Annotated in this window: 54 protein-coding genes (2 of these 54 only partly in view); 20 read left to right on the top strand and 34 right to left on the bottom strand. The window is 41.8% G+C overall.

What is annotated here, in order from left to right:
- Positions 1–499 carry the 3' portion of a sterol desaturase family protein gene (locus tag AC13CS_RS14030; protein ID WP_293166744.1) on the top strand. 380 nt of this gene lie to the left of the window's left edge, so 499 of the gene's 879 nt are visible here — the last part of the coding sequence; its start codon lies off the left edge, out of view; it ends in the stop codon at positions 497–499.
- Positions 500–502: 3 nt separating this feature from the next.
- On the opposite strand, the gene AC13CS_RS14025 is transcribed toward AC13CS_RS14030, so the two are convergent.
- The 6 genes from AC13CS_RS14025 to AC13CS_RS14000 form a co-directional block, all read right to left on the bottom strand.
- Positions 503–1,099: a Tll0287-like domain-containing protein gene (locus AC13CS_RS14025; protein WP_293166746.1), complete on the bottom strand. Its 597-nt coding sequence runs from the start codon at positions 1,097–1,099 to the stop codon at positions 503–505.
- Between the two features lie 89 nt (positions 1,100–1,188).
- Positions 1,189–1,326 carry a hypothetical protein gene (locus AC13CS_RS14020; protein ID WP_293166748.1) on the bottom strand — a complete coding sequence of 46 codons (138 nt, stop codon included), beginning with the start codon at positions 1,324–1,326 and terminating at the stop codon, positions 1,189–1,191.
- 48 nt (positions 1,327–1,374) lie between these two features.
- Positions 1,375–1,719, bottom strand: coding sequence for a rhodanese-like domain-containing protein (locus AC13CS_RS14015; protein WP_293166750.1), 345 nt, complete (start codon positions 1,717–1,719; stop codon positions 1,375–1,377).
- A 106-nt stretch (positions 1,720–1,825) separates the two neighbouring features.
- Positions 1,826–3,235, bottom strand: coding sequence for an MBL fold metallo-hydrolase (locus tag AC13CS_RS14010; protein WP_293166752.1), 1,410 nt, complete (start codon positions 3,233–3,235; stop codon positions 1,826–1,828).
- Positions 3,236–3,291: 56 nt separating this feature from the next.
- Positions 3,292–5,025, bottom strand: coding sequence for an SLC26/SulP family anion transporter (locus AC13CS_RS14005; protein ID WP_293166754.1), 1,734 nt, complete (start codon positions 5,023–5,025; stop codon positions 3,292–3,294).
- A 61-nt stretch (positions 5,026–5,086) separates the two neighbouring features.
- Complete coding sequence (locus AC13CS_RS14000) at positions 5,087–5,719, bottom strand: Crp/Fnr family transcriptional regulator (RefSeq protein ID WP_293166756.1); 633 nt, start codon at positions 5,717–5,719, stop codon at positions 5,087–5,089.
- A 400-nt stretch (positions 5,720–6,119) separates the two neighbouring features.
- On the opposite strand from AC13CS_RS14000, the gene AC13CS_RS13995 reads away from it, so the two are divergent.
- From AC13CS_RS13995 to AC13CS_RS13985, 3 genes are read left to right on the top strand one after another with little or no spacing between them, the layout of a single operon-like run.
- Positions 6,120–7,604, top strand: coding sequence for an FGGY family carbohydrate kinase (locus AC13CS_RS13995; protein WP_293166758.1), 1,485 nt, complete (start codon positions 6,120–6,122; stop codon positions 7,602–7,604).
- 15 nt (positions 7,605–7,619) lie between these two features.
- Positions 7,620–8,945, top strand: coding sequence for a xylose isomerase (gene xylA / locus AC13CS_RS13990; protein ID WP_293166760.1), 1,326 nt, complete (start codon positions 7,620–7,622; stop codon positions 8,943–8,945).
- A gap of 59 nt (positions 8,946–9,004) precedes the next feature.
- Positions 9,005–10,654 carry a solute:sodium symporter family transporter gene (locus AC13CS_RS13985; RefSeq protein WP_293166762.1) on the top strand — a complete coding sequence of 550 codons (1,650 nt, stop codon included), beginning with the start codon at positions 9,005–9,007 and terminating at the stop codon, positions 10,652–10,654.
- A gap of 283 nt (positions 10,655–10,937) precedes the next feature.
- On the opposite strand, the gene AC13CS_RS13980 is transcribed toward AC13CS_RS13985, so the two are convergent.
- On the bottom strand, positions 10,938–11,630 hold the full coding sequence (locus AC13CS_RS13980) for a response regulator transcription factor (protein ID WP_293166764.1): 693 nt from the start codon (positions 11,628–11,630) through the stop codon (positions 10,938–10,940).
- A gap of 3 nt (positions 11,631–11,633) precedes the next feature.
- Positions 11,634–12,599, bottom strand: a complete 966-nt coding sequence (locus AC13CS_RS13975; protein ID WP_293166766.1) for a histidine kinase — start codon at positions 12,597–12,599, stop codon at positions 11,634–11,636.
- 299 nt (positions 12,600–12,898) lie between these two features.
- Between AC13CS_RS13975 and AC13CS_RS13970 the strand changes: the two genes are divergently transcribed.
- A complete protein-coding gene (locus AC13CS_RS13970; RefSeq protein ID WP_293166768.1) occupies positions 12,899–13,459 on the top strand; it encodes a YceI family protein in 561 nt (186 codons plus the stop codon).
- A 236-nt stretch (positions 13,460–13,695) separates the two neighbouring features.
- Here the strand turns inward: AC13CS_RS13970 and AC13CS_RS13965 are convergent, their stop codons facing one another.
- Both AC13CS_RS13965 and AC13CS_RS13960 read right to left on the bottom strand, forming a co-directional pair.
- Positions 13,696–14,061, bottom strand: coding sequence for a DUF2200 domain-containing protein (locus tag AC13CS_RS13965; protein WP_293166770.1), 366 nt, complete (start codon positions 14,059–14,061; stop codon positions 13,696–13,698).
- Position 14,062: 1 nt separating this feature from the next.
- Entirely contained in the window at positions 14,063–14,455 is a 393-nt protein-coding gene (locus tag AC13CS_RS13960) for a DUF1801 domain-containing protein (RefSeq protein WP_293166772.1), read from the bottom strand.
- A 723-nt stretch (positions 14,456–15,178) separates the two neighbouring features.
- On the opposite strand from AC13CS_RS13960, the gene AC13CS_RS13955 reads away from it, so the two are divergent.
- From AC13CS_RS13955 to AC13CS_RS13935, 5 genes are all read left to right on the top strand, one after another.
- Positions 15,179–15,775: a hypothetical protein gene (locus AC13CS_RS13955; RefSeq protein WP_293166774.1), complete on the top strand. Its 597-nt coding sequence runs from the start codon at positions 15,179–15,181 to the stop codon at positions 15,773–15,775.
- Entirely contained in the window at positions 15,772–18,537 is a 2,766-nt protein-coding gene (locus AC13CS_RS13950; protein WP_293166776.1) for a TonB-dependent receptor plug domain-containing protein, read from the top strand. Before AC13CS_RS13955 ends, AC13CS_RS13950 begins: the two co-directional genes overlap by 4 nt.
- An 11-nt stretch (positions 18,538–18,548) precedes the next feature.
- Entirely contained in the window at positions 18,549–19,718 is a 1,170-nt protein-coding gene (locus tag AC13CS_RS13945) for a DUF4249 domain-containing protein (RefSeq protein WP_293166778.1), read from the top strand.
- Positions 19,719–19,757: 39 nt separating this feature from the next.
- Positions 19,758–21,479 carry a hypothetical protein gene (locus AC13CS_RS13940; protein ID WP_293166780.1) on the top strand — a complete coding sequence of 574 codons (1,722 nt, stop codon included), beginning with the start codon at positions 19,758–19,760 and terminating at the stop codon, positions 21,477–21,479.
- 182 nt (positions 21,480–21,661) lie between these two features.
- Complete coding sequence (locus tag AC13CS_RS13935) at positions 21,662–21,970, top strand: hypothetical protein (RefSeq protein WP_293166782.1); 309 nt, start codon at positions 21,662–21,664, stop codon at positions 21,968–21,970.
- Between the two features lie 4 nt (positions 21,971–21,974).
- Here the strand turns inward: AC13CS_RS13935 and AC13CS_RS13930 are convergent, their stop codons facing one another.
- A complete protein-coding gene (locus AC13CS_RS13930; protein WP_293166784.1) occupies positions 21,975–22,916 on the bottom strand; it encodes an NAD-dependent epimerase/dehydratase family protein in 942 nt (313 codons plus the stop codon).
- A 64-nt stretch (positions 22,917–22,980) separates the two neighbouring features.
- Between AC13CS_RS13930 and AC13CS_RS13925 the strand changes: the two genes are divergently transcribed.
- Positions 22,981–23,478, top strand: coding sequence for a hypothetical protein (locus tag AC13CS_RS13925; protein ID WP_293166786.1), 498 nt, complete (start codon positions 22,981–22,983; stop codon positions 23,476–23,478).
- Positions 23,468–23,968: a nuclear transport factor 2 family protein gene (locus tag AC13CS_RS13920; protein WP_293166788.1), complete on the top strand. Its 501-nt coding sequence runs from the start codon at positions 23,468–23,470 to the stop codon at positions 23,966–23,968. Before AC13CS_RS13925 ends, AC13CS_RS13920 begins: the two co-directional genes overlap by 11 nt.
- Before the next feature lies 1 nt (position 23,969).
- On the opposite strand, the gene AC13CS_RS13915 is transcribed toward AC13CS_RS13920, so the two are convergent.
- The 3 genes from AC13CS_RS13915 to AC13CS_RS13905 form a co-directional block, all read right to left on the bottom strand.
- Positions 23,970–24,671 (bottom strand): tetratricopeptide repeat protein, encoded by a 702-nt coding sequence (locus AC13CS_RS13915; protein WP_293166790.1) that lies wholly within the window; start codon positions 24,669–24,671, stop codon positions 23,970–23,972.
- A 181-nt stretch (positions 24,672–24,852) separates the two neighbouring features.
- Positions 24,853–25,662: an SDR family oxidoreductase gene (locus tag AC13CS_RS13910; RefSeq protein WP_293166792.1), complete on the bottom strand. Its 810-nt coding sequence runs from the start codon at positions 25,660–25,662 to the stop codon at positions 24,853–24,855.
- Positions 25,655–27,898 (bottom strand): M28 family peptidase, encoded by a 2,244-nt coding sequence (locus AC13CS_RS13905; RefSeq protein ID WP_482888847.1) that lies wholly within the window; start codon positions 27,896–27,898, stop codon positions 25,655–25,657. Before AC13CS_RS13905 ends, AC13CS_RS13910 begins: the two co-directional genes overlap by 8 nt.
- A gap of 149 nt (positions 27,899–28,047) precedes the next feature.
- Between AC13CS_RS13905 and AC13CS_RS13900 the strand changes: the two genes are divergently transcribed.
- Positions 28,048–28,518, top strand: a complete 471-nt coding sequence (locus AC13CS_RS13900) for a CBS domain-containing protein (RefSeq protein WP_041801884.1) — start codon at positions 28,048–28,050, stop codon at positions 28,516–28,518.
- Between the two features lie 7 nt (positions 28,519–28,525).
- On the opposite strand, the gene AC13CS_RS13895 is transcribed toward AC13CS_RS13900, so the two are convergent.
- The 4 genes from AC13CS_RS13895 to AC13CS_RS13880 form a co-directional block, all read right to left on the bottom strand.
- Positions 28,526–28,879 carry a hypothetical protein gene (locus AC13CS_RS13895; protein ID WP_293166798.1) on the bottom strand — a complete coding sequence of 118 codons (354 nt, stop codon included), beginning with the start codon at positions 28,877–28,879 and terminating at the stop codon, positions 28,526–28,528.
- A 9-nt stretch (positions 28,880–28,888) separates the two neighbouring features.
- Positions 28,889–29,452 carry a pentapeptide repeat-containing protein gene (locus AC13CS_RS13890; protein ID WP_482888845.1) on the bottom strand — a complete coding sequence of 188 codons (564 nt, stop codon included), beginning with the start codon at positions 29,450–29,452 and terminating at the stop codon, positions 28,889–28,891.
- 231 nt (positions 29,453–29,683) lie between these two features.
- The gene (locus tag AC13CS_RS13885; RefSeq protein ID WP_293166802.1) at positions 29,684–30,172 is read right to left on the bottom strand and encodes a DUF6265 family protein; all 489 of its coding nucleotides are present in this window, start codon (positions 30,170–30,172) and stop codon (positions 29,684–29,686) included.
- Positions 30,173–30,391: 219 nt separating this feature from the next.
- A complete protein-coding gene (locus tag AC13CS_RS13880) occupies positions 30,392–31,090 on the bottom strand; it encodes an SIMPL domain-containing protein (RefSeq protein ID WP_163627025.1) in 699 nt (232 codons plus the stop codon).
- Positions 31,091–31,213: 123 nt separating this feature from the next.
- Here AC13CS_RS13880 and AC13CS_RS13875 point away from each other — a divergent pair, with 123 nt between their 5' ends.
- The gene (locus AC13CS_RS13875) at positions 31,214–32,350 is read left to right on the top strand and encodes a glycerate kinase family protein (RefSeq protein ID WP_293166806.1); all 1,137 of its coding nucleotides are present in this window, start codon (positions 31,214–31,216) and stop codon (positions 32,348–32,350) included.
- On the opposite strand, the gene AC13CS_RS13870 is transcribed toward AC13CS_RS13875, so the two are convergent.
- From AC13CS_RS13870 to AC13CS_RS13855, 4 genes are all read right to left on the bottom strand, one after another.
- Positions 32,347–32,949, bottom strand: a complete 603-nt coding sequence (locus AC13CS_RS13870; protein WP_293166808.1) for a GNAT family N-acetyltransferase — start codon at positions 32,947–32,949, stop codon at positions 32,347–32,349. The genes AC13CS_RS13875 and AC13CS_RS13870 overlap by 4 nt on opposite strands.
- Before the next feature lie 108 nt (positions 32,950–33,057).
- Complete coding sequence (locus AC13CS_RS13865; RefSeq protein ID WP_293166810.1) at positions 33,058–33,528, bottom strand: hypothetical protein; 471 nt, start codon at positions 33,526–33,528, stop codon at positions 33,058–33,060.
- Positions 33,529–33,581: 53 nt separating this feature from the next.
- Complete coding sequence (locus AC13CS_RS13860) at positions 33,582–34,076, bottom strand: Dps family protein (RefSeq protein ID WP_293166812.1); 495 nt, start codon at positions 34,074–34,076, stop codon at positions 33,582–33,584.
- A 229-nt stretch (positions 34,077–34,305) separates the two neighbouring features.
- A complete protein-coding gene (locus AC13CS_RS13855; RefSeq protein WP_293166814.1) occupies positions 34,306–34,539 on the bottom strand; it encodes a hypothetical protein in 234 nt (77 codons plus the stop codon).
- A 197-nt stretch (positions 34,540–34,736) separates the two neighbouring features.
- On the opposite strand from AC13CS_RS13855, the gene AC13CS_RS13850 reads away from it, so the two are divergent.
- Both AC13CS_RS13850 and AC13CS_RS13845 read left to right on the top strand, forming a co-directional pair.
- Complete coding sequence (locus AC13CS_RS13850; RefSeq protein ID WP_293166816.1) at positions 34,737–35,069, top strand: single-stranded DNA-binding protein; 333 nt, start codon at positions 34,737–34,739, stop codon at positions 35,067–35,069.
- 141 nt (positions 35,070–35,210) lie between these two features.
- A complete protein-coding gene (locus tag AC13CS_RS13845; RefSeq protein WP_293166818.1) occupies positions 35,211–35,615 on the top strand; it encodes a hypothetical protein in 405 nt (134 codons plus the stop codon).
- A 166-nt stretch (positions 35,616–35,781) separates the two neighbouring features.
- On the opposite strand, the gene AC13CS_RS13840 is transcribed toward AC13CS_RS13845, so the two are convergent.
- From AC13CS_RS13840 to AC13CS_RS13805, 8 genes are all read right to left on the bottom strand, one after another.
- A complete protein-coding gene (locus AC13CS_RS13840; protein WP_293166820.1) occupies positions 35,782–37,335 on the bottom strand; it encodes a M20/M25/M40 family metallo-hydrolase in 1,554 nt (517 codons plus the stop codon).
- An 89-nt stretch (positions 37,336–37,424) separates the two neighbouring features.
- Positions 37,425–37,586: a hypothetical protein gene (locus tag AC13CS_RS13835; RefSeq protein WP_293166822.1), complete on the bottom strand. Its 162-nt coding sequence runs from the start codon at positions 37,584–37,586 to the stop codon at positions 37,425–37,427.
- 83 nt (positions 37,587–37,669) lie between these two features.
- Entirely contained in the window at positions 37,670–38,512 is an 843-nt protein-coding gene (locus AC13CS_RS13830) for a phosphatase PAP2 family protein (protein ID WP_293166824.1), read from the bottom strand.
- Between the two features lie 30 nt (positions 38,513–38,542).
- Positions 38,543–39,445, bottom strand: a complete 903-nt coding sequence (locus tag AC13CS_RS13825; RefSeq protein ID WP_293166826.1) for a histone deacetylase family protein — start codon at positions 39,443–39,445, stop codon at positions 38,543–38,545.
- Position 39,446: 1 nt separating this feature from the next.
- Positions 39,447–41,579 (bottom strand): Tex family protein, encoded by a 2,133-nt coding sequence (locus AC13CS_RS13820; protein WP_293166828.1) that lies wholly within the window; start codon positions 41,577–41,579, stop codon positions 39,447–39,449.
- 110 nt (positions 41,580–41,689) lie between these two features.
- Positions 41,690–43,807, bottom strand: a complete 2,118-nt coding sequence (gene metG, locus AC13CS_RS13815; RefSeq protein WP_293166830.1) for a methionine--tRNA ligase — start codon at positions 43,805–43,807, stop codon at positions 41,690–41,692.
- A gap of 143 nt (positions 43,808–43,950) precedes the next feature.
- The gene (locus AC13CS_RS13810; RefSeq protein WP_293166832.1) at positions 43,951–45,669 is read right to left on the bottom strand and encodes a DUF1501 domain-containing protein; all 1,719 of its coding nucleotides are present in this window, start codon (positions 45,667–45,669) and stop codon (positions 43,951–43,953) included.
- Between the two features lie 10 nt (positions 45,670–45,679).
- Positions 45,680–47,191, bottom strand: a complete 1,512-nt coding sequence (locus tag AC13CS_RS13805; RefSeq protein ID WP_293166834.1) for a DUF1800 domain-containing protein — start codon at positions 47,189–47,191, stop codon at positions 45,680–45,682.
- A 169-nt stretch (positions 47,192–47,360) separates the two neighbouring features.
- Here AC13CS_RS13805 and AC13CS_RS13800 point away from each other — a divergent pair, with 169 nt between their 5' ends.
- The 3 genes from AC13CS_RS13800 (at position 47,361) to AC13CS_RS13790 (ending at position 49,980) form a co-directional block, all read left to right on the top strand.
- Positions 47,361–47,720, top strand: coding sequence for a YraN family protein (locus tag AC13CS_RS13800; protein WP_293166836.1), 360 nt, complete (start codon positions 47,361–47,363; stop codon positions 47,718–47,720).
- Positions 47,721–47,774: 54 nt separating this feature from the next.
- On the top strand, positions 47,775–48,434 hold the full coding sequence (locus AC13CS_RS13795) for a hypothetical protein (RefSeq protein WP_014032964.1): 660 nt from the start codon (positions 47,775–47,777) through the stop codon (positions 48,432–48,434).
- A 388-nt stretch (positions 48,435–48,822) separates the two neighbouring features.
- Positions 48,823–49,980 (top strand): serine hydrolase domain-containing protein, encoded by a 1,158-nt coding sequence (locus tag AC13CS_RS13790; RefSeq protein ID WP_293166839.1) that lies wholly within the window; start codon positions 48,823–48,825, stop codon positions 49,978–49,980.
- A gap of 243 nt (positions 49,981–50,223) precedes the next feature.
- Here the strand turns inward: AC13CS_RS13790 and mfd are convergent, their stop codons facing one another.
- From mfd to AC13CS_RS13775, 3 genes are all read right to left on the bottom strand, one after another.
- A complete protein-coding gene (gene mfd / locus AC13CS_RS13785; RefSeq protein WP_293166841.1) occupies positions 50,224–53,661 on the bottom strand; it encodes a transcription-repair coupling factor in 3,438 nt (1,145 codons plus the stop codon).
- Positions 53,662–54,013: 352 nt separating this feature from the next.
- Positions 54,014–54,640 carry a ligase-associated DNA damage response endonuclease PdeM gene (gene pdeM, locus AC13CS_RS13780; protein ID WP_293166843.1) on the bottom strand — a complete coding sequence of 209 codons (627 nt, stop codon included), beginning with the start codon at positions 54,638–54,640 and terminating at the stop codon, positions 54,014–54,016.
- On the bottom strand, positions 54,637–57,099 hold the full coding sequence (locus AC13CS_RS13775) for a ligase-associated DNA damage response DEXH box helicase (protein ID WP_293167265.1): 2,463 nt from the start codon (positions 57,097–57,099) through the stop codon (positions 54,637–54,639). Before AC13CS_RS13775 ends, pdeM begins: the two co-directional genes overlap by 4 nt.
- 98 nt (positions 57,100–57,197) lie before the next feature.
- Here AC13CS_RS13775 and AC13CS_RS13770 point away from each other — a divergent pair, with 98 nt between their 5' ends.
- The gene (locus AC13CS_RS13770) at positions 57,198–57,626 is read left to right on the top strand and encodes a tellurite resistance TerB family protein (protein ID WP_293166845.1); all 429 of its coding nucleotides are present in this window, start codon (positions 57,198–57,200) and stop codon (positions 57,624–57,626) included.
- Here AC13CS_RS13770 and fbp read toward each other — a convergent pair.
- Positions 57,623–57,671, bottom strand: partial view of a class 1 fructose-bisphosphatase gene (gene fbp / locus AC13CS_RS13765; protein WP_293166847.1) — the 3' end only. Its footprint extends 959 nt past the window's final position; only the last 49 of its 1,008 coding nucleotides appear in the window; the start codon falls outside the window, past its right edge — the gene reads right to left on this strand; its stop codon occupies positions 57,623–57,625. The genes AC13CS_RS13770 and fbp overlap by 4 nt on opposite strands.

Below are 57,671 nucleotides of genomic sequence, written 5' to 3'. Positions count from 1 at the left end.
GCAGTGGTTTACCCACGTGTTACTGCACAGGTATCCCGTGCTTTGGGAGTTCCATAAAGTGCACCATAGTGTTAAAGAAATGGGTTTTGCGGCCCATATGCGTTTCCATTGGATGGAAAATGTTCTTTACAAGCCTTTAAAAACATTGGGGGTGATGGTTCTTGGTGGTTTTGAACCCGAACAGGCCTATATTGTACATTTTGCGGCTATAGCCATTGGGCATTTCAACCATTCAAACATCAAATTGACCTACGGACCATTAAAATATATCTTGAACAATCCCGTGATGCACCTGTACCACCATGCATACAATCTACCAGAAGGACATCGGTATGGAATGAATTATGGGATAAGTCTCAGTCTTTGGGATTATATTTTCCGCACTAACTATGTTCCAGAAAGTGGCGGAAAAATTGAATTGGGTTTTCCGGGAGACGAGGATATCCCCAAAGGTTTTTGGGGCCAATTGGTCCATGGATTCAAAAAGCCAAAAAAATAAAATCTAATCAGGGTTTTTCGAAGCATCGAAAACTATACTCCAAATACCTCGTACCTCATCGGGTCCATAACCGACAGCCTTGTCTTCTGGGTAAAATTCCAATAAATGGGTCAATACCTCTGGAGCAATATTCTTTTCTGGGCTTCCATGACAATTCAAGCACAAGCCTTTGGTAACAATGGGATAGTAGAAATAAACTTCCCCGTTTGCCTTATCCAAAATAGGTGCGATCGAATCACCTGAGGCAATTGCTTTCTTAAATGTTTCTATATGCGCCAATTCTGTGGCATTGGCCTTATTGTTGGGATTTCGGGGTTTATCAGAAACCCTTTTTATTCGGGCGTTAAACTTTGTGGCCATACTATCCGTTAACGGATAGGCTTTCTCGTTACAGAAAACAACGGCCTCCTTTACGCCTTTGTTCTGTATAGTTCCCATTAATGCCTTTCCCAAAACTTTTTGGGTTTCTTGGGCATAGGACATGCCCATTTCTGTATAATCCGGATTTTCGGGCGATACTTTTTTATCTGATATTTTTGGCCCCTGCTTACAAGAAAGGAACAGCAGAAAAATTAATATGGAAATTGGAGAAAATCGCATTATTTGGATATTTTACCATTGGTACAACTTACAAAAGATTTTGCTTTTTCCACAAAACCATTTTCCTTATCAATAGTGGTATAACCCATTTATTTGAGGGTTTCTTTAATTAAGGAAGCATCATCGGCGCTTTCATGTTCAAAGCCGACCGATGAGCTATCCTTCTCCACAATCACATCTTTTATTTCTGATAATTTCTTTGAAATGGTATTGACACTACCCCGCATTTGAGGTTTTGTAGCCAGAATGTTGTTTTTATATTGACTATATCCAGATCAATAGCACCAACCCATGTATCCGCCCCTTAAATCGTAAACCTTGGTGAAGCCCAAACTCACCAGCTTTTTTGCTGCTTTTTGACTTCTATTTCCAGATTGGCAATAAATGTACACGGGAGCCTCCTTTTTCAATTTTGAAAAAGCGGCATCAAATGCAACTCCTTGAAAAAAATCGATATTCCTGGCTCCTTTTATGTGGCCCGATAGAAACTCTCCCTTGGTTCTGACATCCACCAATTGGACCTTACCTTTGGAAATGGCGGTTTTATATTCCTCCCTATCCAAAATATTGATTTCATCAGGGAGGTTCTGTTCTTTGAACAAAAAGCTTAATATTGACATAGTATTGTTGTTTTAAGGGCTAAAATACCTCGGCCAACCTATGAGGGTCAGTAACGATAGTTACACAAAAACAACTTTAATGCTTTTTTAAGAAGTTATCCCCACCTTACTTCAAAGTAGTGGGACATACGTAATCCGTAACAGGAATCCCTGCGTTTTTTATGTCGGCAAAACCACCTGCTACGTCAACTAGGTTATGAATCCCCCTGCTTTTTAAGATAGAAGAAGCTATCATGCTCCTATAACCTCCTGCACAATGGACATAGAAGGTTTCTTGTTCTGGAAATTCCGACATATGATCGTTGATAAAGTCCAAAGGGGTTAAATGGGCATCCTCCACGTGCTCTGCTTTAAATTCAGATTCTTTTCTAACATCATAAACGGGCACGCCATTATCCACTAATGCTTTTAGCTCTTCGGCATTAACGCTGTCCACGGTATCAATTTCTTTTCCCGCTTCTTTCCATGCATCAATTCCTCCTTTCAGGTAACCCAGGGTATGGTCAAAACCGACCCTTGATAATCGGGTAATGGTTTCTTCTTCGCGTCCTTCGGGGATTACGAGCAGAATAGGCTGTTTTACATCGGCAACAAGGGCACCGACCCAAGGCGCAAAACTTCCGTCCAATCCAATGAATATGGAGCGGGGCACATGGCCTTTTGCAAATTCATCTTGATGGCGTACATCTAGAACAACAGCGCCTGTTTCGTTGGCGGCAGCTTCAAAAGCCTCTGGAGATAGAGCTTGGGTTCCCCTTTCCAATATTTTGTCGATATCCTCATAACCTTCTTTGTTCATTTTCACGTTCAATGGAAAGTATTGCGGTGGAGGCAAAAGCCCTTCGGTTACCTCTTCGATAAATTCATCTCTCGTCATATCGGCTCTGAGAGCGTAGTTCATTTTTTTCTGATTGCCCAAGGTATCCACGGTTTCTTTCATCATACTTTTTCCACAGGCGGAACCTGCTCCGTGCGCTGGGTAAACAATCACGTCATCGGCCAATGGCATAATCTTGTTGCGAAGACTATCGAACAAAGTACCGGCCAACTCTTCCTGTGTCATGTGGGCCGCTTTTTGGGCAAGGTCAGGCCTTCCTACATCTCCCAGGAACAAGGTGTCACCGCTGAAAATGGCATGGTCTTTTCCATTTTCATCCTTCAACAAATAGGTGGTGCTTTCCATGGTATGGCCAGGCGTGTGCATTGCTGTTATGGTAATTTCCCCCAACTTAAACTCTTGCCCATCTTTAGCGATAATCGCATCAAAAGAGGGGTTTGCAGTTGGGCCGTATACGATAGGCGCTCCTGTCTCCTTCGATAGGGTTACATGTCCGCTCACAAAATCTGCATGGAAATGGGTCTCAAAAATGTACTTGATGGAGGCTCCATCTTCCTTGGCCTTTTTTATGTAGGGCTGCACTTCCCTTAGAGGGTCTATAATGGCGGCTTCGCCTTCACTTTCTATATAGTAAGCGCCTTGTGCAAGGCATCCTGTGTAAATCTGTTCAACTTTCATTTCTTATGGTTTTTACCAAAAATAAATTCGTCTCTTGTGCTTTTCAGTTACCAAAGTTACAAACTCTTTGTCTTGGACTGTAAGGACACTTTTTTTTGCATAAGGCTTCGCTCTTTTTGTTCGGTACAGCAGTCCACGGCATCAAAAGTCTGGACAAACAGGTTTTCTTCACCAAGAATGTCCACAATACCACTGCTGTACAGAATATCCCTTGTGGGGCCTATGGCGGCTGCTATAGAAAAATGGATGCCTTTTTTCCGCAAGTCGAGTATAATCCGTTCCAACATGCTCGCAGCACTGCTGTCTATATAATTTATGGGCTCCGCATTTAGGATGATGTACTTGAGGACAGGGCCTTTCTTCTCGATTTGTCGATAGAGTTGTTTTTTGAAATAATCTTTGTTGCCAAAATACAATTGGGCATCGAACCTTATGACCAATTTATCTGCATCCACTTCCACATCTTCCGAGAAACGGTCAATGTTCTTGTAATAGTGGGTTCCCCTGACTTTTCCCAAAACGGCCATGTGCGGTTTGGATATCCTATATACAAGCAACATTAGGGAGAGCAATACTCCTAAAAGGATTCCCTCCATCAAACCAATAAAAAGGGTCATCAAAAAAGTGGCCGTCAATAGGAAAAACTCGTCTTTTCTGTTCTTCCACAATACCAAGGGGTATTTTATATCTATAAGGCCAACCACCGAAACTATGATGATGGCTCCCAAGACCACTGCGGGCAATTTGTAGAACAATGGAGTGAGGAAGAGCAGTACGCCCGCTATAATAAGTGTGCTAAAGATGAGTGACATTCCTGTTTTTGCCCCGGCTTGATCATTGACCGCGGTCCTTGAAAAACTGCCTGACACGGAAAAAGACTGAAAGAATGAGCCCAAAATATTGGAAAGACCCAAAGCTCGCAGCTCTTGGTCGGCATCCAGTTCGTATTCCGGGTGTTTTTCCTCAACTGTCTTTGCTATGGAAACGGACTCCATAAACCCAAAAAGTGCCACAGTTATGGCAATGGGCATGAGCTGTCCTATTTTGTCCCATTGGAATTGTGGAAGCTGAAAATCGGGAAGGCCCTTTGGAATATCCCCCACAATATAGATCCCCTTTGTTTCCAGATTAAAAATCACTACTGCCAAGATGCCTAGCACCACGATCAACAAGGGGGTGGGCAACTTTTTGTTGATGCTTTTCAGTAAAAACATTAAAAATATGGAGATTGCGCCTAGTCCGAGGGTCAGTAGGTCTACATTGTCCAAACTTCCTATAATATTGGCCAACAGTTCATGAATTTTACTGGATTCCGCAAAGTTTGTTCCCAATATGTGTTTCAGTTGTCCCAAGCCTATCAATATGGCAGCAGCAGATGTAAACCCATTAATGACAGGTTTGGACAAAAAATTTACAAAAAAGCCCATTCTCAAAACACCTAAAAGAAGTTGTATTCCCCCTATGAGCAGGGTCAAAAAAAGTACGGTGGAGATATATTCTTCTGTGTTAACCAGTTGTAATGCACCAACCCCTGCTGCCACCAATAATGAATCCATGGCCACAGGCCCTACGCCCAATTGCCTTGATGTTCCCATAAGAGCATATACCAATGGAGGCACCAATGCAGCATATAGCCCATAAATTGGAGGCATTCCTGCGATCATCGCATAGGCCATTCCTTGTGGTACCAACATGATTCCTACGGTAAGGCCCGCAACCAGGTCTCCTCGGAGCAATGATTTGTTGTATGTGGCCATCCAAGATAAAAATGGCAAGTACCGTTTGATCATGTGATAGATTTTATACAAAAATAGGGTGACCCAAGGAGAACCAATGTAACAAAGTACACACTTATAGATCCACAATTTGGATATAACTTCTATGAAGCACCAGTTTCTTCATTTTTTCCAATTTTTTCAATAATCTGGAAACCACAACCCTTGAGGTGTGAAGATCATAGGCAATTTCTTGGTGTGTGTTTCGAATGCGGTTGTCGTTGGTTACCTCGACTTTCTTTTGAAGGTAGTCCACCAATCTTTGGTCTAAATTTTTGAACGCTATACTGTCCACGGTCTGTAATAACTCGTTCAAACGGTTGTGATAGCTTTCAAAGACATAGTTTCTCCACCCTTTGTACTTGCCCATCCACTCTTCCATTTTCTGAACGGGAACCATTATCATTTTGGTTTCGGTTTCGGTTATGGCCCTGATCTCACTTTTGGTTTGCCCCATGCAACATGCCATGGTTACGGAACAGGTTTCGCCTTGTTCCAGATAATATAGGAGCAATTCATCACCTTCATCATCTTCCCTGAGCACTTTTATGGCTCCGGACAACAGCAAGGGTATGCTTCTTATGTATTGTCCGATATCCATTATGGTTTCGCCTGCCGGGACTTCCTTTAATGTCCCCACTTCAAGAATCTCATCAATAAGGGGTTGTTCAAAATGGCTGTTGAATGTTGCTAAAAGCTCTTCTTTCATAGTATTAAAATACACTCCTCTAAGGTAACCATTTTAGGAAAAATGGTAAGCTTTTGAGCAACCCAAAAACAAAATCCACACTTTTGGCGGGACACCTTAATTTAATTAAGAATATTGTTCGCCGCCAATTCCATAGAACTGAGATCAAATTGGAAATCCTCGCTTTCTTTTATGGATTATAATCTCTTATAGTGACCAAAAAATGCATAACACCATTAAAACAAGTCATAATCTTACCCTGTACACTTCTCCATTTTGCCGCCAATTGCAATTCTTGCGGAATCAAGGCCATTTAAATTATGGTTAGCAAACGATTATTGATTTATATGTTGAATTATTGAAACAATAAGGCACACTTCATAATAATTAGCTATTTTCATTGCCATTTTAATCTTGTTATATGTATTGGATAGGTTTTGATATTGGTAGTTCTTCCATAAAAGCTGCTTTGATCAGTGCTGACGATGGGAGTTTTGTAAGTATGACCCAATATCCTGAGAGAGAAATGTCCATGACCTCGATCAATCCAGGTTGGGCAGAGCAAGATCCAGAGGTTTGGTGGAAAAACCTGTGTATCGCTACCAAAAAATTACTTTCAGAAAACAACATTGATAAAAACAATATAAAGGGAATAGGCATTTCCTACCAAATGCACGGACTTGTAGTGGTGGACAAAGACCTCAATCCCTTAAGGCCTTCCATTATTTGGTGCGATAGTAGGGCTGTAGCAACAGGAGAAAATTTGTTCCAAAAGGTTGGAAAGGAAAAATGTGTAAATCATTTGCTCAATTCCCCCGGTAATTTTACACTATCCAAGCTAAAATGGGTCAAGGATAACGAACCCGATACATACCAAAAAATACACAAGTTTATGCTTCCTGGCGATTTTATTGCCTTACGGTTATCCGGGGAGTGCGTTACCACCCCCTCGGGACTTTCCGAAGGGATAATGTGGGACTTTAAAAAGAACGACCTTGCCGATTGGCTTTTGGAAGCGGCAGAAATAGACCCTAAGCTTGTTTCCAAAATTTCCCCCTCGTTTTCGGAACAAGGATATGTGAGCAAGCAAGGAGCTATGGACAGTGGCCTGCCCGAAGGCATTCCCATAATGTACAGGGCCGGGGACCAACCCAACAATGCCCTTTCCCTTAATGTAATGGAGCCAGGGCAAATTGCGGCCACCGGAGGAACTTCCGGAGTTGTATATGCCATATCCGGACAAGAAAATACACGGGAGCATACAAGAATCAACAGTTTTGCTCACACCAATCATACTGCTCAAAAAACACGAATAGGGAAGCTTTTGTGCATAAATGGAACGGGAATCCAGTACAGTTGGATCAAGAACGAACTGACCCACGGACTTTCTTACAATGATATGAACCAACAGGCCGAAACCATCCCGATCGGTTCCAATGGCCTTTGCATTCTTCCCTTTGGGAACGGCGCGGAACGCATGCTGGAAAATTGTAGAAAAGGCTCACGCATCCTTAACCTCAATTTTAACATCCATAAAACGCCCCATTTATTCCGGGCAGCGCTCGAAGGCATTGCATTTGCGTTTGTACATGGCATGGAAATATTACAAAACGACGGCGTTGATATTCAATCCATAAAAGCTGGAAATGATAACCTTTTTAGGGCAGGAATATTTTCCAAAACCATTTCTACACTTACACAGAGCCGGATTGATATTGTGGAAACCACTGGTGCCATAGGAGCTGCAAGAGCGGCAGCCTATGCTTTTGGAGATTTCGCAAGCATTGGAGAAGCCACTGCATCAGACGCTATCCAATTGACCTATGAACCCGACAACCAAAAACTAAACGAATACAAACAGGCCTATGAAATCTGGAAAAAGGCCCTAAATGAATATATTGATTAACTGAACAAAACAATTATGATTACAAAAGGAGACAAAGAATTTTTTAAAGGCATCGGAAAAATTGCATTCGAGGGGAAAGAATCGGACAACCCTTTGGCTTTTAAATATTATGATGAAAATAAGATGGTAGGCGGCAAAACCATGAAAGAACATTTCAAATTTGCCATCGCCTACTGGCATACTTTTAACGACACGGGCAGCGACCCCTTTGGGGCGCCCACCAAAAATTTCCCATGGTTGACCAATACAGACCCTGTTCAGCAGGCCAAGGACAAAATGGATGCAGCCTTCGAATTCATCACAAAAATTGGTGCGCCCTATTACTGTTTCCACGATATTGACCTGATCGATGAGGGCAGTACCTTGGCCGAATCGGAAAAAAGGTTGGATATCATAACGGACTATGCCCAAGAAAAGATGAAGGAATCCGGAGTTAAATTGCTCTGGGGAACGGCAAACTGTTTCAGCCATCCACGCTATATGAACGGAGCCGCTACCAACCCCGATTTTGATGTGGTAGCCACTGCAGGGGCCCAAGTGAAAAATGCGCTCGATGCAACCATCAAACTTGGAGGGGAAAACTATGTGTTCTGGGGAGGACGCGAGGGGTACATGTCATTGCTCAACACCGATATGGGCCGCGAACAGGACCACATGGCACGCTTCCTGCACATGGCCAAGGACTACGCACGCAAACAAGGGTTCAAGGGAACGTTCTTCATCGAACCCAAACCCATGGAACCCACAAAGCACCAATACGACTTTGATTCGGCCACTGTTATCGGTTTCCTTACCAAATACGATTTATTGGACGATTTTAAACTCAATATTGAGGTAAACCACGCTACTTTGGCACAACATACCTTTGAGCATGAACTGCAAGTGGCAGCAGACAATAATCTTTTGGGAAGTATTGATGCCAACAGGGGCGATTACCAAAACGGTTGGGACACCGACCAGTTCCCTGTTGATGTTTACGAGCTGGCCCAAGCTATGTTAGTGATTCTGCAAGCAGGTGGTTTCCAAGGTGGTGGTATTAACTTTGATGCCAAATTGAGAAGAAACTCCACCGATCTGGAAGACATTTTCTATGCGCACATTGGAGGAATGGATGCATTCGCCAGGGCATTGTTGGCGGCAAACGCCATTTTGGAAAATTCCAATTATCTTAGCTTGCGAAAAAATCGCTACGCATCTTTTGATACCGGCTCTGGGAAGGCATTCGAGGAAGGTAAGCTTTCTTTGGAAGATCTTTATGCACATGCAACAACCCATCAGGACATCAAAAAGATCAGCGGTAAGCAAGAATTGTTCGAAAATATTATCAACCAATATATTTGATCAAACAACCGACTAAACAAACCGTTTTGGCCTAAGGCCGAAACATCAAACTTTATTTTATGGCACTTATTTCGTTTTTAGGATTCACACTTTTAGTGGGGATAATATCCTGGTGGTCCGTTAGAAAAACAGATGAATCATCCTCCGATGGCTATTTTTTGGGGGGCAGGAGCCTTACGGCCGGGGTCATAGCCGGTTCGTTGCTGTTGACCAACCTGTCCACAGAACAGATTGTAGGCCTTAACGGGAGCGCCTATAAAGATGGTCTTTCGGTAATGGCCTGGGAAACCTTGGCCGCGCTGGCCATTGTGGTCACAGCATTATTTTTGCTGCCACGCTATTTAAAAGGCGGACTGACCACGGTGCCCCAGTTTTTGGCAAAACGGTTTGATGTCACTACAAAAACCATAACCTCTGGATTGTTCCTAACGGGATATGTGGTGGTATTGCTTCCGGTAATCCTATATTCTGGGTCGGTGGCCATAAGCGGCATGTTCGATGTCCCTGGATTACTTGGGGTCTCGGATTCCACCGCCTTGGTAATTTGTATTTGGGGAATTGGTATCATAGGATCCATTTATGCCGTTTTTGGTGGATTGAAGGCGGTTGCAGTTTCGGATAGTATCAACGCGGTCGGACTTATAATCGGTGGAATACTGATTCCTGTTTTTGGTTTGATGGCGATAGGCGATGGAAGTATTTTGGGAGGGCTGGAAACCTTAATGGCCGCCAACCCCGAACGTTTCGATTCTACAGGAAACCCTGGACAAGAAGTCCCCTTTGCCACCATTTTTACCGGAATGATGCTGGTCCAGCTTTTTTATTGGGGAACCAATCAACAGATCATACAGAGAGGGCTGGGAGCCAAAAACCTGGCAGAAGGGCAAAAAGGGCTTTTATTGGCGGCATTCTTAAAGATTTTGGGGCCGATCATTCTGGTATTGCCCGGAATGATCGCATACTACTATTTTGAAGGAGGACTTGCAAGCAGCGACCTTGCTTATCCGGAACTGGTAAGGGCCGTGCTCCCAAAACCGTTGATGGGCTTTTTTGCCGCGGTTCTGTTTGGTGCCATCCTGAGTTCTTTTAATAGTGTACTCAACAGTTCGGTTACCTTGTTTGGGATAGATATTTACAAACAGCACATCAATAAAAATGCCTCGGAGATGATCGTGGTAAAATACGGTAAGGTGTTTGGTGTATGTTTGGCATTGGCCGCCATGTTTATTGCCCCGCTCATTGCCAATGCGGGCAGTTTGTTCAACTACCTACAAGAAATCAACGGAATTTACAGTATCCCGATTTTCACGATTATTGTAGTTGGGTATCTAACAAAAAGGGTTCCTGCCATTGCAGCCAAAATCGGTATTCTTTCAGGGTCTGTTCTTTATATCATCAGCCAATTTATCGTTGGCCCAAAAATGGTGGCCAATGCCCTTGCCGAAGCCAAGGCAAATGGCATTACCGACCCTGCTGAACTAAATATGGTAGAAGCTGGGGCATATCCGCATTATCTTCATGTAATGGCCATATTGTTTGTTTCCAACATTATTATTATGCTGATTATTGGAAAATTCTATCCAAGAAAGGAACCTTTCCAACTGGAGTACACCAAACAGGTATCCATAGAGCCTTGGAAACATGTAAAACTGGCAAGTGGGTTTATCGCTTTTATTGTAATTGCCATCTATATTTACTTTGCGAAGTAGAGCTGATTGAATAAAAACGGAAAGAGGGTAAATTCTAAGTTAAAAAGCAACAAAATTTCCATTTCGTCAGTTTGAGTGATTTTCGGTGGTTGAGCCCTTCGTCTATGCTCAGGATAAACTAAAGTCAAAACCAGAGAAAATTGTACCTGCCGGCAGGCAGGTCGAAAACAACGATTTTGAACCCGAAAATGGCACTTCTCGATACGCTTCGCACTCGAAGTGACGGCGCATTTTCAAGGTCATAAATAATAATTGAACTCAGGTTAACTTAGAATTCACCCTTTTATTGCAATATGCTTTTTAAGAAATTGTCTTTATAAGCCCTTCCCATGGGTATTTTGGCACCATTGGTCAACAGGACCAAATTGCCCGAGATCCTATCAATCTTTTGGGTGTTGATGATATGGGATTTGTGTATTTGATAAAATTGGCTGCTGCCCAATAACTCCACCCAGTGCCGTAGGGGCTCATTGGACAATATTTTCTTTTCCTTGAGGTGAATTTCGGTATAATCGGAATCTGAAGTGATCGTATAGATGTCCTTTACCAAAACCTTGATATGTTCGTGGCTGGATTTTACGTAGATTTCCGCAAGGGGAGCAGTATCGTTTTTTGATATGATATGCTCGTGCTTGGCGTTTACTTTGTTTATGGCCTGCAAAAAGCGCTGGAAAGAAAATGGTTTTAGCAGGTAATCCACAACATTCAGGTCGTATCCTTCAAGGGCGTATTCGGAAAAAGCAGTGGTCAAGATAACCTGTGGCGGGTCTGGAATACTTTTTAAGAAATCCAATCCGTTGATTTTGGGCAAGTGGATGTCCAAAAACATCAAATCCACCGATTCGGTATTCAAGAATTCCATCGCCTTCAACCCATCGGAAAATACATCTACCAACTCCAAGGTGGGTACATCTTGGATAAATTTTCTTAAAATTCGCTGTGCAGGGGGTTGGTCTTCAACAATAATACACCTCATAACCTATACTTTTTCCAATTCCAATCTTAGGTACACATTATAGGAATTGTCGGCCTCTTCTATTTTTAGAACATGTTTTTTTGGGTACAATAGTTCAAGGCGTTTTCGTACGTTCTTTAAACCTATCCCCTTTGCAACACTGTCCAGGCTAAACCCGGCCTCATAATTGTTCTTGCAACTAAACTCCAATGTAGCATTGTTCAACTTTACGGATATATCTATTTCGATATCGGAAGATTGTCCGGACTGACTGTGCTTGAAAGCATTTTCAATAAATACAATCAAAATTAAAGGTGCGATCTTGTACTCCCCTTCAATCTTGTCCACATCAAACTGAACCTCGCCCCTATCCTCTATCTGTAGTTTATACAACCGGATAAAGTTGCCCAATTGCTCCAATTCCTTTTTTAAAGGTACAAACTGTTCCTTGGATTCGTACAACATGTACCGCAGTACACCGCTCATTTCAAGAATAATCTCCGGTGTTTTTGGCGATTCCTGTAGGGCATAGGAATAAAGGTTGTTCAAATTATTGAACAAAAAATGGGGGTTTATCTGACTTCGCAAGAATTGCAGTTCGCTTTCTTGTATGGTCGTCTCGAGTTCATCTATTTGAGCCTGTTTTTTCAGGGCATCCCATCCAAATTTACAACCGGAAAGTATGAACATTACGGGCAAAACCCCTAAAAGGGAGACATAAATTCCGGGGAAAGTTTCCGCCCTTCTTGTATTGGGGAATATAAGAGGTTCCAAAACTGTTTCTTCTATGGTAATTATTATCGCCACGACCATGCCGGCCCCCAAAAAGAATTGCCAATATTTTTTTTTGTACAAAAATTTGGGCATGAGGTAGTACGTGATCGCTACTGTGGCAACGGCATAAAATAGAAGGAATATAGCCCTGTGCACAACTATGCTTCCTGTATGTCTTTCAAAAGAAAAAAACAGGAGCACCAGTATGTGTAGCACTATTTGAAAAAGAAGTTCTTTTTTAGAAATCAACACACAATAATTAATTAGTGCCAAAACTATAGATAAAACTGCTGTAAAAGAAAAGCAGTTTTACCAACAACCAAATTTACCCCCTAAACGACATTTTACCCCTGGATATTCATAATTAATTGGTTGATTGAGGGTTAACCCTTGTCGTTCACGGAAAATATTTACTATTTTCATTCTGATGGTCCATATTTAAACTAAGGCATCATCAAAAATGATGACTCACAAGTTTTTAAAAACAATATCACTAACACTTAAATCACTCAACAATGAAGAAGACATTTTTCGTACTGACATTCTTAACCTCTTTTATGGTTGTGGCACAATCTACTTGGAAATCGGATGGAGCACACTCCAAGGTAGGTTTTGGCATTTCGCACCTAATGATTTCTACCGTGGAAGGCCATTTTAGCGACTTTGACATAACAGCGACCGCAACCGATACCTTTGACGAGGCTGAATTTACCGTTGACATTAAAACAACCAGTATTGATACGGATAACGATAGACGCGACGACCACTTAAGAAGTGCTGATTTTTTTGATGCTGAAAAGTATCCTTCCATTACCTTTAAAAGCACCAATTTTGAAAAAACTGGGGACAATACCTTTAAACTCAAAGGTGACCTTAGTATGCATGGCGTTACCAAACCGGTAAGCTTGGAAGGAAAAGTGAACGGGATAATTACTGACCAGCGAAGCCAAAAATTGAAGGCAGGACTCAAACTAACCGGTACCATTAACCGATTGGAGTTTGGTGTGGGCGAAGAATCGGCCTCCATAGGGAATGAAGTGGACATGACCATTCAATTGGAGATGGCACAGCAGTAACATATAATACTTAGTGTAGCATAGAGGGTGTTTAAAAGGTAGGTTTTCGTCAACCTGAACTTAATCCAAGTTATCATAACAGCTTGAATACCATTATGACGAAATTCTCAAATTAATTCAGAATGTGACGTATTTCAATACTTTTTAGCCACCCTCTTTTTTCCAAATGTTAAGTATTGAAAAAATACATCAAGGCCTCCTTGTATAGGTCAATTTTGCACCGACCGTGAATTAGCTCAGCCATTTCTTAGAATCTTTTCCATTTTTTTGCCTTTTGCCAGCTCATCCACCAATTTGTCGAGATACCGGACTTGTTGGGTCAACGGGTTTTCAATTTCTTCAACCCTGTACCCGCAAATTACCCCGGTTATCAGGTTAACGTTCGGGTTCAATGTGGCTTCTTTAAAAAAGGTTTCAAACGTTACTCGCTGGTCAATAAGGGCCTTTATTTTTTTGTTGTCAAAACCTGTTAGCCATGTTATAACTTGATGTAATTCTTCTTTTGTCCGACCTTTTTTCTCAATTTTTGTAACATAATGTGGATATACCGATGCAAAGGTCATATTCGCCATTCGTTTATTGTGTTCGGGAGTAGTTTTCATTTTATCTGAGTTTTTCTAAGTGCCCTTTTCTTTTTACAATGTTTTTATAGTCCCATTGTATTTCTCGTGATTTTTTAAGCCACCGTGTCAAATCCGAAGTTTCAACTTCAAGCACACTGGTATAAAAAATGGAGGCGTCTTTAAATTTTTTTCCTTTTACATTTAAATGTTCTTCGTTAAAATCCGCACCGCTCCAAAACATGAGCCTTATTCCTTTTTTTTGTTTGCTGTACCCAACAATTGGATTGCCGTCCAAAAACCAAACAGGATGGGAGTGCCAGATTTTATTTTCCGCTTCGGTAAGTTCGTTGTTTATTGTTGTTGCCAGTAAATCGCAGATTTCTTTATCAGGGAGTAGTTGACTGTCGTTATATGTTTGGATTTCTTCTTTCATATTCGAGTAATGAATTAATTGTTTTCAAACTGTTCCTAAAAGTAAGAGTGCGCCAAATGCAACCCTAAGAGTTGGTTTTTGTTATACTAGGAAGATACATAAAAAATAAAAACAGGTCGGTATATTACCCAGTACTGCTACAACTACTTTGGAATTTTATACATCTGACCTCGAAGGGGAATTTGAGATTGTAATTGAAGGCTTTACAACTAGAATACAACCTGTAAAAGTGGTAACAAAGTTCAAGGTTCAATGATTATTGCCTTAACGTAATCTTTTATGTACTTCTTCTCACCCCTTTTTTACTATCTTCTGGTCGATTGGGAACCCTGTTAGGCGCAAATCTGGGGCAGTCCACATTTTTGTTTGGATTTGCCGATTACATGCACTTATACTTGATAGCAAGTGCTCATCAAAGCTTTCCAGTACAAATTTTGAAGGCAATGGGTCTTAAATGCTAGGCCAACATTTTTATGTATGAATCTTGTGGGATTTAAATAAATAACTAAAACCTTATATTTACCATTTAAAATAGCTTTATCCAGATTGATAAAAAATAACAACAAGGGACATAATTTTAGCACTTCCAAGAGGTATACTCCTATTCAGTTAATGGTTCTTATACTTATCTTTTTTGCCTCTTTGTGGGTGCAAGGCCAAACAAATAAAATAACAGCACCTGAAGTTTACTCAACGTTCGACTCTATTGTCGGGGAGCAAAACATGGCATTGTACAATGGCCCTATATTCAAGGAAGGGTCTACAGGTGCTTCCGATACACATGCATATTTTTTAGAAAACAATTTTTTAAAAGGGGACATCGTCTTTGATGGACAGCCCTATTTTGAGCAAAATCTCAAATACAATGTTCATTTGGATGAGCTTTTGATTACCCCAAAATTTAACCCGACCGGGCTATTGGTCCGACTTATAAAAAACAAGGTAAAAGAGTTTACAATCAATGGGCACCGTTTTATACGCCTGCCTTCTACATTAATGGGCGGCCAACAATATGGATATTTGGAGGTTTTGGAAAGCGAAGAAGGGGATTTGTTGCTAAAAAAGTATATAAAGAAGAGCGTACAATCAAGACGGGAAAGTCAAGTGATCACTGAATATGAAGAAAGCACAGATTACATTTTGTTGTATAGGGGAGAACTCTTTGAAGCAAACACAAAAAACCAATGGAGCCATGTTTTTGTTGGGCAAAAGAAAGAGCTTAGGGATTTCTTTAAGCAAAATAGGATAGCATTTAAAACTGACAAGGATACTTTTTTTAAACTGTTGTTCAATAAATTCGTAAACCCAACAGAATTATGAGAAATTATTTGGTCTTGATTCTGTTTGTCTTGGTTTTCAAGCTATCATATTCCCAATTCAACGAAAAAGAGTTGTCTTTCACTTTTGAGAACGTTTCCCGTTTAGAAGCCCTGCAAAAAATTAATTCGGACACAGAATATCAAATTTATTATCTGCAGAATTGGTTTACGGACAGTCTCATTCAAAAAAAATATACCAATAAAAATATAGAAGATATTATTGCAGACCTATTGGAGGGCACAACGGTGAATTATTTTCTGTATCCGCCCAATAAAATAATACTTACCAACAATAACACTATTTACAGTGACCTTCCCGAAGGATTTTTTGGAAAAGATTCAGCGAAAGTCCAGACCGTGACAGCTTCCAGAAAAGTGACTCCAATATTTTATGCAAAAGGAGATGAAAGGGTTTCCAAAAATGTGGAAACCATTAGGGTGGGCCGAGAAATTGGTGCTCAATCAAAGGAAACGTACACGCTTAGCGGCTATATCACAAACTTTGAGTCTGGAGACCCGATTCCAGATATGACCATTTCAACCAATGATGACCGATTGCTTGCCATAACCAGTTTTGAGGGGTTTTATCGTATTGAATTACCAATAGGCTCCAATATTTTAAAGTTTAGGGCACTGGGCATAGAGAGAGCCGAAAAGGAAATCATCATTTTTAATGATGGCACTTTGGATTTGGAGTTTAATGAAAGTCTTGAGCAGTTGGATGAAGTGGTAGTGGAGGGAGATATTTACAAAAATATTGAAGAAACCGTAAGCGGAACAGAAGAAATTAATAGTGAAGAAAGCAAAACCATTCCTTTGGTCCTTGGTGAAAGGGATGTCCTAAAAGTTGCAACGGCATTGCCGGGAATATCATCGGCCGGTGAAGGGGCAACAGGATTTAATGTTAGGGGAGGAAAGGCAGACCAAAATTTGGTATTGTTTGATGGTGCCACCATGTACAACCCACAGCACTTCTTTGGAATATTTTCAGCCATTAATCCTTTTTCAATAGGGCAATTGGAGGTGTATAAGGGAAACATTCCAGCAAAATTTGGAGGTCGTTTATCTTCAGTTTTCGATATTAAAACAAAAGATGGCGACAATTCCGAGTTTAAGGGTGAAGCCTCATTGGGTCCTGTAACAGGCAATTTGGTTTTGGAAACTCCAGTGGTAAAGGGAAAATCCTCGTTTATGTTTGGTGCCAGGGGTGCTTATGCCAACTGGATCTTGCGATCTATGAAAGAGGAATCTTTGAGTAAAAGTCGTGCAACATTTTATGATGGAGTGGCCAATTATACCCATCAGGTGAACGAGAACAACAAAATAAAGGCTACGGCATACTACAGCAAGGACAATTTTAGTATTTCCTCTGATTCCCTTTACATTTATGATAACAGCTTGGTGTCACTAAGATGGCAGCACAAGTTCAACGATAAGCACTTATCCGAGGTTCAGATTGCCAATAGCGGTTACACCTTTAATATAGAATATGAAAGAGGGGCCAACAATGATTTTGATTTAGGTTATAAAATCAACGAAACAGAAGCGAGGATAAACTTGGATTACTTGCACAGTACCGACCTCAAATTTAACTACGGTGTAGAAGGAAAGTTATATTCGGTAGCACCTGGAACTTTGGAACCTTTAAACGAAGAGTCTTCGGTGGAATACAATTCCTTGGAAAAGGAGAGGGCTTTGGAATCAGCGGCATATATATCGGCAAATTATAGCATAACCAAAAAGTTTGCCGTTGATTTGGGGTTGAGGTATTCCACGTTCATGGCTTTGGGAGAACAAACCCAGTACGAGTACGAAGAGGGGGCTCCGAAGAACCAAGGTACTGTTCGGGACACGATACAATATGGCAACAAAGAAGTGATAGAAACCTACGGTGGCCCGGAGATAAGGGCAGGAGCACGATACCTTATTACCCCCAGCCTATCTTTAAAGGCAGGATACAACAAGTCCATTCAATATGTTCACATACTCACCAATAACACTACAATTTCGCCAATTGACACGTGGAAACTCTCCGATTTAAACATTGAACCACAAACAGGACATCAATATTCCTTTGGAGTGTTTAAAAATTTGGATGCCAATGCCTACGAAATAAGTTTGGAAGGGTTTTACAAAACAAGCGACAAGGTGTTGGATTTTAAAACAGGAGCACAGTTATTGATGAACGAGAATGTGGAGACCGAAGTGTTGCAAGGAGAAGGGAAATCTTATGGGGTAGAATTCTTGTTAAGAAAAAACAGGGGTAAATTAAACGGTTGGCTGGGGTATACCTATTCACGCTCCTTTTTAAAGTTGGACAGTGAATTCGAAGATGAAAGAGTGAACAATGGAGAGTTTTTTTCCTCGAATTTTGATAAACCTCACGATTTGAGTATGGTAGCCAATTACAAGTTTACCAAAAGATTCAGTCTGTCGGCCAATTTTGTGTATCAAACCGGTAGGCCTGTTACCGTTCCCGTTGGCAATTTCACTTTTAATGATGCCGAATATGCTGTTTATAGTGATAGAAATAGCTACCGAATCCCTGATTTTTATAGGTTGGATCTTGGTTTTAATATAGAGGGGAACCATAAGCTCAATAAGGTTGGGCATAGCTTTTGGACCATTTCTGTATACAATGTTTTGGGCAGGAACAACCCTTACTCGGTTTTTTATGTTACAGAGAATGGAAATGTTGAGGCTTATAAAAGTTCTATTTTCTCGATACCGGTTCCTTCCATTACCTATAATTTTAAATTTTGAAACCGCTCAGTATGCCAACAAGAAATCGTTTTATCTTTTTGTTAGTCACAGGAGTCTTACTGGCCATTGGCGCCTGCACTGAGCCTTTTGAAGTAGAGACAACGGACTTTGAAGATATACTTATAATCAATGCCAGTATTACCACAGAGACCAAACAGCACGAAATTTTTATTACCAGAAGCTACGAAGAAGGTGATGACGAAGTCCAGGTTTCCGGAGCAACGGTGGAGGTTCTGGTAAACAATGCCAGTTCAATTCAATTTGAGGAAGCATCGCCTGGAGTATACCAATCCACTGTTGGGTTTGCTGCAGAGCCTGGGATGGATTATCAATTAAAGGTCACGGATGAAAAGGGAGAAACGTTTGCTTCGCCCCAAGTACAATTAACGGCCCCAACAACAATAGATGAGATAACGGCCAAGAGGGTTTTGAACGAGGATGGGGAAGATGGGGTCGAAATATATGTGGATGGAACATCTACAGGCGACAATGAAGGATATTTTAGATATGAATACGAAGAAACCTACAGATGGGAATCTTTTTATAAGCCTTTACAGGGCTTTAGGGTTGTTTCCGAGTCACCGCCGCTTCTCGAAATCGTTTACAAGGAAAAGGAAGAAAGGGTTTGCTACGTTACCGAAACATCAAATAGCATATTGATTGCTGAAACCAATAATCTATCGGAGGACAAAGTCGAAGATTTCCCTGTTCGGTTTATAGAACGAAGGGATAGAAGAATAGCCCATAGATATAGTATTTTAGTGAAGCAATATGCCCAAACCAGGGTCTCTCATGAGTTTTATCAAACCTTGAAGAGCTTTTCCAGTAGTGATAATCTGTTTTCTCAGCCCCAACCCGGTCTTATAGTTGGGAACGTTAGGCATGTGAGCGATGATAGTGTTAAAGTGGTAGGTCTCTTTGAAGTGGTCTCCTTTACCACAAACCGGTTCTTTTTCAGTTTCCAAGAAATTTTTGGGAACGATATCCCATTTTTGGATGATTGTGGGTTCGATCGTTACAGCTCACTTTCCGACCCCGAACTTTTTCAACGGGTACAGAGTGGTCAATACAAATATATTGGGGAAGACCCGCCCTTCGTCTATCAAGTTGCTCCTGCTGGATGTGTGGACTGCACCTTGTATGGTTCCAACGAAGTGCCGGATTTTTGGGTAGAACAATAATTGGATATGACAATGCTAAAAAAGTATGTGTTACAAATTATGACCTTTTTCCTCGTTGCGGTTGCTGCGGGCCAGTCCAATGTGCCCAATTCCGCATATTCCAATTTGATCAAAGATATTGGTACGGAGGGCGTCTATGTCCATTATAATACCAACCTTCTGTTCACGGGCGAGTATCTTCATTTTAAGTTGTATGCGCTCAGCAAAAAGGATCAATCCCTTTCAAAAACAAGCAAGGTTGCCTATGTAGAACTTTTGGACAGGGAAGGGGAGCGCAAAATAATTCAAAAGGTAAAACTGGTCGATGGAATGGGACAGGGAGACATTTTTGTGCCAACCAATTTGGATTCTGGTCATTACACCTTTGTGGCCTACACAACCTACATGAAAAACTGGCCAAGCGACACCTTTTTTGCAGATGATGTTGTTGTTTTGAACCCCTATACCAATGATCAAAAAGTGTTTTGGGAATCGAAAGGCAAAGACTCATTGGATGATGGCCTAAGGAATTTGAACAAGGAAGCTACAAAAACCTTGAGCAAGGATTTGGGGTTGGTCTTGGATAAATCACAATATGGGAAAAGAGAAAAAGTGATGTTAGAGGTTGAAGCCAAACCAAATAATTACGGAATTTACTCAATATCGGTGCGAAAAATATCCAAAGAACTTGCTTATGGTGACAGAATCTCGCCAGTAGATTACACTAAGAACTATAGATCAGTGGATTTGGATGTGGCAAGTAATGATTATTTGCCCGACCTAAGGGGAGAAATGGTTACTGGTCGCCTATCCAGTAACAGCGGCTTGCAAACAATGAACAAGAAGGTGGTTTTTTCCTTGCCTGGAAACCAATATTCGTTTAAAATGGTCACTACCGATTCAGAAGGTAAGTTTAGGTTTTCGTTGCATTCGGAAAACTTGGATACAGAATCAATTTTTCAGGTATGGGGTGCTGATAAGGACCAATACTCGGTTGAGGTTGCCCCGGTTCCCGAATTAAATTTGAGTAAAAGACCATTAAAACGTTTTGTTTTAAATAAGGGTATGAAAAAATTGATTGAGGAACGAAGTACCCATAATCAAATAGAAAACGCATATTTCAACAGCAAACCCGATACCGTAAAGTTGAACAATAATTTTATACCCATCTACGGCAATGATTTTATAGAGTACAATTTAGATGAGTATACACGCTTCCCTACTTTTAGGGAAACTTTGGTGGAGATAGTGGATAATGCCTGGATCGCTTCAAATAATGAGGGAGAGGAGAACATTTTTGTCAGGGATTTTGAGGCCACCAATATGGATGTGGGGTACAATCCGTTAATAATTGTTGATGGAATTCTGCTCCAAGACCATAAGGATTTAATAGACTATGATATAAAAAAGGTAGAGACCATAAGATTGGCCAGAAACCAATATGTTGTTGGAGGCCAAATTTTTCAAGGAGTTTTTGATGTAAAAACATTTGATTCTGATTTTGCAGAAAATTATCAGAAAACATATTTTAATGAAATTTCCTTGCTAAGGCCCAAACCTCAAAAAAAGTATTTCAAACAAAATTATGGGAACAAAACCTTTGGGACAATTCCAGATTTTAGACAGCAATTGTTGTGGGAGCCTAATTTGGAGCTAGGGGAGCCTACAACTACTTTGGAATTTTATACATCTGATCTCGAAGGGGAATTTGAGATTGTAATAGAAGGATTTACAGCTAGAATGCAGCCTGTAAAAGCGGTGACAAAGTTCAAGGTTCAATGATTATTGCCTTAATGTAATCTTTTTACGTACTCCCTCCTAAACCCTTTTTTAATACTATCTTCAGGTTTACACCATATTTGGTCGATAAAATCATTTCAATTTTGACAACCCAAGATTTTTTTTATAATTTTTCAATGCAATCACATTTGTTCTAACTTAGGGCAAGAAGTAACCACAGCATCATGGATAACCTCAAACGCGTAATTGTAGACTATAAAAAATTGACCTCGGAGGTGCTCAAGCTTTTGGTGGAAAAATACCCCGATGGATATGGGGACGATGATGTAATCAACTTCAAGAACTTAAAAGGAGAATCCATAGAAGCCGTAGAAGTATCCACTCAGGATACCAAATACCTCGTAAAGATCAGTTCCAAATTGGAGCGGACCATGGCCGACTTTGACGAAGATGATGGCGAGGATTTTGATTCGGAGGATTTTGAAAAAATCCCTGAGGGCGATGAGGACTTTTCAGATTCCGAAGAGGAATAACCTCTTATTCTTTTAGATTTTTAAGCATTTCATTGGTGGTCTGGTCCAAATTGAACCGTGGTTCCCAGCCCCATTGTTCTCTTGCGGCAGAATCATCAATGCTGCTGGGCCAAGAATCGGCAATTTCTTGCCTAAAATCGGGTGCATAACTAACTTTGAAACCAGGGATGTGCTTTTCAATACTTTTTGTCATATCCTTGGGCGTAAAACTCATTCCCCCTAAATTATAGGATGATCGCACCTTAATTTTTTCCGAAGGACTATCCATTAAACTTATGGTGGCCCTTATGGCATCGTCCATGTACATCATCGGAAGTTCGGTATCTCCGTTCAAAAAACACTCGTACGTTCCTTTGTTAAGGGCTTCGTGGTAAATTTCCACAGCATAGTCCGTAGTGCCTCCACCTGGCATGGTTTTCCAGCTTATCAATCCTGGGTAGCGAACACTCCTAACATCGACCCCATATTTTTTGTGGTAGTACTCGCACCATCTCTCACCGGACTGCTTGCTGATGCCATAAACCGTGCTAGGCTCCATTATAGTACTCTGTGGCGTATCTTTTTTGGGTGTATTGGGGCCAAATACTGCGATGCTCGAAGGCCAGAACACCTTGGATATTTTCTTTTCCTTGGCCAAGTTGAGCACATTAAAGAGCGAGTTCATGTTAAGGTTCCAAGCACGCATCGGAAATTTCTCCGCGGTAGCGCTCAGCATGGCCGCCATTAAATAAACCTCGTCAATTTCGTAATGCATTACCACATCCTCGATTGCAGCATAGTTGGTAGCATCCAAAAGCTCAAAAGGGCCGGACTGCATCAATGCGTTGCTACCTTCCCTAATATCGCTGGCAATCACATTTTCAGCTCCGTATTTGTTTCGAAGTTCAAAGGTCAGTTCGGTTCCTATTTGGCCACATGCGCCGATTATTAAAATGGGTTTGTGCATTAAAATCAAAGTTAATTTAGTTTCACGGCAAAGATACCCTTTATTAAAATTTGTACATTCGCTTATGCGAAAATTGTTAGGCATACTTATCCTATTCTCAGTTTTGGGGGCATGTAAAAAAACTGAAAAGGCCATAGCCGAAGTTGAAAGCCAAGAATTGGAGTTCAATTATCGAAAAATGCCCGAAAAAGTGAGTATAAACCCAGATGCAACAGCAATTGTTGAACAATGGCAGCAATTCAAGGATTTGAATGCCAGTATTGATGTGCTTTATAAAGCCACGAACAACGAAGATTTGTCCCTGGCCATAGACGACCTTATCGAAAAGGAGAAAAAAATGGCCGATGGAAAATACCCAGAACTGTTCGATACCTTTCAAGTGAAGAGCAGACAAAGGGTACTGCGTACTTTTTTGTATAAAACAAAGGCAAGTATTCTCGAAAATCAGCCAACAACAGAGCCAACTGTAAAAGTATTGGAAGCATACAACGCTATGCGCAAACAGTTGAACGTGATCATGAACAGTCAGTTGGACAAAAAATTGATTTTGGATGAAGCATAAAATTTTAACAATGGGACTGTTGCTGGTTTCCATGACCATCCTCGCCCAGAATACGGAAAAGAAAAAGGTGAACGAGGTGTTGGACAGCTGGCACTTGGCCGCTGCCAACGCAGATTTTGATGCCTATTTTGGCAAAATGACCAAAGACGGTGTTTTTTTGGGAACCGATGCCATGGAAAATTGGCAAAACGAAGCATTTAGAAAATTCTCTAAACCTTATTTTGATCAGGGGAAGGCCTGGAGCTTTACCGCAGTGCAGCGCAACATTTATTTAAACGAATCGGGGACCTTTGCTTGGTTCGATGAACTTTTGGACACCCAAATGAAGCTATGTCGCGGCTCCGGAGCGCTGAAAAAAGTAAATGGACAATGGAAAATTGTCCATTATGTATTGTCGATTGCAGTGCCCAATGAAAATGTGGACGAACTCATCCAAATCAAAGAAAAAAGGGATAACGAACTTCTTAAAGAACTAAAAAAGAAGCAATAACTTAGTTCTTGGTTCCCTCGGCAGCTTCTTTTTTTCTGGATTCCAAAGCCTGCTTGCTCAAACTTGCCAAGTTAAAGTTAGGTGCAATTTTAAGGGCCTCGTCGATGGAAGCGATGGCGGCATCAATGTTTTCCCTGTCTTTGTTAAAGACAGCCAAACCTTTTAAATGATAAAATGCAGCTTTTAGGGGAACCTCATAAGGTTGTTGCCGCTCATAAAAGGCATATTTCATTTCATCGGTGGCATTGGCAATACCATATTCAATGTTGGTGGTCGCTCCACTTATATCCCCTGTTTGAATTTTAAGGTCGGCCATTTCATACGCCAAGTAAGGAGAAGGATTTCGTGAATTCAGCTCCTCAAAATGTTCCAATGCCCTTTTGGGCTGATTCAAAGATTTCAAAGAAAAAGCCTTGATTTGTACGGCAAGGTCGGAGTCGTCTGCATTTTTTTCCACACCTATGGTGTTTAGGGCCTGCATGTGCTGACCGTTGTTCATATAAACAAAAGCCAAAGTGTCTCTTCGCTCTTTGGACGGGGACAATACGTTTAGGTGCGTCAAAGCACCTATAACACCGTTTACGTCACCCTGCAAACGCATTTCTTTGTAATAAGCCTTGTAATGTTCTACAAGCGCATTGTTGGTTTGGGAAATACCGCTAAACCCCACCAATAGGAGCAATAAGAGTACAGTCTTTTTCATGTGTTTATTTTTGTTGTTTTCCAATGGTCACATGTAACATCCATATAATCATTCCACTAGTTACTAAATTTCCGTTATGGATGTTTCATTGATCTTTAATTTAGTGCGCCAAATCTAACAAAATATTCCTAACCAGCCTGTTAAGAATTCGATAAGTAATTGCAGGGGTTTTAGAGCCCTTTTAGGAAATGATGGAGGTGGTAAAAAGATGGCCCTTATCCAAAAAATTCTTGCTCAAAACCATTTTGCCTTCTTTTTTGATCGATTCTGTTTTGTATGATGGAGCGGGCAAACCTCTTTTTTGGGCTTCTTCGAAATAATACACTTGTTTTTTGGGATGATGCGGGTACACGCCGTTGAATACTTCGCCCCAATATCCTTGTTCCAAAATTTTAATAATCAAGTGAATACAATCGTTGAGATGAATTAGGTTGATGGGGTGATTGCCATTGGTAAGTTGTTCTTTGCCCGAAAGCATCGTTACAGGGTGTCGGTCAGGTCCGATGAGGCCTCCAAAACGGATGATGGTCGTGTTAAACCCCTCTTGATTTGCCAATAGGTTTTCGCTCTCCAAAAGTTGTTTGCCCGATTCGGTGGTAGGTTGGGTAGGGGATGCTTCGGTAATCTTTCCTTCAGCATTGCCGTAAACCGCGGTACTGCTCACAAATAGGATATGGGAAACTTCACTTTTTTTGATTTCTGCCATCAGGAATTTCATCTTTTCCACAAAGCTTTCGGTATGCTTGCCCCGTAGTTTGGGTGGCACATTGATGATTAAGGTTTTGATGTCGGAAAGAAACCCTTCGATGTCTCCATCGATACCTGTTTCGGATAAACGTACTGAAAAAGGAGTTATTCCCTCATCTTGTAAAACTTTTAATTTACTGGAAGATGTAGTGGTTCCGTGTACGGTGTACCCATTTTCAATCAATTTTTTGGCCAAGGGCAAACCAAGCCATCCACAACCCATTATTCCTATCTTTTTAGTCAAATCGTAAGGTTTTTATGGTCAATATAGCATCATTTAGTACAAAAGGCATGGGAATACTGTTTTTTGGCCGCTCCGGGATGCTAAAATCAGGATGTGTTAAAAGGTTATTGGAGGCTTCATACAAAGTGAGCTCCAAAACGGAATCTTTTGGAAATTCCAGTTGTAATTCCGTGAAATCATTGTTGGTAATATAGTGTGTCACCAATCTACTTTTTCTGTTCTCCAAGAAATAGGAGGATAATGCAATCCGGTTCACTTTGGCAGACGTTATATCAATTGGATTTGTAAATACCTCAAGGCGATTTACATCTCTTTTTGGGGTAATACAGAGCTCAATGACCCTGTTTTCCCCAATAATGGTGTCCATTACAGTATCAATGTAAGGAGTTTTGATATTTTTCTTTGGTGCGTCGGCCACATAGTTCAAATTTGTACGGTACTTACTGGAAATAGTCTCAGTATTGGGCTTTCTTTTATCATCCCCCAAAAACTGGCCGTTCCAATCAGTCAATACATTATCATAAGTCGCCCATTGGGTAGAATCGGTATCTGCATTGTAAACATACAACAGACTGCTCGGTTTTGGTCTTTCCTCGTTAAAATCGGATTGAATATGGCTGGAAATGCCAAAAGCGAAAAAGAGGAACAAAAATAAATATGCCAACCTTCCTTTACTTTTTAATTGACCAAAAAATGGAAGTACCAAGAAAAATAGAAGTGTTGTAAAAAGGGTTGTGGCAACCATCATTTTTAAACCAAGGCCAACAGGGAACATTTTGATGAATGGCGAATAAATGAGCACTGCGGGCAATGCCAAAAACACCATTAGGAACGGATTGGGTTTTTCTTGATGGATGGTCACAAGAAGTCCTGCCAACAATCCGAACAGGGGAACAATAAAAAAGCTGGCACCTTTTAAATATTGGGCTACCAATCCGCAGATAAGCAACCAAATAAACAGGGGTGCCACCAATAAATTGGGCGTACTGGTTTTTCGGAACTTATGATAGGTGTAAAAGCAAACAAATAGAGAAAACATAACATAAACGGCAATGTAGGTATGGCCGTTATAGGTAAAGCCATGCAGCATGTCCTTAAAACCTGGATACCACCAAGTAATTACGGACCAACAAAAATAGCCTACCAGTCCGTTGACTATTAAGGTGATCAGTACGGGTACAAACCCCTTAAAAATATCCTTGGTATTGAGTTTCTTTTTTTTGAACCCTGAAAAAAGCAACAGGACAAATGCCAGGACTGCAACACCGAACATGGGCCAAATCCATTCAAAAGGGTAGGAGACCATGTTGTAGAAGGGGAGGTTATAGTAAACTTCGTCGTTCAAACTTTTTAGGTTGTTCAGGTCGGCATCACTAAAATAGGTGAGCAGGGGCATTAAATAACTGCCTTGGTGTGCCAAGGTATTCCTGTCCAATCTTTCGTAATTGTCCAAAGCGGTATGATAATCAAAATGGTCATCAATAAACGCAAAGTTGAAACCTTCGATATCGCCATCTTCCCTAAAAACGGTAAGGTCCGTATCGTTAGGGAGCATTTTGTAAATGCTATAGGCCAGCGAATTTGCCACGGGATACTTGGGATTGGCTTTTTTAAACTCTTTTATTAAAGAACCGTTGCCCCTGTTGGTTTCAATAAGCATGTAGCTCGGACCGCCACTGCCCCGGGCTTCAAAATTTAGGGCGAGTCCCACATCTTTGGCCCAAGGGTGCTTGTTTACAAAAAGGTCGGCTCCATTAAGCCCAAGCTCCTCGGCATCGGTTATTAATATGATGATATCGTTCTTGGGAACCTTATTTTCGTTCAAAAATGCCCGGATACCTTCCAAAATCGTAGCGACACCACTACCGGCATCACTAGCTCCGTAGGAAGAATGTGGACTGCTATCGTAATGCGACAATAAAAGCAATGCTTTTCCATTTCCACTCCCTTCGATTCTGGCCAAAATATTGGTAGCCCTGCTCAAGTTGCCCCAATCACCTGCGGTATAGCCTTCTTGCGTAATGATCTCCAAGCCCATTTTTTTCAATTCGGAAATAATGTAGCTTTTGGCTGTTTTATGTCCTGGAAAACCAACGGCATGGGGTTCTTTGGATAGCTGCTCTACATGGGTCAAGGCCCTATCCGTGGAAAAGGATCGTAAAGAAATCTCCTTATCGGGTTTATAGGAAGGCATTAAGGATTTAAAACTCCAATACACGGCAAAAATTAGTAGCATTAGAGCAAGGGTTCTGGAAAATTTCATGGCTTAGTGTTGTTAAATCTTAAATGTATGAAATTATGAAAGGTTCTTACATTTTGACAGGTAAAATTAGGTTATTCGCTAAAAAAGTCTATATTTATTATTTAACTTTAAAATCTAACCATATGGCAATCAAAAGCTTTCAAGGCGTTCGAAGCAAGGAGGAGAACAAGAAAAAGTACAATGCCCCAATTTTGGTGGAGGATTATATGACCAAAAAATTGATCACCTTTTCTCCGGACCAATCCATTTTGGAAGTGATGGAGACTTTTGCCAAACACCATATTTCCGGTGGTCCGGTTGTGGACAACAATGGTTTTTTGGTAGGTATTATTTCCGAGGCGGATTGTATGAAGCAAATTTCGGAGAGCAGATACTTTAATCAACCTATTTTGGATAAGAGCGTTGAGCGTTTTATGACCAAAAATGTGGAGACCATTCCGCACGATATGTCCATTTTTGACGCAGCAGGTGTTTTTGACAGGCACAACAGGCGTAGATTACCCGTAATGAAGAACGATATTCTTGTGGGGCAGATCAGCCGAAAGGATATTGTGATTGCGGCCTTAAAACTAACTTCCCATAGTTGGAAATAACAGGGGTTTACTCTCTTTTCACGATCATGTAATAATCATTATCAAGTGGCAAGTACCCTAAATCATATACAAAATAGTAGGTACTTCCCTTTTTGGTAGTGTAAAGGTTGGTTATATATTCAAAATCAAAACCTTTGTCCAGCAATCGCATTTTAGTGGTCTTGGTCTTACCGTCGCGTAGTGGAAAGCTATCCAATATCCTGTAGTTTTTGCGAAGTTTGTTGTTAATGTTGCGCACCAAGTTCTTGCTATCTCGGTTCAATCGGTTGTTGTAGTCGTTTCTACAATGGTCGGAACAGTATTTTTGGTCGATGCGGCCTATAAGCTTTTCACCGCAAACCAAGCATTTTCTTTCAGGCATAGGATAAGATTAGGTCACCACAATATCATACTTTTTTAATAAACCGATCAATCCATCTCTGCTGAAACGGGTTTTCCTTAGCTGGTTGATGGACGGATCTATGTTAAAATTTAGGGCTGAGGTAAAATCAGCTTGCTCAAGATTTGTGTTGTTAAATATTGAGTTGTCAAAATCACAATTGGGGAATTTGGCCTGTTTTAAGTTGGCCTCGGAAAAGTCGGTTTGATGGAGTTTGCAATCATTGAATTGGATGCCGGGCAGATGCATTCCGATAAATGACGCCACGGATAAATTGCAGCCCACAAAATTAAGTGATAACAAAAGTTGGTTACAGGTCTCAAATTGAAGACCTACCATTTTGCATTCCTCAAAGGTAACATCGTTAAAAATGGTGTGGGAAATGTTGGTGTTGGTAAAATCACAGCCTTCAAAAGTGCATTCCACAAAGTTCTGGTTGTCCAAAAAACCCTTGGAGAACAGGCAGTTCACAAAACGGCAATTTTCGTAATCGCCCTTGGGCAATTTAGTTTGCGTATAATGCTGTTTTATAAACTCCTGATCGGTACAAATCATTTATTATCTAGTTAAAGTTAAACCCCTTCAAACTTGCCTGACGGGAGTCAGGTTTCATTGCAGTTACTTTAGTTTTTATAAATAGTCCTCTCTCCGGTCTCCCCAAAGGGGAGAAGTTTGCTTTCTTTGGGGGATTAAGGGAGGACATCGCACCAGATGCAACAAAGAATTCCATTCTTTTGAAAATTATGGATTTTAAATCCATAGTGGTGTTTGTTCGAGCATCAATTATTACTTTCTCTTATAGGCAAAAAGAATTTCTTCTTCATTGCCATCCTCTTCAATAAGGACCCAAACATTCATCTGGTTGTCACTTATCTTTTCCATGGTGAGTCCTTCAAAATATACTTTGTTAGGTTCCAATTTAACCAACTTAAAATCGATGGTTTCGTCCTTTTCTTCCCAACCTTTCATATTGCCATCAAAGTGTTTAAATTGAAGAATGAGGGAATTGTCCAATTGCTGAATGTGTCCCGATTCATAAAAGGAGACTTTGCCGTTATTCACCATTCGGAACACAAACATCATGGAATTGCCCATGGGCGCACTCCAAATTTCTTCGGCAATACCTCCAAAGGCTTCCCCTTGCCAGTGGCCTTCAATCCAAGAAACATCTTTGAGATTAGCTTTGGGCGATGATCCGCCTTCGGGCAGATGCATGGTTTGTTGCGCGGAAACAAGTCCTGCGCTGAACATAAAAATAAGTGCGATTGATTTCATGATTGGTTTTTTTGATTGATGAATATTTTTGTTGTTAATGTATCAATTTAGGGGTAAATCCCTTGCCTTAAGCCGACGACTTAAGTTTGTTCTTATATCACGTTTTGTCCCCACCTAACCTCCCCAAAGGGGAGGAACTATTCTCCCCAGGGGTTAGGGGAGGACTTTTTAGTTGCCTTTAAGCGATTTAAAACCCTTCGCTCTTTAGGCTAAGGTAGTTTAATTGGACAGGGCGAATTTTACGTTTACAGTGGTCTCTACCCTTATTTTTTCAAAATCGATGTCCAAGGGTTGTGCTTGGCCCATATCTGCGGAAACGGCTTTCATTTCCATCATCGGGGCTTGGTTGTATCGAGGATAATACTGCGAGTTGTCGGCAATATGAATGGCCATTCCCACTTTTTGACCCAATGGTTTTGTTAGGGCTTCAGCTTTTTGCATAGCTTTTTTTACGGCCTTTGTTCGTAGTTCCAGCTCCAGCTCGTCCATTTTGGAGTACTCTGTTTTTTCAATATTGGTGTTGGCGATGTCCAATTGTTCCAAAGCCACCATTACTTCGCCCAATTCTTTTCCAGAATACACTACCAATGAGTATTGCTTGCTTTTTAGCACCTCTTTTTGGCGCAAGAAATATTTTTTGAAGTTACTGCCCATATCCTTGATCACGAGTTGCTCGTCCAAATCTATGCCCATGGCCTTAAAGCGCTGTGCCATTTGGTTTTCCTGTTCCTCAACGGAAACACGTCCCTTGGTGTCTTTTTCTTGTATAATGATGTTCAGATAGATTTTATCCGGGGTCACCAAGGTGTCCACTTGCGAAGAGGTTTCCAGATAGGGAGTGTCCAAAAAGTTTTTGGATTGGGCAAAGGTTGTCATAGTAATTAAAGCTGTTGCTACAAAGATTATAGTCTTTTTCATGATGTAATTTTATTAAAGTTAAATACTTCTCCCTTATGTTCAAAACCTGTGCCGTACTGTTAATGATGAGACAATCCATAAAAATGTATGGGTTAACTCAATTAACTTGAGTACATTGTGGGTATGAAATTTATTTTGGCACCCGATAAATATAAGGGTTCGTTAACAGGACGCGAATTTTGTGAAATCGTTGCCCGTGGCATCAAAAAAGTTTTTCCGAATGCGGAAACCATAAATAGGCCTTTGGCCGATGGTGGCGATGGTACCATTGATGTTGTGGCGGACTATCTGAATGCTTCAAAAGTATTCGTAACAGTAAAAGACCCACTTTTTCGGGAAGTTACCACACAGTATTTGCTTTCGGAGGACAAACAAACAGCTTTCATCGAAATGTCCGAAGCATCGGGCTATAAATTGCTTGATAAATCCGAAATGAACTGCATGCACACCACAACCTTGGGTACTGGTGATATGATTGCTGACGCTTTGGAACAAGGAGCCAAAAATATTGTTTTGGGTATTGGCGGTAGTGCCACCAACGATGGAGGTATGGGAATGGCCAAGGCTTTGGGCTATTCTTTTTTGGATGCTGATGGAAATGAATTGGAACCCATTGGTAAGCATTTGAGGGATGTGGCAAAGATTGACCGAGAACATGTGAACCCGAAGTTGTCCGATGCTAAAATTCAAGTGGCCTGTGATGTGAACAATCCTTTTTATGGTGAAAATGGGGCCGCCAAAATTTATGGGGCGCAAAAAGGTGCTTCGGAGGAAGAGTTGGCGTTTTTGGACAAAGGACTGCAAAGCTTTGCCAAGGTGCTGCGGTCTACTTTTGCTATTGATGTACAAGAAATTGCTGGTGCTGGTGCAGCTGGCGGCGTAGGAGGGGGCGCCGTGGTTTTTTTGAATGCCGAACTGGCGTCTGGTGTTGATTTGGTGATGGAACTCGCCAATTTTGATGAGGTGCTGCAAGGTGCCGATTGGGTAATTACTGGAGAGGGACAGTTGGATGGGCAGACTTTTTCGGGAAAAACCATAAATGGGGTAGTGCAATCCGCCAAAAAAAGAAATGTACCTATTGCGGCCTTCTGTGGTTCCATTGATGTTTCCATTGACGAAATGCAACAAATGGGACTGGATTATGCCGTTTCCATTCTCAATCAAATAGGCAACTTGGATGATGCGAAGGCGAAGACTGCCGAAAATCTAGAGCTGGCCAGTTACAATTTTGCCCACTTGGTGAAGCTGAGTAAAGACTAGCTCAAACACCTTTTCTTCATTTTGTACTCCAAGGAGGTCTTAACGGTCTTCCATTCGCTGTTCAAGATGGAAAATACCACGGTGTCCCGAAGGTTTCCAAATTCATCAACACGATGGTTTCTTAAAATACCATCTTGTTTGGCTCCCAAACGCAGTATCGCATTTCTCGATGGAAAGTTATGGTAGTGGGTGCGGAACTCCACGGCAATGCAGTTCAAATTTTCGAAGGCATATTTTAGCAAAAGGTACTTGCACTCGGTATTTATACCCGTTCGCTGTACTTTCTTGGCGTACCAGGTTGCTCCGATCTCTACTCGTTTGTTTTTTTCATCAATATTCAAAAAGCGGGTGCTCCCCACAATGGTATTGGTTCTTTTGTTGATAATGGCAAAGGGCAAAGCGTTTCCCTTTTCTTGTTCGGAAAGTGCCATATCCAAATAGGAATCTATGGTTTTGGGAGAAGGGACGGAGGTGTACCAAAGTTCCCAAAGTTTTCCGTCCGATGCGGCAAAGGCCAAATCCACTTTCTGCGATTTCTGCAGGGGGACAAGCTTTACCAATTCGCCTTCCAATTGTATGGGACGTAACCAAGAATCCATAGGTTGAAATTAAACCCCAAATATAAGTTTTAATCCATCGATTTAAACAAAGAAAAAGCCAGGGAAAACCCTGGCTTTATCATCAATCAAAAAACGAAATTATATCAACTATTCCGATTCAAATTCGTCTATAATAAAGAAGTTTTTGTTCTTCTTGTTCACCATATAATTACTTTCCAATACATCGTAATGCATGGTTTTGTCATCTACATTAATATCAAACCCTTTGTCGGTCTGCACTACTTCAAAATCATTGTTCTCGGTACCTTTATATTTCAGCACCATATAATCGTCGTAGTTTTTATCGGAATCACTGTCAATAGCTACCAATTTGGTAACAAAAGGGGAGGATAGTTTTCTATCTTGATTGACCATACCTCTATCCTTATTGTCCAGTGCCATTCCGTATTTTCTGCGTTCCATCACCTTTACGCTGTATTGCTTTTCTTTTCCGTCTTCGGATAGGGTAAAGGTTTTAAGTTGTGTGGTGGCCTTCATGACCCCGGAATTTTGGTTTTGACCATATCCCGCAAATGCGGTCAGGGTTGTAAATGATAGTATAGTGAGTAACTTTTTCATAGTGTTGTTTTTTGTGATTAGTAAATCAGTTTTCTGGATAAATTGTTTATCTCTTACTTTAAGTAAGATGTGAACATCCAGTGTCTTTTCTCCAGCTCGGTCATAAACTCGGTCAACATGTTTTCTGTAACAACATCGCCAGTTTCAAGGGCTGCATTTAGGCCGTCCAGCATACTGTCGTGCAAGATTTCGTAGTCGTGCATCACTTCCCTCACCATTTCCAAGGCAGATAGGTTTTTGTCCTGTTCTTTGATTTTGGAGAGTTCCATGGTTTTCTTTAGGGTGAAGTTGCTTTTTACACCGAATACCCGGATTCTTTCCGCTATGATGTCAATGTTTTCCTTAACCGTGTTGTATTCGTTTTCAAACTCCTCGTGGAGTTCAAAAAAATCAGGTCCTTCAATGTTCCAATGAAAGTTTCTGAGCTTATTGTAGAATACCTGATAGTTGGCCAATAATGTGTTTAGGCTAACAACAATTTCTGCGGTTTCCAAATAAGTGAATCCCAATTTTTTAAAAGTTTTATTTTTTGCTTTAATAGCTTCCATATAATATGTTTTTGATTTGTTTAGTATAAAAGTACAAGTCAGTATCCGGGAAGATTGATGGGAATGATGTAATTCTTGATGCAATAGGTTTTTGAATGACTTTTAAAGGGTAAATAAGCCTAATTCATACCTCTATTGCTATGATTATTGGCAGAAATTATAATCATGACTTCTTTAAACAAGATACATGTATAGATCAGTAAGTCAAGTGTTTAACTTAATTTAACGTCTATTGGGAGTTGTTTTGGTCATTCTCTCTTTCAATAAAACCTTTGCAAAGTGATTCATATATATCCGAAGATATGTCGGTAATGTATTCCTTTTCTCCGTTAAATACTTTTTGGGGCTCCTTATTTACGGGGTCGAGTTCTTGGATGTAGATGGTATCCAATTCATCGTATAACATTTTACCTAGACTGAATCTTTTAATCACAGCATATTTATCGATACTTCGAATTGACATTGGGTTGGGGTTTTTGGTTATTTTTTTGACACTAAAACCGGAACTAAGTCACATGTAATTAAGTGTAATTATTTGCATACGTTTACAAACGAAAACAAATGAGTACAAACCGAATGAAGTTTTGAAGTGATTCTATGTTTGCCTCGTCGGACAATGAGGGTTCGATAAACAATTTTAAAACTTTAAATCTTACTATTATGAATTCACTTAGAAACAAAGTACAATTGATTGGTAACTTAGGAAACGACCCAGAGATCATCACCTTGGAAAATGGAACCAAATTGGCCAAGTTTTCAATAGCCACCAATGAATCCTACAAGAATGCGAAAGGCGAAAAAGTAACGGATACACAATGGCATAACATAGTAGCTTGGGGCAAATTGGCAGAAATAACCGAGGATTTTCTATCCAAAGGCAAAGAAGTAATGATAGAGGGTAAACTCACAAATCGCTCTTACGAAACCAACGATGGTGAAAAAAGATACATTACCGAAATTAAATGCAACGAATTGTTGATGCTTGGAAAGTAAGTTAAAACAATCCACAACGACTTAAAAGGGGTAATGGCCCCTTTTTTGTTTTTATGTTAGGGTAAATGCATTTTGAGTTGTTACATAACCAAACGCCAGAACTTTAGTAAATGAGTAAAGTAACTTTTAAAACGTATTTTAATGAGGATAACAACGCTACTTACAGTACTGTTTGCATTGGGTCTGGCGACCGTGGTTATGGCACAGGACGACACAGTTTCCTTTTATGAAAAACAGGCTCGGAAAGATGCTCAAAACGAGCAATCGGCAGTGTTTTACAATGTAGAAGACGAAAAGGACTTTTGGTACGACCAAGTACGCTATGAAAAGGGTTTAAAGACCCAGAATAGTAAGGCCTATCATATTTACATGAAAGCAAAAAGGTCGGCCTATTCCAAACATGCCGAATTTTGTGAAAATCAATGTACACATAGTGATTACTATTACCAACAAGCAAGTTTCTACCTTACCTATAAAGACAATCAAAGCTTATCAAAAGAAGCCACTGGTGAAATAGTCCAAATAGCTTCCCCAAGAATTTTTTAAATGTGCATTCTTGGTTGGTTAATTAAAAGAGGTAGATTTCCGTCAACCTGAACTTGTTTCAGGTTCTCATAATAATTTGCTTATCAGCATTGATGAGATTATGAAATAAATTCAGAATGACGTGTCTTAATACTTTTTAGACCTCTTTTTTTATAAATACCTTTCTTTAATTCTGACCACCATCACGTTCGGGTGAACGAGGTGTGGGCCACTCCAATTGTTCGCCTGTTCTGTTGCTAATGGGTAGCACCGCTTTTTCTCTAGATGTTTTCTCGGGATGCTCGCTGGCCATATAAGCGAGAATGGCCGTAAGGATAGCGTTGTTTCGAACGTCATCAAAAATAATCTTGTCATAGGTGTCCCGGTTAGTATGCCAAGTGTAGTTCCAGTAGGACCAGCTTAAAGAACTCAAACTAAAGGCGGGTGCCCCTGCTGCTTGGAAAGAAGCATAGTCAGAACCGCCGCGGGCAGGTGTTCCAGGGAAAGTTGTTTCGATCTCATCCGTGATTTCTCCCGGCACTTCATGCAGCCACTTTCCTAAATAATCATAAGCGTGTAAAAACCCACCACCAGAAATTCGGACCACTCTACCTGTTCCATTATCTTGGTTAAAAACGGCTTGGACACCATCAACAATCTCCGGGTTGTCCTCAACAAAGGCCCTTGAGCCGTTCAGGCCTTGTTCCTCGCTGCCCCAATGTCCCACAAGAATAGTTCGTTTTGGGTTTGGATAGGCTTTTTTCAAAATACGCATGGCTTCCATCATCACCAATGTTCCCGTTCCGTTATCGGTAGCACCGGTTCCCCCGTCCCAAGAATCAAAATGGGCGGATAAAATCACATATTCATCAGGTTTTTCGGAACCTTTAATTTCCGCAATGGTATTGAATGTGGGTACCTTGCCCAATTCCTTGGACTCTGCCACAATATGAAGTTGAGGCTTTTGCCCGGATTCCACCAATCGATACAACATGCCGTAATCTTCCAATTCCAAATCTACGGTTGGGATTTCCTTGGTATAAGCCCCAAATATTTTGTTTACCCCAAACCCTCTGGACCAGTAAGAAGCAACAATGCCTACGGCACCCGCTTCCTCCAATGCAACAGGAAGGGTGCGTCTGTTAAGTCCAGTATTTCCCAGATTTTGGTTCCAAGCGTCGGTTTGCTCATCACGCTCCTTTTTCATCTTTTCAAAAGACTTCTCCGTAGCAAATTCTTCCCAGTTATAATCGGGTCTTCCCGTGGGTTGTGGCATGGAAATCATTACCAGCTTCCCTTTTACGTTCGGCAACCAATTCACAAATTCCAAAGAGTCGGATACGGTCGGTAAAACCACCAATTCTGCGGTTACCCCTTTTTTGGGGGTACTGGGGCTCCAGGCCAATTGGGTACCTCTTAGGCTTTGGACTCTGGGGTGTACCATATCAATATGGCTTATTCCACGTTCCCAACCTTTCCACTCTCCCCATTGTTCGTTACGTGCGGGAATTCCCCAACTTTCGTATTTGGCAACGGCCCAATCGTGAGCATTTTTCATTTGTGGCGTACCCACCAACCGAGGGCCAATACCATCCATAAGTTCATGACCAAGGGTTTCCAATTGAGAGTTTTCGTTGGCTTCTTGAATTATGGCTTCAATGACTGCATCCTTGTCCTGTGCCAACATGGATAGGCTGGATGCCAGGAGCATGGCAAATAAAAGGGAGATTTTTTTGATCATGGTTTCTAGTTTGCCATAAAAATAGGACAAATAAAGAAACCAATACGTTTGGTTACGGGGTTTAAATGGGTAAATTGTCCTGAAAGGGACTATGCAACTTTTTTCATCAAATCAAAGCAAGGACACTTTTTGCAGCGCTTTTTTTCGCTTTTCTTGTATTTTTCGCAGCACTTGGATTTTACCTTGCCAGTTGGCGGCAATTCTCTAAGCTTAGCTTTTTTGAGTTTCTTTTTGTCCTTTTTCTTTCCCATGAATAGCAACGAAATAGGATGCGAAAGTAATTATTTTAAATCAATCTAAATAAAAAATTAACACAATTGTACAGCCTAATGGATTAAAAATGAAGCGAAACACCCAGAGTGTTGGGGCCAAACGACAGGTTCCAACTCACATTTTTGGGTTTGCCATCATTGTACTTTTCATCGTATTTGGAATCCAGGTATTTGTCTATGGACTCCACAATAAAAATACTCAACACCGTACTAAAGGCTACATCGGAAACCCAATGGAAGTCATCCATTACCCGAACCAAACCGGGAATCATACCTACCGCATAAAGTCCACCCTTGACCCAAGGGCTTTTAAATTGTTTGGCGATGGCATAAGCATTACTGAATGCCAACATCGCATGGCCCGAAGGAAATGAGTCGTAATCGTATACCCTATCCAAATGTAGCGGGTCGAATGTCGTCGAACCTGCTCCGCTTTTAGGTCGAGCCCTACCAATGATTCGTTTGCTCACTTGCTGTAAAAAACCTCCGGCCGTAGCTGAGGAAATTAGAAGAACACCGGTTCGCCTCAATTTTTCATTTTTGGTAAATAGGCCTGCAAGATAAACACCTCCTGTGAGCATATAGTTGTTTTCTGGACTGCCGTACTCGTGTCCATAATCCATAATTGCATCTGGAATATCCTGATTAAAACCATTTTTCCATCTATTGAGCTCATCGTCCACCGTAAACAGAAGCAAAGTACCTCCGGTTAAATATCCAAAATTGGCCCAGTCGTTCCCTTTCCAATGGAATGGTCGGGAATAGGAATAGCCTACACCCCCAAATATGTTTCCAACATCGTAGGTGAAATTGTTCCAAAGGTTTTTTTCTTTGTTGGATTGAAGTTCTTGACCCGTCATGCTGATGGTCAATAAAAAGAAGGCGAGATATTTTAAAAGTTTCATGAGGTTATAAAGCAAAAGTGGTCGGTAAAATTACTCATAAATATCTTGGGCAAGACGAAAAGTGTTGGCATGCGCTTCTACTATTATTTTGATGTCCGGCGAGTAACCGCCGCCCATACTGCATTGCACGGGAATTTTGGCATCGTAACAGGTTTGAAGCACAAAGCGATCTCGTTCCTTGCAACCTTCCAAAGTCATGGACAGGGTGCCCAGTTTATCTGATTCCAAAACATCCACCCCACAGAGGTAAAAAATAAAATCAGGTTGTACTTGTTCCAACAATTCGGGGAGCGTATTTTGTAAGATGGACAAATACTCTTGGTCCGTTGTGCCTTTTTCCAAAGGAATATCCAAATCAGAAATCTCCTTTTTGAAAGGATAATTGCCGTTGCCATGCATGGAAAACGAAAAAACAGAATGGTCTGTCTTAAATATTTCCGCGGTTCCATTGCCTTGGTGAACATCCAAGTCTACGATCAATATCCTTTTAGCTAGTTCATTATTCAAAAGGTATCGAGCGCCAATCGCTTGATCGTTCAGCATGCAAAAGGCTTCGCCTCTATCGGAATAAGCATGGTGTGTTCCTCCGGCAATGTTCATGGCAATACCATGTTCCAGCGCAAATTCACATCCCTTTATTGTGCCGTCAGCAATGATTCGTTCTCTCATAACAAGTTCATCACTTAATGGAAAACCAATCTTGCGGACAGCGCTTTTGGAGAGGTTCAAATCCATCAAATCCTTAAAATAAACTTCATCATGTGCCGCCAAAATATGATGGTCTTCGGGTATGGAAGGTTCAAAGAAATTTTCTTCGGAACAGGTGCCTTCATAAAGCAATTGTTGGGGCAACAATTCATATTTGATCATTGGAAATCGATGACCCTCGGGCAACGGATGCTTGTAAATGGGGTGATAGGCTATTTTGAGCATTTTAAGCACCTTGTTTATGCAAAGCCAATTGTATGCGTTTTCTTTGGACATCCACATCCAAAACTTTCACCACCACTTGCTGATGAAGGCTCACATGTTCGTTCACATCTTTCACAAAAGAATCGGAAAGGTTGGAAATGTGGATAAGACCGCTTTCCTTGATCCCAATATCAACAAAACAACCAAAATTGGTAATGTTGTTGACAATCCCCGGTAACAATTGCTCTTGTCGCAAGTCAGTAATCTCCTTGATGTTTTGGTTAAAAGTGAAGACCTTGGCCTTCTCTCTAAGATCTAAGCCCGGTTTTTCCAATTCTTTCAGAATATCCTCCAAAGTGGGCATACCTATAGTGTCCGTACAATAGGATTTTAGGTCGATACCTTGCAGGGCCGATTTGTTCCCTACGATTTCTTTGAGTGAGACACCTTGGTTCTTGGCCATTTTTTCCACCAAACCATAGCTTTCTGGATGTACGGCGGAATCATCCAAAGGATTATCACCATTTTTGATACGCAAAAACCCTGCACTCTGCTCAAAGGCCTTACCGCCTAAACGTGCTACTTTTTTAATCTGCTCCCTATTTTTGAACTTGCCATTTTCATTTCGGTAAGCTACAATGTTCTCCGCCAATTTCGGTCCAATGCCGGAAACATAGCTTAATAAGGGAACACTCGCCGTGTTAATGTTGACTCCAACGGAGTTTACACAGCTTTCTACTACGGTGTCCAATGATGTTTTCAATTGGGTTTGGTCTACATCATGCTGATATTGCCCCACACCAATGGACTTGGCATCAATTTTCACCAATTCGGCCAAGGGATCGGCCAAACGGCGACCAATGGAAACGGCTCCCCGTACCGTAACGTCATAATTCGGGAATTCGTCGCGGGCAATTTTGGAAGCAGAGTAAATGGACGCTCCAGCCTCGCTTACGATAAAGACTTCAATCGGTTTCTTGAACGGAACCCGCTTTACCAACTGCTCGGTTTCTCGGGATGCAGTTCCGTTGCCTATGGCAATGGCCTCAATTTTATAAGCATCTACCAACGAACTTATTTTTTTGATGGCTCCAGAACTATCGCGCTGTGGTGGATGGGGATAAATGGTTTCGTTGTGCTTTAAATCGCCCTGTTCATCCAAACAAACCACTTTGCAGCCCGTTCTAAAACCAGGGTCAATAGCCAAGATGCGTTTTTCACCAAGTGGGGCACCGAGCAATAGTTGCTTCAGATTTTTGGAGAAAACCTGAATCGCCGAAGCATCCGCTTTTTCTTTGGCAGTTTTTAATAGTTCATTGGACAAGGATGGCAACAAAAGTCGTTTGTAAGCATCCGCTATGGCCAATTCGATTTGTTCCGCACACGCATTATTGGTTTTGATCAAGCGCCGTTCCATATTTTGAAGCGCTCTTTCGTCATCTATTTCAATTTTTACTCGGATAAAACCTTCCTTTTCAGCCCGCATAATGGCTAAAAAACGGTGCGAGGGGCAGCGGCTCAAGGGTTCGCTCCAATCAAAATAATCTCGGAATTTCTGAGCTTTCTCGTCCTCTTTTTTGGTTTTGATGACTTTGGTCGTAATCAAGGCATGGCGCTCCAACTGACCACGCAGCTGATTTCGGATGTCGGTACGTTCATTGATCCATTCGGAAATGATGTGTCGAGCTCCTTCCAACGCATCATCTTCGTTAACGACATCCTTGCTCAAATATTTGGAAGCGATAAACTCGATTTCATCGCTACGTTGTGCCATAATGATTTTGGCCAATGGCTCCAAACCATTTTTTCGTGCGGTTTCGGCTTTGGTCTTTTTGCTTTTTTTGAAGGGAAGATAAAGGTCTTCCAAACTGGTCAGGTCGGCACAGTTCAAAAATTTCGCTTCCAGTTCAGGAGTTAGCGCATCTTGCTCCGTTACCGCTTTGATGATGGCTGCTTTTCTTTTTTCCAGCGCTTCAAACTGGGCTTTGTACTCCACAATGGAACCAATCTGAACTTCATCCAAATTGCCCGTAAGTTCCTTTCGATACCTTGAAATAAAGGGAACGGTACAATCTTGGTTCAAAAGTGCCACGGTGTTCTCCACACTCTTTTCTGAAAGATTGGTATGGCGGATTATGTAGGGGACAAGTTGCATTATGTTTATTTAGTAGTTGTCACTTCGAGCGCAGTCGAGAAGTCTTACAATCCAAATTTTTTAAAGTGGGTCTCGACTGCGATCGACCTGACAGTTCCTTTGGATATGAATTAACTTATAGCCTCCCCATTATCAACCCCATCCTCATCCGGATTGAGAAAAACTATTTTCCCTTCCTTGTTCTCCGTCATCAAAATCATACCCTGACTCTCTACACCACGTAATTTTCTGGGAGCAAGATTTACCAAAACGGTTACTTTTTTGCCCACAATGTCTTCAGGTTTAAAGCTGTTGGCAATTCCGGAGACAATGGTTCGGGTGTCCAAACCTGTGTCCACTTTCAATACCAAGAGCTTGTCGGCCTTTGGCATTTTTTCAGCTTCGATAATGGTTCCCACACGCACATCCAATTTGGAGAAATCATCAAAAGTGATGGTGTCTTTTTGCGGGGCTATTTCTTTGTCCATTGGGCCTGTGCTGAGCGTAGTCGAAGCATTGGCTTTTTTGGTGGCTTCCAGTTTGTCCAATTGTTGTTGAATTTCCTTGTCCTCGATTTTACGGAAGAGCAGTTCGCTGGGGTTGAGTTGGTGCCCAGCGGGAAGTAATGTTTCAGCTGTGGCAACACTATCCCAATCGGTCTCGACTGCCTGCCCGTCCGGTAGGCGGGCGCTCGACCTGACATTTAGAATGCCCTTTAATTTTTCCGAAGTAAACGGCAAAAAGGGCTCGCTAAGTACTGCCAATCCCGTTGCAATTTGAAGTGCTACGTACATAATGGTCTTAACACGCTCTTCATCCGTTTTTATGAGTTTCCAAGGTTCTTGGTCTGCCAAGTATTTGTTGCCCAATCGCGCCAAGTTCATCAATTCTTGACTTCCTTCGCGGAAACGGTAGCGCTCCAAGGAACTGGAAAGGATTTTTGGGTATTCCCTCAAATCAGTCAAAGCCTGCTTGTCAATATCGGTGAAGTCTGATGGAGCTGGAACTTCACCTCCGTAATATTTATGTGTCAAAACTGCGACCCGGTTCACGAAATTGCCAAAAATGGCCACGAGTTCATTGTTGTTCCTCGATTGAAAATCTTTCCAAGTAAAGTCGTTGTCCTTGGTTTCGGGTGCATTTGCTGTTAGAGCATATCGAAGCACATCCTGCATATCTGGGAACTCTTCCAAATACTCGTGCAACCAAACTGCCCAGTTTTTAGAGGTGGATAGTTTGTTTCCTTCAAGGTTTAAAAACTCATTGGCAGGAACATTGTCCGGTAATACAAAATCGCCATGGGCCTTTAACATGCACGGGAAGATGATACAGTGGAACACAATATTGTCCTTGCCGATAAAATGAACCAATTTGGTGTCCTTGTCTTTCCAGTAAGGCTCCCAATCTTTTCCTTCGCGTTCGGCCCATTCTTTTGTGGAAGAAATATAGCCGATGGGCGCATCAAACCACACATAGAGTACTTTTCCCTCGCCGCCTTCAACGGGAACGGGAATGCCCCAGTCCAAGTCACGGGTCACGGCACGCGGTTTCAACCCTTCATCTATCCAAGATTTACATTGACCATACACATTGGGTTTCCAGTCGGCTTTATGGTCTTTAATGATCCATTCCTTCAAAAAATCATCGTACCGATCTAGAGGTAAAAACCAATGTTTGGTCTTTTTTAAGGAGGGAACCGTTCCGGTTATGGTGGATTTTGGATTGATGAGGTCGGTAGCATTCAGCGATGATCCACAATTTTCGCACTGATCGCCATAAGCTTCTTCGTGTCCACATTTGGGACAAGTTCCAATTACGAACCTGTCTGCCAAAAACTGCTTGGCCTCATCATCATACAATTGTTCGGTTTCTTGTTCGATAAAATCACCTTGCTCGTACATTTTTTTGAAAAACTCAGAAGCAGTTTCGTGGTGAACTTGTGCCGAGGTCCTGGAATAATTATCAAAGGAAATACCAAAATCAGCAAAGGATTTTTTGATGATGTTGTGGTACTTGTCTATAATTTCTTTTGGGGTGACACCCTCTTTTTTAGCCTTCATGGAAATGGCCACACCATGCTCGTCGCTACCACAGACAAAGGCTACGTCGTTTCCTTTTAACCGTAAATAACGGGTGTAGATGTCCGCAGGAACATAAACACCGGCCAAGTGCCCAATATGAATGGGGCCGTTGGTGTAAGGCAGTGCTGCAGTAATGGTGTACCTTGAAGGGGATGTATTTTGAGTCATGTATAATTCAAATTAGGCCCAAAAATACTGATTTTAACGGGATAGACATAAAAAAGGAACCCTCCGAAAATGCTACCCTATTTGGGGTGAGGGGCGCATTACCGAAGGGCTCCGAAAAATGGACAACAAAGTGTCCCGATTTTTTAAGAAATCATTACTGATTTGCTCATTTTTTTATCACCTACAGAAATTCTGTAAATGTATTTTCCTGTGGATAGACTGTCACGCATGCGTTCCCGAATGTTGATGTCCACGGCACCTTCCAGCATCATTTCGTTGAACAAGGTTCCCACCCGTTGTCCCAAAATATTGAAGAGCTCAATATCCACATGGGCAGCTACGGGCATTTCCAAATGAATATGTGGGTTCCGTGGAGATGTTGCTGGATACACTGCTGCATGTGCAATGGTATCCAAAACATCAACATTGGGATCCAAGGAATCTTGACTTGGTGGTGTATCCGGTAATATTGGTGGATCATTGTCCATGGCAATATCATCAAATTCCTCGCCACTGCAGTTGAAGCCTAGATCGATAGCTTGGTAGGGATGACCCAGTAAATGTTGTTCCACGGATTCCCTTGGAACACAGAGCCATTCGGCCAATACGGTTCCGTAAAGGTTCCTAAAGTCCATTGTGTATTCCAAATTGCCGCGATTGTTGGGTTCATCCAGCGAAGGGTGTTCGCCAACAAAAGCACTACCGCTCAATCCTGAACCAAAGAACAGGGTAGGGGCGGCCTTTCCATGATCGGTGCCGTTGGAACCATTTTCGAAAATCCTACGGCCAAACTCGGAGAAGGTCATACTTAGTACGTTATCATCTTGCTCTGTGAATGCAAGATCTTCGTAGAAATTGTTGATGGCCACGGATAGGTTGGACATCAAACGCTCGTGCACTATGGGTTGATTACCGTGGGTGTCAAAGCCTCCCAAGGAAATCATGTAGACCTTGGTGCCCAAATTCCCTTTGATCAAACGTGCTAAGAGCGCCAATTGCCTTGCAAAGCCATTATCTTGATATTCTACTTGGTTCTGACCTCTCATGTAGGCATCGTGAATCGTACCTGCATACTCGTATGTAGTATTGGCAACACCACGGAGAAACCGCAATTGGTCGCCATACATACAATTATCAAACGGAGCATTTTCGATATCGTAAAAAGCACCGGTCTCAGCAATCTGTTCCAACTGATCTACATTGTTGGTCACAAAAGCATAATTGGTTTCTTCTCCTTGAAAAACCATATTCGCCAAGTTTCCAATTTGAATGGCTGCGGGAGCTGGTGGTGGACTGATCAAATAATCTTCATAAAGATGTTCAAAATGCCTGCCCATCCAACCTGTGTTTTCTCCAGAGAATCCGGTAGTGGTCAAATCGGTATTGGCGAAAATATCGGAACCGGTAAAATGGGACAGGCTTTGGTTTTCGTACCCTACCCCGTGCACGGCCTTAAACTGTCCGTCGCCCCAAAGAGATTCCAGAGCGCTCATGTAGGTGGGCACCCCAAAATCGTCGGTAAGTTTTAAGACCTTGCTCTCTGGGATGTAAATGTTGGGCCTTGCATTCGCATAAGTATCATATTGTTGGATAGGGATTACGGTACTGAGTCCGTCGTTCCCTCCCGATAGACGGATCAGGATTAAAATATTGTCTGTTTCCGCGGCAGCAACTGCAGCGGTAAGCGGTGAAGGTGAGGAAGCCGAAATTAGATGGCTCCCCAAGAACATGGATCCCGAACCTGCTATGCCCAATGCTTGGACAAAGGAACGTCGGCTCCATTTTTTGTGTTCCAGATCATGGCCTTCGTGTTCTAGGCCTTTGTGGGGAGATGTATCGTGGGTATGGTGATTATCGCACATGGTGGTGGGGTTATTTGAGTTGAAATTCGGGTTCTCTGGATAAATGACGTAACAGGATATACACCTGTGTTGGAGATTCTGCACTCATTTGCAGCATCCATTGGCTTGTTCCTCCCGGAAAATAGTCGGGGGAGTAATATTCTTCCGGAACATCGTCAATTTTGAAGGCATCCATAGCTCTTTCAAAATCAGCATCCGTCAAAAGTCCCTTAGGTGTAAACTTGTTTACCAATGCCCTAACCACAATTTCCGGGTTGCTTGTATTGCTATCAGCTGGGCCAACAGCATCCATGGCCAAATTTCTAAATTGTTCTGGGTCGTTTTGAAAAAAACGTTCCAAGAATACTTCCGCTGTCAACCATCGCCCTATAATAAAGTTTGTATTGATCCATGTTCGGTCGCGTTGCCAACCTTCCACTTCAGGCGGTTGAAAAAAGCGTTGCCCAACTAAGGAACAGGCATCGATCATATTTAAAACCGTTCCGTCATCGTATGTGAAGCTGGTTTCCTTCAATAAATTGAAATAAAGGTCGGCTGGACTTTTAATGATGACGCCAATCGCGGTTTCATCAAAAAAGTGCTGGCTTTTAAACAATTGACGGAGTACGGGTGCTATTTCGAAGCCATTGCTGATAAAGGTCTGGGCCAGACCATCAATAATTTGAAGGGCATTACCGCCTTCCTCTCCGGTCGCATCGGGATGGACAAAAAACTCGTACAGTTTTTTGCAGATAAACCATCCAATTTCATCAGGTCTTTGATTGAAGAGGATGTCGATGACGTCATCATACCCCCAATTACCTGTTTGGCCGAATATGGTTTTGTTCCCTGTATTAAAATCCTCTGGATTGAAAGTAACTTGTGTGCACCCTTCCTCGCCACGTTCGGTATATCCGGAGAGTGCCTTAGCGGTTTCAATAATATCTTCTTCTGTGTACTTATTCCCTTCTCCCAAAGTAAAAAGCTCGTAAAGTTCACGCGCGTAGTTCTCGTTGGGATTGTCACCACGGTTCCTGGCACCATCCAAATAGTAGAGCATGGCACTGGTGAGCCCAACCTCACTGGTCAGGTTCTTAAAATTGCCCAATGCATTCTGCTGCAAGCAAAGAATATAATAATAAAGAAAGCCAGGACAATTATACGTTTCCAATTGGGTAACAAAATGGTTGCTCCAAAAGAAACTCATCCGATCTCTGAGATCGTTGTCCAAAAGAGCGTTTCCGTAAGTGGAGGTAAAATCTTCAATTTGTGCCCTACGTAGTTGTCTGGCCAAATCATCATCTTCAGGATAATTGGCACCGGTCCAATCTGCCCATTCAGGTGGAGGTATGGTCGGTAAGCTAAGGGCCTGGTCCACCAAGTTGTCCACGAGGACACTTGCTGATTGCCCCACAGCGGCATTTACGGTTTGTACGGAGGCACTAAAACCAAGCCTTCGGTACAAGTGGGCAGCACGCATCTCATCCAATGGAGTAGTGTACGGCGCCAAAGTTGAGGAATTACAATTGATAAAGTACTCCATAGCAATGTCTGGCGTTAATTTGTTACATAGTTTGGGGGTAACTATTGCTTATGCTAGTGTTGGATGTGGTTCAATTGAGCCAACAAAGTACAACCTTAACGAACTAAAGTCCATGAACGACTAATTTTTTCGATAAAATGCTTAATTTTTTTTGATTTTTACAAATTGTATGGCCGATCATAACACATTTGGAAAACTGGGAGAGCAAAAAGCAGTAGACTTTTTAAAGGCTTCCGGATACGAGATAAGAGCACTTAACTATCGGTACCTCAATGCCGAGGTGGACATTATTGCGGAGAAAGATGGTTTCTTGGCAATAGTTGAAGTAAAGTCAAGAAATATGGGGTTTTTGGAAGACATTTCCCGTGTCATCACACCCAAAAAAGTAAAGCTTTTAACCATGGCGGCCAACCATTACATGGAAGAATTGGATAGTGATTTAGAGGTTAGGTTTGATGTAATTACCGTGGTAAAAAATGCTGATAATTTTGACATTGAGCACTTTGAAAACGCATTCTATCATTTCTAACCATTTGTTTGTTTTGTAACAATATGTTATTTTTGTTCAAAACCAACTGAACAAATGAAAACAATATCTGCAGTAGTTGAGCATTACATCAAGAAAAAGCCCTTTTTGCAAACCGCTTTGGCACAAGGGATTATCAACTTAACCTCTTTATCCAGACAGATAAAACCGGAAATTGCGGAAGAATTGGGTAAAGATGTAAAGGATGGAGCCATTGTAATGGCGCTTAAGCGTCTATCCGACGATTTGGAGTTTAGGGCCACCCATAAAATTGTAAAGGTCCTTAAAAATATTGGGGAGATTACGGTACGTTCCAACCTTACCGATTACACATTTTTGGCCTCGGACACCATTTTGCAGCAACAAGCCCGGTTGTTGGAAGAGGTCAATGTTAACCAAGATGTTTTCTATACTTCATCGCGAGGAGTGAACGAGATCAATATTGTGATCAGTAATATAATGGACGGTGTTGTGGAAAAGTACTTTAAAATGGAACGCTGTACCCAAAAAGCCGAAGGACTTTCCTCAATTACCGTAAAATTGCCCGCAGAAAATGTTTCGGTTCCAGGAATTTATTATTTCATTTTTCAGCGCTTGGCCTGGGAGGGCATTGTGCTTTACGAGGTAATCTCAACCACCAACGAGTTCACTATTTTGGTGAACGATGAACAGGTAGACGTTGCTTTCAAGACCATCAAAGATTTAAAATCACTATAATCAGGGATTCCTTTTCTTGGTCTAAACTAAAACGAAATCTTCTTCGTTGTAGAAAAAGACACTTTTTGGAAAAATGACCAAAAAAGGATTCTTTACGGTTTTTTGGGCCTAATGGTACTGTATTTGTGCTATTTGGCCTATATTTTTATACTCTCCCCCAAGACCAACCTACAGTCCATTTACCTTATTCCCAAGGATGCGGTTTTCATCATTGAATATTAAATAAACCAGTGTAAAGTTGGCAAAAAGTAAGTGAGAGCGAAGCCTGGCATCACCTAAAAAAGAACGATTACTTTTCGGAATATGACCAAAATACCCTCGGGTTTTTCGGGTGCGATAAATTCATCAACAATTAGTACCTTTCTTTCCCAAACCAAACCTCCGATCAATGAAAAATTTATTTTTTGCAACAATCAGTATTGTTGCTTTTGTCACAACTTTTCAAATAGAAGCACAAGAACCCAATTTCCCAGAACGATACGAAACTTGGAAAACTGCGGAAAAAGGTCAGTTTAAATTTGATCAGGCTGCATTGGACAAAGCTGTGGAATACGCAAATTCCAATGAATATTCAGGTTCTCGGGATATCCGACAGGCGATTTTAGAAGGATTTAAACGCGAACCCTTTCACGAAATTTTGGGGCCTACCAAAAAAAGGGGCGGACCTGCTGGAATGATTATGAAAAATGGGTATGTTTTGGCCTCTTGGGGCGACACCAAACGGGTGGATATGACTTTCAGTGTCACCAAAAGCTTTTTATCTACCGTAGCCGGACTAGCCGAAGATCATGGTTTGATCAACGATACCAAGGACAAAGTGGGGGACTACATTTGGGACGGCACTTTTGATGGTGCGCACAACTCCAAAATAACCTGGGAACACCTATTGCAACAAAATTCAGATTGGTCGGGGGAACTCTGGGGCGGCAAGGATTGGGCGGATCGTCCACCGAGTGAAGGTGGTCTGGACGATTGGAAATTCCGTAAGCTCAACGAGCCTGGTACAGTTATGGAGTATAACGATGTTCGTGTAAATGTACTAGCCTATTCGCTCACCCATGTGTGGAGAAAACCCTTGCCCATGGTACTCAAAGAAGAAGTGATGGACAAAATTGGAGCCACTACGACTTGGCGCTGGTTCGGCTACGAAGACGCTTGGACCATAGTCGATGGGATGCAAATGAAATCTGTAACCGGTGGTGGGCATTCAGGTGCGGGACTTTTTATCTGTACCGAAGACATGGCCCGTTTTGGCATGTTGTTTTTGAACAATGGCAAATGGGAAGACGAACAAATCATCAGTGAAGATTGGATCAAAAAAGCAACCACACCTTCGGTGCCCAATGTGAATTACGGTTATATGTGGTGGTTGAACCAAAAGGGAAGCCGCCATTGGGAGGGTGTTCCCGAACATGTGTTCTACGCTGCAGGTTTTGGAGGCAACTTTATTGTGGTGGACCAAAAAAGTGGATTGGTCATCGTGACCCGTTGGTTGGAGCCTTCAAAAATAGGGGAGTTTGTGAAGCAGGTGTATGAGGCTTTGTAATTAGTAAGTAATAATCCGCGTCACCCTGAACTTTTTTCAGGATCTCATACGTTTTGATATTGTTTTGCAATTAAAAATGACACGAATTACACGAATCTTCACAAATTATAATTGGTGTCATTCTGAAGTGTGTCGAAGTATGACACTGAATTTTTGGCTACTTGGGATTTCTCGTCGCTTCGCTCTGTCGAAATGACCACCTGCGTGTATCGGTCATTTCGAACGGATGTGAGAAATCCAATCCTATGCTGAAACATTTTGCTCTTGTGGCGTAAAAGGCGCCAAAACCTTCAATGCCTTGTCCACACTCGTAATCCTATCAAACACCAACAACAATCGCAATCCATTTCGGGTCTGTTTTTCCTTAAGTTTTACAAGTTGGGGATGCGTCTGTGCGTATTGCAGTATTTGGGTAAATACAGCACTTTGATAAAAACTGGATTGCTGATCGGCGATAAAGTAACCGATAAACTTGCCCTTTTTCATAATTACCTTTTCCAAGCCAATGTGGGTGGCAATCCATTTAATGCGGACGGAGTTCATCAAATCCACCACGGGTTCGGGCAATTCGCCGAAACGGTCCACCAACTGGGCCTCAAACTTTTGAAGCCCTTCCTCGTCCTCCACATCGTTCAATTGGGTGTAGAGGTTTAAACGCTCGGTAATATTATTGATGTAATCATCGGGGAAGAGCAGTTCAAAATCCGTGTCCAACTGCATCTCTTTTACATACACTTTTTCCTTGTTGCCCTCTACCTCATCATACAGTTCCTTGAACTCGTTTTCCTTGAGTTCGTCAATGGCTTCTGCCAATATTTTTTGATAGGTCTCAAACCCAATTTCGTTGATAAACCCACTTTGTTCACCTCCCAACAAGTCACCTGCACCACGAATCTCCAAATCTTTCATCGCAATATTGAAACCACTTCCCAGTTCTGTAAATTGTTCCAGGGCCTCAATACGTTTTCGCGCTTCCGTGGTCATTACCTCGTAAGGTGGAGTGATAAAATAGCAGAACGCCTTTTTGTTGCTTCGCCCAACACGCCCACGCATTTGGTGGAGGTCGCTCAAACCAAAATTATTGGCATTGTGGATAAAAATGGTATTGGCATTGGTAACATCCAAACCACTTTCTATGATGGTGGTGGAGACCAATACATCAAACTCACCGTTCATAAAGGAAAGCATAAGGTTTTCCAGTTTTTTGCCCTCCATTTGCCCGTGGCCGATCCCGATTTTGGCATCGGGCACCAATCGTTGGAGCATTCCGGCCACTTCCTTGATGTTCTCGATGCGATTATGGATAAAGAACACCTGTCCGCCGCGTTGGATCTCGTAGGACACGGCATCACGGATAATTTCTTCGTTCAATCGAATCACATGGCTTTCGATGGGGTAGCGGTTCGGTGGCGGGGTATTGATGACGGATAGGTCGCGAGCGGCCATCAAACTAAACTGTAAGGTTCTTGGGATAGGAGTTGCCGTTAAGGTAAGCACATCCACATTTTCCTTTATGGAACGTAGTTTTTCCTTCACCGAAACTCCAAATTTTTGTTCCTCATCCACGATCAGCAGTCCCAAATCCTTGAATTTCACATTTTTGTTGACCAATTGGTGCGTACCAATGATGATGTCTACCTTTCCATTTTCCAAATTTTCAAGGGTTTCCCTTTTCTCTTTGGCCGTTCTAAAGCGGTTGAGATAATCCACTGTTACCGGCATTTCTTTCAATCGTTCGGAAAATGTTCTATGATGCTGAAAAGCCAAAATCGTAGTAGGCACCAAAATGGCCACCTGTTTGCCATTGTCCACAGCCTTGAATGCCGCACGGATGGCCACCTCTGTTTTTCCGAAACCAACATCCCCACAAATAAGTCGGTCCATGGGACGTTCGCTCTCCATGTCCTTCTTAACATCTTGGGTGCTTTTTTCCTGATCGGGAGTGTCCTCGTACAAGAAAGATGCTTCCAACTCGTGTTGCAGATAGCTATCGGGAGCGTATTGAAACCCTTTTTCGAGTCTTCGCTTGGCATAGACTTTAATAAGGTCAAAAGCAATTTTTTTGACCCTTGCCTTGGTCTTTTGTTTGAGTTTTTTCCAAGCTGCGGAACCGAGCTTGAATATTTTTGGTGGGGCACCGTCCTTGCCGTTGTATTTGGATATCTTATGAAGCGAATGGATGCTCACGTACAAAATGTCGCGGTCGCCATAGATCAGTTTGATGGCCTCTTGCTTTTTACCTTCCACATCAATTTTTTGCAACCCACCAAACTTACCGATACCATGATCGATGTGGGTGACATAATCTCCAATTTCCAGTTTGTTGAGTTCCTTTAGCGTGATGGCCTGTTTTTTTGCATAGCCATTTTTTAAATGGAACTTGTGGTACCGCTCAAAAATTTGGTGGTCGGTATAGCAGACCAATTTAAGGTCATCATCCACAAAACCTTGGTACAAGGGAAAAATGATGGTCTGGTAGTGAACCGTTTCGTCCACTTCTTCAAAAATATCGTGAAAACGCTTGGCCTGTTGCTCGGTGGAACAGAAAATGTAATTATTGTAACCCGCATCCCGATTATCGTTCAGATTTTCAATGAGCAGGTCAAACTTTTTGTTGAACGCTGGCTGGGGTTTGGTGTGAAACTGGATGGTGGAAGCTGTCTTCCCGAGCACAGTCGAGGGAGAAGCTTCTGTCTGCTTCTCGACTGCGCTCGAAGTGACAGATGGATTGCCAATCTCAAAACACAAATAATCTTGCAATTGGTTTTTCAGCAAAGCTGAATCCAAAAAAAGTTCCTTCGGTTCTGCATGTTTGATTTCTTGGCTCAACTTGGCAAAACTTTCCTCTGCCTTTTCAAAAAAGGAATCGATACGGTCGTAGATCAAAGCAGGGTTCTTTGCAAAGACCACCGTTTTGGGTGAAATATATTTTAGGAAACTTTCTCGTACTTCTTCTGTGAATTTGTTTTCCACATTGGGAATAATGGCGATTTTCTTCACCTTGTCCGTAGAAAGTTGCGTTTCCACATCAAAAGTTCGGATACTGTCCACTTCATCGCCAAAAAATTCGATTCGGTAAGGTTCATCATGCGAAAAGGAAAATACATCCACAATACCTCCACGAACGGAAAATTCCCCGGGTTCGGTTACAAAATCCACCCGTTTAAACTGGTATTCAAAAAGGACCTCGTTTAAAAAATCCAATGAAATCTCATCGCCCAATTTTATTTTTTGGGTGTTCTTGTCAAGCTCTTTTCGAGTGACCACCTTTTCGAAAAGGGCATCGGGGTAGGTGACGATCACCGCAGGTTTTCTTCTGGAGTTGATACGGTTCAAAACCTCGGCGCGTAACAGCACATTGGCATTGTCGGTTTCCTCGATTTGATAAGGTCTTCGGTAACTCCCAGGGTAAAAAAGCACATCTTTTTCACCAATCAGTTGTTCCAAATCATTTAAATGATAAGCTGCTTCCTCTTTGTCGTTCAAAATCAACAGAAATGGTAATTCGGCGGATTTAAAAGCTTCGGAAACTACAAAGGAAAGCGAAGAGCCGACAAGTCCTTTTAGGCTTATTTTTTGACTGTCACCTCGAGCGGAGTCGAGAGGTTGGGCAATAATCTCCCTCAGTTTCCCAAGTGGGGGAGACTGTTCAAAAAGTTGTGAAATCGGGGTTTTGGTCAATCCAAAAAACTTTGCGGCAAAGATAAACCGCGAAACCTTTTACTAAAAATGTTTTTTTAGTTTCTTTTCGCCATGCTGAACCTGTTTCAGCATCTCACTCCGATGTAATTCCGAGTTAATCATTAACGGCCATTATGATCAAAGCGAAGAATCTATTGGTTAGAGCTAGGCTAAAAGCTTGACACGAATCACACGAATTGTCTCAAATAAAGGGTGCGTCATTCCGCACCTGATGCGGAATCCATCAGCTTTTTAGTGGATTCCTGCTTTTCGCAGGAATGACAATATTGGCTAAAGGTCCCTGAGCGCCTGCCTGCCGGACGGGTAGGGAGTCGAAGGGACATTGTGGGTTCTAAACCTTAACAATACTATCCTCAACAATGGCATACACCTCGTCACCTTTCTTGGGATTGAGTGCGTGCGTTCCTGTGAATTGACCAAAAGCAGGTAGGATCAATTGGTTGTCGGACTTAAAAAAACAAGGCAGTTTTATGCAATCGCGTCCAAATCCTTTAAGTTTTATAGCAGGGTGAATGTGCCCGCAAAAAGTAAAATGGTCTTTTCGTTCTTCGGGATGATGGGTCAACAAGAAAGCGTCCATGACCAGTTCTGGAAATATCGAGACCTTCAGTTTTTTGAATTTTTCTGGTGCAATGATGTCATGGTTCCCCGCCACAAGCAGAATTTCCGCCGGTGTTTTGGCTACCCAATTTTCAAACAGTTCCCACTCCTTGTTAAGCGATGAATGAAAGAGGTCGCCCAAAAAGCAAATCTGAAAGGGCTGAAAATCGGCAACGATTTTATCCAAGAGCAGAAAGTTCTTATGGATGGCCTTTCTGGGCACGGCAGCCCCAAACTTTCTAAAATGGGATACTTTGCCCAAATGCACATCACTGATCAGCAAGAGTGATTTTTCTATCCAAAACAATCCACCCAAAGGGTGAAGTTGAAATTTTTGATTTTGGATTGTCAACTTCATTTGGTCAATTTAGCCATCATTCTTTTAATACGGTCCGCCAGTTTTTCATTGGACAGCTTTTCCCTCAACCTATCCGTAATTATCGGGAAAGATAGGGGCGTAGGTTGGGAGCATTGTTTCCAAACAATTTCTTGTTGGGCGATGCGTTCCAAGGCCAATCGTAAACGCCCTTCTTCCAGTTGGTGTTCAAAGGTTTCGGTGTAGGCCTGTTGGTAGAGCAGGTTATCGTCCTCAAAATCACGGAAAACGTCAAAGAGCAGTTCCGAACTACTTTGTAGGTGTTTCATTTTGACTCCTTTTTCGGGATATCCCGTAAAAACCATTCCACTGATAACGGCAATATCACGAAATTTTCTGCGTGCCATTTCGTTGGAGTTCAAACTTTTTTGAAGGTCGGACAACATGTATTCGGGGGTGAACAAATTGTTGTCCAAAACTTCCTGAATGTTGATTTCCCTGTCCGATAGCAATTCAAAACCGTAGTCGTTAAAGGCCAGTGAACAAGTAATCGGTGCAAGTAGGCTGATTCGATAAGCCAAAAGGCTGCTCATTCCCTCGTGAATGGCCCTACCTTCAAACGGGTAAAACATGTGGTGGTAACCATCACGGGTCTTGAAGGTTTCGATTAAAAACTGATGCGGTTGCGGCACTATGCTTTCTTCCCGCTGCTTGTTGAACATCGGTTGCAATGCTCGAATTTCTTCCGATTGTTCGGGGAATTTCAACTCTGCGGTGTACAGTTCTTGACGCAACAGCTCCGACATTTTTGCGGAAAAACTCAATCTTCCGCCCATCCAACTGGGTACTTTATTGGTTCTTTTTTTTGAGTTTCGTACATGCGCTGCCATTCCTTTGATTCTGATAAATTCCAGATTTCGCCCAGCAAAAGTGAACACATCCCCAGGACTCAGTTTGGAGATGAAATATTCTTCAATGCTGCCGATATATCCTCCTTTTTGATAACGAACGGAGATGGTAGCGTCGCCCACTATGGTTCCAATTTGAAATCGGTGCCGCATGGCAACCGCCCTGCTGTTTACTTTAAATTTTCCATCTTCCTCAATCTCCACTTTTTTGTATTCGTCATAACTTTTAAGGCTCTGGCTGCCCATCACCAAGAAATTGAGGAGCCATTGCCATTGTTCACCCGTGATGGCCTGGTAGCAAAACGTTTGTTTGATTTCAGGATAAATCTCTTCTGGATAAAACCCATTTGAGACAGCAAGTGTAGTCAAATATTGAATGAGGACATCAAAACTGTTGAGGTAGGGTATTCGGTCTTCCACTGCGCTGTTCCTTACTGCTTTTTGCATGGCCGATGCCTCTACCAGTTCAATGGCGTGGGTGGGCAAAAAATAAATAACGCTTTCCTTGCCGGGTTGGTGACCACTTCGCCCTGCCCGTTGCAAAAAACGGGCCACGCCCTTTGGCCCACCAATCTGCACCACCGTCTCAACGGGAGCAAAATCAACCCCAAGGTCAAGACTGGATGTGCAGACCACAGCTTTCAAACTTTCGTTACGAATGGCCTGTTCCACCCAAATTCGAGTTTCCTTGTTTATACTGCCGTGGTGCATGGCCATTTCCCCAGCAAACTCAGGATATTTCTCCAGTATTTTTTGAAACCAAATTTCACATTGGCTTCGGGTGTTGGTAAAGAGCAAAGTGGTTTTGCTATTGTTGATAATGGGCACCACCTGATCCAAAAGATGCAGTCCCAAATGCCCACGCCACGGGAAGGTTTCCATTTTTTCTGGAATAATACTTTTTACCGTAATTTTTTTGTTGAGCTTGGCCTTGACCAAGACCGAATTGGTAAGTTCCGGAGATGTAGGCCCCAACAATACTTCGCGTGCTTGTTCCAGATTCCCGATGGTGGCCGATATGCCCCAAATTCGCAATTGTTTGCAGACCGTTTTTAATCGGGACAGCCCCAACTCCATTTGAACGCCGCGCTTGGTGCCCAAAAGTTCGTGCCATTCGTCCACCACAATGGCAGAACAGTTTTTGAAGGTTTTGCCATATTCTTTGGATGAGAGCAGTAATTGCAGACTTTCTGGGGTAGTGATCAACAAGTCGGGCATGTTGGACCGCATTTTTGCACGTTCTTTGGCGGAAGTATCTCCCGTACGAATGCCTACGGTCATTTGGGTTTCTAAATCCTTGGTAATTCGCTCTGCGGATTGTTTTATTTCTTGCGAAAGTGCGCGTAACGGGGTTATCCAAATAGCTTTCAACCCTTTTTTGTGTTTGGTCTTGTAATCGGGATGGTTTTTAATGTAGTCGAGTACAATGGGAAACCAAAGGGCGTAGGTTTTTCCACTGCCCGTGGGTGCGTTCAGCAAACCATGTTTGCCCTTCAAAAAAGCTTTCCAGGTCTCTTTTTGAAACGGGAAGGGTTTCCAATTTTGTTCTTGGAACCAGTTTTCAGCAATATGGAACAATTCTGATTCTTGCAGAGCCGTGGTACTTAAGATTGAAAAATACAAATTTCTTTGCTGGGTTTGTACCCACTTATTTGCGATAAGATTTATATTTGTGCCACAAAATTTAAGGTATGCCAATTTTAGATCTTTACGAACACGGAGACCATAGGAGAAACATGGCCCATTTTGCCACATTGGCAAGTTTGGCAGCGGCTGATGGGGATATCAACCCAAAGGAAATGGCTATTTTGGAAAAGTTTGCCTTTAAACTCAACATTAGTGAAGATGAGTTTAAGGAGGTGATGAAAAAGGAGAACAAGTATTCGATTGAAACTCCGCACAGTGGCGAGCAAAGATATAAAAGGCTGTTTGATTTTTTTCAGATTATTTTCTCTGATCACGATATTGATAATGAAGAGCGCAGACTTGTAGAAAAGTATGCCGTTGGACTAGGTTTTTCTCCAAAAACGGCAGCTCAAATCATTGATAAATCCATCAAAATTTTCAGGGGGGAAATCCCGTTCGAGGATTACCACGAATTGGTAAAAAGGGAAAATTAGGCCTTGGCCATAAACTCTTCTGCTTTTTCCACCATTTTTTTACTT

The sequence above is a fragment of the Flagellimonas sp. B-3 genome (genome assembly GCF_056857835.1).
Note: the sequence above shows the minus strand (reverse complement) of the source record. Positions and strands in the feature narration are given on the sequence as shown.

What these genes read in the sequence shown, in the direction of transcription:
- AC13CS_RS14025 (WP_293166746.1), bottom strand. Translation starts at nt 1,099, where the DNA reads ATGCGATTTTCTCCAATTTCCATATTAATTTTTCTGCTGTTCCTTTCT.
- AC13CS_RS14020 (WP_293166748.1), bottom strand. Translation starts at nt 1,326, where the DNA reads ATGCGGGGTAGTGTCAATACCATTTCAAAGAAATTATCAGAAATAAAA.
- AC13CS_RS14015 (WP_293166750.1), bottom strand. Translation starts at nt 1,719, where the DNA reads ATGTCAATATTAAGCTTTTTGTTCAAAGAACAGAACCTCCCTGATGAA.
- AC13CS_RS14010 (WP_293166752.1), bottom strand. Translation starts at nt 3,235, where the DNA reads ATGAAAGTTGAACAGATTTACACAGGATGCCTTGCACAAGGCGCTTAC.
- AC13CS_RS14005 (WP_293166754.1), bottom strand. Translation starts at nt 5,025, where the DNA reads ATGATCAAACGGTACTTGCCATTTTTATCTTGGATGGCCACATACAAC.
- AC13CS_RS14000 (WP_293166756.1), bottom strand. Translation starts at nt 5,719, where the DNA reads ATGAAAGAAGAGCTTTTAGCAACATTCAACAGCCATTTTGAACAACCC.
- AC13CS_RS13995 (WP_293166758.1), top strand. Translation starts at nt 6,120, where the DNA reads ATGTATTGGATAGGTTTTGATATTGGTAGTTCTTCCATAAAAGCTGCT.
- xylA (WP_293166760.1), top strand. Translation starts at nt 7,620, where the DNA reads ATGATTACAAAAGGAGACAAAGAATTTTTTAAAGGCATCGGAAAAATT.
- AC13CS_RS13985 (WP_293166762.1), top strand. Translation starts at nt 9,005, where the DNA reads ATGGCACTTATTTCGTTTTTAGGATTCACACTTTTAGTGGGGATAATA.
- AC13CS_RS13980 (WP_293166764.1), bottom strand. Translation starts at nt 11,630, where the DNA reads ATGAGGTGTATTATTGTTGAAGACCAACCCCCTGCACAGCGAATTTTA.
- AC13CS_RS13970 (WP_293166768.1), top strand. Translation starts at nt 12,899, where the DNA reads ATGAAGAAGACATTTTTCGTACTGACATTCTTAACCTCTTTTATGGTT.
- AC13CS_RS13965 (WP_293166770.1), bottom strand. Translation starts at nt 14,061, where the DNA reads ATGAAAACTACTCCCGAACACAATAAACGAATGGCGAATATGACCTTT.
- AC13CS_RS13960 (WP_293166772.1), bottom strand. Translation starts at nt 14,455, where the DNA reads ATGAAAGAAGAAATCCAAACATATAACGACAGTCAACTACTCCCTGAT.
- AC13CS_RS13955 (WP_293166774.1), top strand. Translation starts at nt 15,179, where the DNA reads ATGGCATTGTACAATGGCCCTATATTCAAGGAAGGGTCTACAGGTGCT.
- AC13CS_RS13950 (WP_293166776.1), top strand. Translation starts at nt 15,772, where the DNA reads ATGAGAAATTATTTGGTCTTGATTCTGTTTGTCTTGGTTTTCAAGCTA.
- AC13CS_RS13945 (WP_293166778.1), top strand. Translation starts at nt 18,549, where the DNA reads ATGCCAACAAGAAATCGTTTTATCTTTTTGTTAGTCACAGGAGTCTTA.
- AC13CS_RS13940 (WP_293166780.1), top strand. Translation starts at nt 19,758, where the DNA reads ATGACCTTTTTCCTCGTTGCGGTTGCTGCGGGCCAGTCCAATGTGCCC.
- AC13CS_RS13935 (WP_293166782.1), top strand. Translation starts at nt 21,662, where the DNA reads ATGGATAACCTCAAACGCGTAATTGTAGACTATAAAAAATTGACCTCG.
- AC13CS_RS13930 (WP_293166784.1), bottom strand. Translation starts at nt 22,916, where the DNA reads ATGCACAAACCCATTTTAATAATCGGCGCATGTGGCCAAATAGGAACC.
- AC13CS_RS13925 (WP_293166786.1), top strand. Translation starts at nt 22,981, where the DNA reads ATGCGAAAATTGTTAGGCATACTTATCCTATTCTCAGTTTTGGGGGCA.
- AC13CS_RS13920 (WP_293166788.1), top strand. Translation starts at nt 23,468, where the DNA reads ATGAAGCATAAAATTTTAACAATGGGACTGTTGCTGGTTTCCATGACC.
- AC13CS_RS13915 (WP_293166790.1), bottom strand. Translation starts at nt 24,671, where the DNA reads ATGAAAAAGACTGTACTCTTATTGCTCCTATTGGTGGGGTTTAGCGGT.
- AC13CS_RS13905 (WP_482888847.1), bottom strand. Translation starts at nt 27,898, where the DNA reads ATGCTACTAATTTTTGCCGTGTATTGGAGTTTTAAATCCTTAATGCCT.
- AC13CS_RS13900 (WP_041801884.1), top strand. Translation starts at nt 28,048, where the DNA reads ATGGCAATCAAAAGCTTTCAAGGCGTTCGAAGCAAGGAGGAGAACAAG.
- AC13CS_RS13895 (WP_293166798.1), bottom strand. Translation starts at nt 28,879, where the DNA reads ATGCCTGAAAGAAAATGCTTGGTTTGCGGTGAAAAGCTTATAGGCCGC.
- AC13CS_RS13890 (WP_482888845.1), bottom strand. Translation starts at nt 29,452, where the DNA reads ATGATTTGTACCGATCAGGAGTTTATAAAACAGCATTATACGCAAACT.
- AC13CS_RS13885 (WP_293166802.1), bottom strand. Translation starts at nt 30,172, where the DNA reads ATGAAATCAATCGCACTTATTTTTATGTTCAGCGCAGGACTTGTTTCC.
- AC13CS_RS13880 (WP_163627025.1), bottom strand. Translation starts at nt 31,090, where the DNA reads ATGAAAAAGACTATAATCTTTGTAGCAACAGCTTTAATTACTATGACA.
- AC13CS_RS13875 (WP_293166806.1), top strand. Translation starts at nt 31,214, where the DNA reads ATGAAATTTATTTTGGCACCCGATAAATATAAGGGTTCGTTAACAGGA.
- AC13CS_RS13870 (WP_293166808.1), bottom strand. Translation starts at nt 32,949, where the DNA reads ATGGATTCTTGGTTACGTCCCATACAATTGGAAGGCGAATTGGTAAAG.
- AC13CS_RS13865 (WP_293166810.1), bottom strand. Translation starts at nt 33,528, where the DNA reads ATGAAAAAGTTACTCACTATACTATCATTTACAACCCTGACCGCATTT.
- AC13CS_RS13860 (WP_293166812.1), bottom strand. Translation starts at nt 34,076, where the DNA reads ATGGAAGCTATTAAAGCAAAAAATAAAACTTTTAAAAAATTGGGATTC.
- AC13CS_RS13855 (WP_293166814.1), bottom strand. Translation starts at nt 34,539, where the DNA reads ATGTCAATTCGAAGTATCGATAAATATGCTGTGATTAAAAGATTCAGT.
- AC13CS_RS13850 (WP_293166816.1), top strand. Translation starts at nt 34,737, where the DNA reads ATGAATTCACTTAGAAACAAAGTACAATTGATTGGTAACTTAGGAAAC.
- AC13CS_RS13845 (WP_293166818.1), top strand. Translation starts at nt 35,211, where the DNA reads ATGAGGATAACAACGCTACTTACAGTACTGTTTGCATTGGGTCTGGCG.
- AC13CS_RS13840 (WP_293166820.1), bottom strand. Translation starts at nt 37,335, where the DNA reads ATGATCAAAAAAATCTCCCTTTTATTTGCCATGCTCCTGGCATCCAGC.
- AC13CS_RS13835 (WP_293166822.1), bottom strand. Translation starts at nt 37,586, where the DNA reads ATGGGAAAGAAAAAGGACAAAAAGAAACTCAAAAAAGCTAAGCTTAGA.
- AC13CS_RS13830 (WP_293166824.1), bottom strand. Translation starts at nt 38,512, where the DNA reads ATGAAACTTTTAAAATATCTCGCCTTCTTTTTATTGACCATCAGCATG.
- AC13CS_RS13825 (WP_293166826.1), bottom strand. Translation starts at nt 39,445, where the DNA reads ATGCTCAAAATAGCCTATCACCCCATTTACAAGCATCCGTTGCCCGAG.
- AC13CS_RS13820 (WP_293166828.1), bottom strand. Translation starts at nt 41,579, where the DNA reads ATGCAACTTGTCCCCTACATAATCCGCCATACCAATCTTTCAGAAAAG.
- metG (WP_293166830.1), bottom strand. Translation starts at nt 43,807, where the DNA reads ATGACTCAAAATACATCCCCTTCAAGGTACACCATTACTGCAGCACTG.
- AC13CS_RS13810 (WP_293166832.1), bottom strand. Translation starts at nt 45,669, where the DNA reads ATGTGCGATAATCACCATACCCACGATACATCTCCCCACAAAGGCCTA.
- AC13CS_RS13805 (WP_293166834.1), bottom strand. Translation starts at nt 47,191, where the DNA reads ATGGAGTACTTTATCAATTGTAATTCCTCAACTTTGGCGCCGTACACT.
- AC13CS_RS13800 (WP_293166836.1), top strand. Translation starts at nt 47,361, where the DNA reads ATGGCCGATCATAACACATTTGGAAAACTGGGAGAGCAAAAAGCAGTA.
- AC13CS_RS13795 (WP_014032964.1), top strand. Translation starts at nt 47,775, where the DNA reads ATGAAAACAATATCTGCAGTAGTTGAGCATTACATCAAGAAAAAGCCC.
- AC13CS_RS13790 (WP_293166839.1), top strand. Translation starts at nt 48,823, where the DNA reads ATGAAAAATTTATTTTTTGCAACAATCAGTATTGTTGCTTTTGTCACA.
- pdeM (WP_293166843.1), bottom strand. Translation starts at nt 54,640, where the DNA reads ATGAAGTTGACAATCCAAAATCAAAAATTTCAACTTCACCCTTTGGGT.
- AC13CS_RS13770 (WP_293166845.1), top strand. Translation starts at nt 57,198, where the DNA reads ATGCCAATTTTAGATCTTTACGAACACGGAGACCATAGGAGAAACATG.